Origin of the sequence: Cupriavidus sp. SS-3 (genome assembly GCF_035818815.1) — a bacterium.
Taxonomy (GTDB): domain Bacteria; phylum Pseudomonadota; class Gammaproteobacteria; order Burkholderiales; family Burkholderiaceae; genus Cupriavidus; species Cupriavidus taiwanensis_C.
Window position 1 is genome coordinate 1 of the sequence record NZ_JAYLVT010000007.1, and the last position, 55,500, is coordinate 55,500.

A 55,500-nucleotide genomic window follows, 5' to 3' on the forward strand; every position below is an offset into this window, starting at 1 on the left:
ACGCGCTCGGGCAAGATCATGCGCCGCCTGCTGCGGTCGCTGGCCAAGGGCGAAGAGATTACGCAGGACACCTCGACGCTGGAGAACCCGGCCATCCTCGAGCAGCTTGGCCAGGCACGCTGAAGCGGCGGCGCGCGCAGCCCGCGCGCGCACTGTCAGCGTTCTCGGTGCTTGCGGCGTCACGGATTAAGCAGGCGGTCCTGTGCGTGCAGCGTGCCGGTGTGTTCGGCAGGCAGGAACGGAGGGTCCTCGGCGAGGGCACTGCGCTGGGTGCCTGGCATGCCTGCGGGCGCAGCGCACAGTAGCGAGTTCATCTGCGAAAGCTCGCGCAGGATATCCAGGTGCAAGGCACTGGTCTCCACGCTTGCCGTGCGCCGCTGCGCCACACGCGCAATGTGGCGCGCGGTGAAGCGCTCGGCACGGGCCTGGAATCCGGCGGCACAGTCGTGCAGAAAGGCCGGAGCGGTACGGTCGCCAGCGACGAACAGCGACAGCCGGGTACGCAGGTTGGCCACCAGCATGTCGCACAACGCAAGCAGTTCCGCGCTGCCCTCGTCCGAGAACCGGTAGTTGCGGCTCAGCTTGCGCTGGTCCAGGTCGGCCAGGATGCGCTCGACGATATCGCCGGCATATTCCAGGTTGATATTGACCAGCATGATTTCGTCCCAGCGCGCGGTATCGTCGTCGTCGAGGCTGTCGGTGTCGACGCCGGTCAGGTACATCTTGACGGACGAATAGAGGTCGTCGATACGGTCGTCCAGCGCGCGGCAGCGGGCGTTCATGGCGCGGTCGTTGCCCGCCACCGAGAGCTTCATGCCACCGAGCATTTCCTCGATCACGTCGCCGATGCGCACGACTTCGCGCGTGGCATTGCCCAGCGCGACGGACGGGTGCCGCAGGTCGCCCTGGCTCAGGTAGCGTGCGCCGCCGGGCGCTGCGTGGTCGTGCGCATCGGGCAGCCACCGGTTGCATAGCGAGGCGACCGGCTTGACGAACCAGATCAGCGTTGCCGCCAGGGCCAGGTTGAAGGCCATGTGAAAGTCGATGGCCATGGTCGCGGCGCTGCTGCCCAGGCGGGCCAGCAGCCACGGCATGGCGTCCAGCAACGGCAGGAATGCCAGTATCCCCACCACCCGGAACATCAGGTTGGCGAGCGATACCCGCCGTGCGGCCGGTGCAGCGCCGGAATTGGCAAGGCAGGCAATCAGGCCGCTGCCCAGGTTGGCGCCAAGCACCAGCGACAAGGCGGTTGCCGGGCCGATGACGCCGCCCATGGCCAGCGTTGCGGTCAGCAGTACCGCGGCCAGGCTGGAGTATGCGAGCAGGGCCAGCAGGGCGCCGATCACCAGTGCCAGCAGGGCGTCGTTGCCAAGCGAGATGAAGATCGCGTGCACGATCTGAGCCTGCAGCAGCGGTGCGGCGTAGAGGCGGATCAGGTGCAAGGCCAGCGTGATCAGCCCCAGCCCCACCATGACTTCGCCAGCCTGTCCGCACAGGCTGTCCTTGCCGGACAGACGCAGGGCAATGCCGATGACCAGCAGCAGCGGCGAGAGCCAGGAGATGTCGACCGACAGCAAGCGCGCCATCAGGCTGGTGCCGACGTCGGCACCCAGCACGATCGGCAGTGCCGCCGGCAACGACACCAGGCCTCCCGCCACAAAGCTGCTTGTCATCAAGGCCGTGGCGCTGCTGCTCTGGATCAGCGCGGTCACGCCCAGCCCGGCCAGGAAGCCGCGCGCCGGGCTGGCCGTGCCCGCGGCCAGCACCAGCCGCAAGCGCGGCCCCAATAGCTCCAGCATGCCGTGGCGCGTCACATGCGCGCCCCAGATCAGCAGTGCAACCCCGGACATCAGGGAAAGCAGGATTTGCATGGCGCCGCCCCCTGGTGGTGACCGTCTTGGCGGCCGTCACCCCTTGCTGATGAAGCGTGCCGGCCTTGCCGGCACGCACCCGCTTCAGTCGGCGTGGTTCAGCGCCAGCCGCAGGATGTCGAAGTTGCGCAGGCGCTGGCCGGCCGGCACGCTGACCTTGCGGTTGAACAGCAGCGGCACCTTCTGCTCGGACAAGCCGCCGTGCGAGCGCAGCGGTGCATCGAGGCCGCTCAGGTCATGGCGTGCCGGCGTGGTGCCGAGCACGGTCAGCCGTTCACTGACCACCACCAGGTCGCCGATGCGGTCGGGCGGCAGTTCGAAGCGCTCGCTGGCGGCGCGCTTGTCCAGCACCAGCTCGATGCCGGGCAGTGCGGCGATGGCCTCATGCACGGCGCGCTGGTCGGTGCCGGCGGGCAGGTACACGGTCGCGTAGGAACCGAGTGCGCCGTGGTGGGCGACATAGGGATCGGTGATCGGCAGCAGCACGCGGGTGGCATCGGTGCCGAAGCGCTGGTCCAGCACCTGCTGCAGGAACAGGATGTTGGCCTTGCCGAGCGAATCGGTCTTGGCGTTCATGCCATGGTCGGCGGTCACGCCGATGACCGCGCCTAGCGCATCCAGGCGCTGCAGGTAGCTGTCGATCATCGCGTAGAAGGCATTGGCCTGCGGCGTACCCGGTGCATGCTTGTGCTGGACATAGTCCGTCGTGGACAGGTACATCAGGTCGGGCCGCACGGTTTCCAGCAAGGCCACGCCGGCGGCAAACACGAACTCGGACAGGTCCGCGCTGTAGACCGACGGCAGCGGCATGCCGACCTTGCCCAGCACGTCGTCGATGCCGTTTTCTTCGATGGTGGCCTGGTCGGCCTTCTCCGCCGAGAAGCAGATGCCCTGCAGGCCGTGGCCCAGCAGTGCGCGCAGCTTGTCCTTGGCGGTGACCACCGCGACCTTTGCGCCGGCTTGTGCCGCGGCGGCCAGCACGGTGGGCGCGCGCAGGTAGCGGGCATCGTTCATCAGCACCTCGGCGCCGGCTTCGGTGTCGTAGAAGAAGTTGCCGCAGATGCCGTGCACCGATGGCGGCACGCCGGTCACGATCGACAGGTTGTTGGGGTTGGTGAAGGACGGCACCACGCAGTCGCCGGTCAGCACGGTGCCGCGTTTGGCCAGGCTGGCGAAAAAGGGCGTGGCGCCGGCCTGCACCGCAAGGTTGATGTATTCCTGTTCGCAGCCGTCGATGCAGACGATGACGGTGGGGCGGGCGGGCAACTGGTAGGCATGGCCGTTGGCCTGGATCTGGGTGCTCATGGGGTCTCTTGGTGCAGGTTTTGTGAAGGGGTTTACCTGAGACCGATGCTAAGTTAAGCGATAAACTCTCACAAACGAGTTTATTTTCCAGATTCTGTCAGGAAATCTCACAATGCCGCACAAGCTGCCCCCGCTCAACGCCCTGCGCATCTTCGAGGTGGCCGCTCGCGCCGGCAGCTATTCGGCCGCCGCGCGCGAATTGCACCTGACCCACGGCGCGGTCAGCCGGCAGATCGAGATCCTGGAGCAATGGCTGGGGCAGCCGCTGTTTATCCGCCAGGGCCAGCGCATGGTGCCGACCGTCCACGCGCAGGCGTTCGCGCGCGAGATCAGCACGGCGTTCGACCAGATCGGCGCCGCGTCCGAGCGCTATGGCCGCATCGCTACGCGCAAGGTGGTGCGCGTGAACGCACCGGCCACCTTTGCCATGCGCTGGCTGATTCCAAGGCTGGATGATTTCCGACGCGTGCAGCCGGAGGTCGACGTGCGGGTCTCGACCGCCTTCAGCAATGAAGCGGGCTTCAACGGCACCTTCGACGTGGCGATACGGCGCACGCTGGAGCGCGGCGAGCAGTTCGAGTCGATGCCGGTGTTTGCCGAGTACCAGACCGTGATCGCCAGCCCGGCGTTGCTGCGGCAGTTGCCGTTGCAAGGGGTGGAAGACCTGGTGGAGGGCGTGTTCCTCTATACGGAAACGCGGCCGGGCAGCTGGGAGTCATGGCTGCAGCAGGCCGGGCATGCGTCGCTGCTGCCGGTGCGCACGCTGCGCTTCGACCACTTCTTTGTCACGCTGCAGGCCGTGGCGGACAGCCTGGGCTTTGCCATCGGCACCTTTCCCACGCTGGAGGCGGACCGCGCCGGCGGGCGCATCGCCACGCCGTTCGGCGCGATCCGCGCGCCGGGCAACACCTACCATGCGCTGGTGCCGCGCGATGCCGACAAGCCGCTGCACCTGCGCGCCTTCCTGGAATGGCTGCAGCAGCAGGGCGCGGCTGCCGGGGAAGAGTAAGGCGGGGCGCGCCCGCGTGTTACGTGTGTCGTGATGCAGGGATGCATGGCGCATGGCCCGCGCGCTGCGGGCCCACGCCGGCCGGCGCTCAGGCGCCGTCGAGGAAGGTGCTGCGCTGGCCCAGGCGACTGCCGAGGGCATCGGGCGCGAGGCTCATGCTGGCGGGATCCACTGCCGACATCGTGCCGCCTGCCAGCGACGCATCGGCGGGCGCCGGCGCCATGCCGGGCTGGACCGGGGGCATGGGGGCCTGCGCGTAGCTGCCACCGGCCGCCGGGGCAGCGGGGGCCATCTGGGCCATCGGAGCCGACGGGGCCGCAGGCATCGCCTGCACCGGTTGCGCGGATTGCATCGGCTGGGTCATCGGCATCGGCTGGCCCGGCTGCAGCGGCTGGGCCTGCTGCGCGAACAGCGGATAGGACGCGATCATCGCGCCAGCCATGACCAGGGATTTCGCCAGATGTTGCTTCATTCGTGTACCTCCTAGAAACGCCTACAGGCAAGGGAATGGTCACTGTAGCGCCGGGGCACCTGACATTCTGTTTGTTTTTGCAACGGTCGTTAACCAGTCTTGCCATCGCGGCCAAGGCAGGTTATTTGCGCACGCGGGTGGCCGTGCGCGGCGTCATCGCCTGGCAATGCGCTTCAGCGCGGCCGGGTCCAGCAGTTCGATCTGGCGATAGGCGCGGCGGATCAGCCCGGCGTCCTGCCACGCCTGCAGCGTCTTGGCCACGGTCTGGCGCGAGCGGCTGACCATGTCGCCGAGTTCTTCCGCGCTGATGCGCACCACGTGGTCGGTGCGGTCGGCCAGCTCTAGCAGGCGCGCCGCCATGCGCGCGTCGACCGGGGCCTGCGCCGCGCTTTGCGCATGGTCGAAGGCTACCCGCAGGCGCGCGCAGATCTGCTGCACGATCAGCTGCATGCCTTCCGGGTGCGTAGCCAGGATGCGGTGGAAATCGCGCTGGCCCAGCACCAGCAGCTCGGTGTTGCCGACGGCAAAGGCATCATGCGTGCGCGGCTTGCCGTCGAGCAGCGAGATTTCGCCGAACCAGCGCCCGCGCCCGATCACCGAGTACACCGACTCGCGCCCGCCGCTGCTGACCCGGCTCATGCGCACCCGGCCGGACACCACCATGCAGAAATACGTCGGCGGGTCGCCGCGTGCGAAGATCATCGCGCCGTCGCCAAAGCGCTGGCGGCGTGCGGCAAGCGCCACGGCGTCCAGCACGCGCGGCGGCGCGTTGCGCAGCCAGCCGCTGGCCAGCACGCCGCGCGGCAGTGCGCGCACCGGTTCATCCGCTTTCAACGCATGCTTTACCCTGGCCTTCACCTGACGTCCCACATCGCCCTCCTTGCCGGAGCCGAGATTGTCTAACACTTAACAGACTTTGGCGCGGGGCGCCGGGACAATGCAGCGGTCCAATGACTCACTCACATGCCCCGGGAGGCCGTACATGGCGCAAGTCCAGCTCGTCGAATCCGCACAAGACCGCATCAAAGAACGCGTCTCCGACGCCGAATGGCAGATGCGCGTCGACCTGGCGGCCGCGTACCGGCTGGTGGCCCACTTCGGCTGGGACGACCTGATCTTCACGCATATCTCGGCGCGCGTGCCGGACGCGCCGGACCAGTTCCTGATCAACCCGTACGGCATGATGTTCGACGAGATCACGGCCTCGAGCCTGGTCAAGGTGGACCACCACGGCGAGCCCGTGCTGGACACGCCGTATGACGTCAACCCGGCCGGCTTCATCATCCACAGCGCCGTGCACGAGGCGCGGCCCGAAGTCGGCTGCGTGATGCACACGCATACCGCGCACGGCGTCGCCGTGTCCGCGCAGCAGGAGGGGCTGCTGCCGATCTCGCAGCAGGCGATGTTCGCGCTGACCGGGCTCGCCTATCACGACTATGAAGGCGTGGCGCTGCGCGAGGACGAAAAGGCGCGGCTGGTGGCCGACCTGGGCCGCTGCAAGCAGATGATCCTGCGCAACCACGGGCTGCTCACCTGCGGGCGCACCGTGGCGGATGCGTTCCTGACCATGTACACGCTGGAGTCGGCGTGCCGCATCCAGATCCTGGCGCAAAGCGGCGGCACGCCGCTGACGCGGGTGCCGCAGGCCGCCAGCGCCAACATGGGCCAGCAGGCACGCCAGGCCACCAAGGGCAAGGGTTCCAGCCTGGCCTGGCCGGGCCTGCTGCGCCGCCTCGACCGCATCAACCCCGACTACCGCAACTGACCATGGCCATCCTCGTCCACCTGCCGTCGTTCATGGCGGTTCCCATCACCGCGCTGCTGCGCGAGGCGGCGCCCGACATCACCGTGTGGAACGGCCGCGAGGCCGCCGTCGCGGAACAGGTCGAGGCCATCATCGCGTGGGGCCTGAAGCCCGGCGTGGTGCCCGCCTATCCCAACCTGCGGCTGGTGTGCGCTGCCACCGCCGGCGTCGACAAGCTGCTGGCAGCGCCCGACCTGCCCGCGCATATCCCGGTGACGCGTATCGTCGATCCCGGCCAGCAGGCCGGCATCGCCCGCTTCGTGCTGGCGATGGCGCTGCGCCATACCCGCGCGCTGGGCCTGTACGCCGAACAGCAGCGCCGCGGCGAATGGAAGCGCCACGCGGGGCGCGATGCCGCGCAGTGCCGCGTGGGCGTGCTGGGGCTGGGAGAGATCGGCAGCGAGGTGGCGCGCATGTTCGCCGCCATCGGCTACCCGGTCAGCGGCTGGAGCCGCGCCGCCAAGCACTTGCCCGGCGTGACGGATTTCACCGGCGACGATGGCCTGGACGCCATGCTGGCGCAGAGCGATATCCTGGTCTGCACGCTGCCGCTGACGCCGCGCACCGAGGGGCTGCTCGACCGGCGCACCTTGTCGCGCCTGCCGCGGGGCGCCTACCTGATCAACGTCGGCCGCGGCGAGCATGTGGTCGAGCCCGACCTGGTGGCGCTGATCGATGCAGGGCACCTGGCGGGCGCGGCGCTGGATGTATTCGCCAAGGAACCGCCGGCAGCGGACGACCCGGTCTGGAACCATCCGCGCATCGAGGCCACGCCGCATATCGCGGCCGATCCGTCGTACCCGCTGGTGGCACGGCAATGCCTGGACAACCTGCGGCGCGCGCGCGAGGGGCGCGCGCTGCTGAACCTGGTGGACCGGCAGGCCGGATACTAGGTCACGGCCACGGGGTCACGGTCACTAGGTCACGGTCACATCGGCCGTGCCTGCCGCCACTTCCAGCAGCCGCGTGCTGGCGGTGGCCGGCAGCGCCGGCGCCATGCCGCCGGCGAGCGCCTTCAGGGTGTGGAAGGTGCAGCTCAGTTTCTGCGGCGTCAGCGTGACCAGCGCATAGCCCTCGGCATTGGTGTCGGCATGCCGCAGCCACGGGTTGAAGGCGCGCAGCGTGGCATCGAAGGTATTGACGAGGGTGCCGCCGACGTTGCTGTAGATCAGCTCGCGCAGCGCGGCAAAGGCCGGATCGGTGTCGACCACGGTGCGGAAGGAACTGAGCAGCGTGTTGCTCGACAGGCCGGCCGTCACCAGGTCCACCATCACCGGCGCCGGCGCCGCGGCATCGTAGTCGTCCATCACCTGGCCGCCGAAGAAGGCGTGGATGTCGCCGCTCAGCGCCACCACGTTGCGGATGCCGTTGGTCTTCAGGAACGCCATCAGGTTCTTGCGCTCGGCGTTGAAGCCGTCCCACTGGTCGGCATTGAGGATAAAGCGTTCGAGCAGCGTAATCGCCGGCAGCCGCGCTTCGATCAGCGGCTTGATGCTGGCGTCGAACGCGGCGCTGTCGATGCCGGCCTGTACCAGCACGTTGCGCAGCGCGGTATAGGCGAGGTTGGCATAGGTGCCGGCGATGCGCGCTGCGCGCAGGTCGTCGGCCAGCGCGTTGGCGATCGCGGTCTCGAGCGAGGCCAGCGCGTTGTTGGCCAGCACCAGCGCGCGCGCGATCAGCCGCGCCACCGCCTGCGGCACGTCGACCTGCATGCGCAGCAGCGACAGCTGGTTGCCCCACAGCTTCCAGGTGGTGGCGTCGGCGCCGATGCGGTCCTGCCACCAGGCGCGCTGGGTGTCGCCCAGCATCGACACCGGCGTCAGCGCGTTGCCGGCGGCCGCGATCTTCTGCGCCTCGGCCGCGGCCAGCGTTGCCGTCGGCACGAAATACAGGCTGCCGATCGAGCGGCCGACCGAGGCCTCGGGAATGATGTGGTCGGCGCGGTACAGGCGCTCATCGGTCATCAGCAGCGTGGCGAGATTGCCGAAGGTGAAGGCGCGGTAGATCTGTATGTTCTGGAACGACGGGTTGTTCTGGTCCAGCGTCACGTCGGCCGGCATGAACTCGAACCAGGCCTGGTTGGCGGCGCGCCGGCGCGCGCTGCGCGGGGTCTGGTCGTCGGTGATGTTGTAGGTCTGGCGGTCCTGCCAGCAGTTATCCGAGAACTCGTGGTCGTCCCAGATCGCGATCATCGGGAACGCCGCGTGCAGCGCCTGCAGGCGCGCGTCGCTGCGGTAGCTGCGGTACAGGAAGCGGTAGTCGTCCAGCGTGGTGGCGTAGACGCTGCCATCCGGCAGCACGGTGCCGTTGGGCAGCTGCAGCACGGTGTGGCGATCCTCGACGTTGCCGGCGCGCGAACCGCCCGGCACCGCTTCGTAGATGTAGTCGCCGACATGGATGATGAAGTCCAGGTCCTGCTGCACCAGCTCTTCCATGCCGGCCCAGTGGTTGGCATTCCAGTCCTGGCAGCTGACAAAGGCGAATCGCAGCTGTTCCAGCGGGGTGCCCGCCGCGGCGGCGGTGCGGGTGCGGCCGGTGGTGCTGGAGCGGTTGCCCAGCAGGAAGCGGTAGAAGTAGCGCGTGCCCGGGCTCAGGCCCGTGACCTTGTTGCGGATGGTGTAGTCCCAGTCCGGCAGGGCCATCAGCGGCTGGTTGACCAGCAGCGTCGGCGGCGCGAAATCCTGCTGGGTCGACACCTGCAGCCGCACCACCACCGGGCGCCTGCCGTTGCTGCCTTCCACGCGCGTCCACACGATCACGCTGTCGGGGCGCGGGTCGCCCGAGGCCACGCCGTGCACGAAGTTGAAGTTCTCGGGGTTGCCGGTATCCGGTTCCGGCGCCGGATCGTCATCGCCACCGCCGCAGGCGCTGAGCCCGCCGGTGGCCACGGTAACGGTCAGGAAACTGCCCCACTTGAGAAACTGGCGGCGGTCCATGGCGCTCCTCCTTCTGTTATTGCGGTCTCCATGCAGCGCGCAGCCGTGCCCGGATGCCGCTTGCGGCACCGGGTCTTCGTGGGGCGTGCTGTTTTTCTGAATCGATACTAGTGGCTGGGTAGGGCAGGCGCTGTCGGTGAAGCTCCGACATCGGTATAGGAAGAAGTCGACTGGCTGGCGGCGCCGCCGCCTCACGGCAGCGCAGGCAAGAGGCCTTGCTCCCCTCTCCCAGTCTGCGGGAGAGGGGCCGGGGGAGAGGGCAGGCGCCTCCAATCAGTCGACGCTGATGTTGTTCGCCCGTATCACCTTGCCCCACACGCCCACATCCGCGCGCACCGTCTGCGCGAACTGCTCCGGGGTCTTCGCCGGCGCCATGCCCATGTTCAGCTGCAGGAAGCGCTCGCGCATGGCCGCGTCCGCCAGCAGCCGGTTAACCTCGGCATTGAGCCGCTGCACGATCGCGGCGCTGGTGCCGGCGGGCGCGAATAGCCCGTACCAGCTGTCGGTGTCGAACGGATAGCCCTGCTCGGTCATGGTCGGCACCTCGGGCGTGGCCGGGGCGCGGCGCGTGCCGCTGACCGCCAGCGCGCGCAGCTTGCCGGCGCGGAGCAGCGGCAGCGACGACGAGGTATCGACGAAGCCGGCCTTGATCACGCCGCCCTGCAGGTCGGCCAGGATCGGCGCCACGCCTTTGTACGGCACGTGGCGCACCCGGAGGCCGGTCTGCATGGCGAGCGCCGCCATGGTCAGGTGGCCGCCCGAGCCGATGCCCCATGAGCCGTAGTCGTACGCATCCGGGCGCTTGCGCACTTGCTCGACGAATTCCTTCAGCGTGCGCGCCGGGAAGTCCGGCGTCACCACCAGGAAATTGCCGCCTGCGCCGATCTGCGCCACCGGCAGCAGGTCGCGCAGGCCGTCATACGGCAGCTTCGGCTGCAAGGTCTGGTTGATCACCACCGCGGCGGCGTAGGTGAACAGCAGCGTGTAGCCGTCGGGGCTGGCCTTGGCCACGGCATCGTTGCCGATGATGCCGTTCGCGCCCGGCTTGTTGTCGACCACGATGGTCTGGCCCAGCGCCTGGCCCAGCGATGCCGCCAGCGTGCGCGCGAACAGGTCGGTGCCGCCGCCCGGCGGGGTCGGCACCACCAGCCGGATCGGCCGCGCGGGCCAGCCGTTGCCGGCGTATAGCGAACCCGCCGCGGCGCCCATCCCGAGTGCGGCCAGCCCGCGCAGCAGCGCACGCCGCCGTGGGTCTGGCCACAGCGTGGCCGGGGCTGCAAGGGTGGTGCATGGCTCGATGTCTGGCATGGTGTCTCCCTGATGCAGAGGGCATGGCTAATGCAGGCCGAAGTTGTCCGCCGCTTCGCTCTCCAGCGCATCGGCGGCCGCGTCGTACAGGCTGCGCGACACATAGCTGCGCACCTGCGTGGCGCGCTGGCGCAGCCACGCCGCCTTGAGCCGGCGCGCCTCGCGCACGCTCGGGGTTTTATCCGGTGCCAGCGCCAGCACGTCGATCACGTGCAGGGCCAGTTGCGTATCGCCGCGCTCGGCCAGCGCCTGCGCGTGGCGCAGCAGCGCGGCGTGGTCGGCCACGGCGGCGGCGATCTCCGCCGCGGCCTGCTGTGGCGCCGCCGGGTGCAGCGTGGTCGCGTTGCGGTCCCACCAGCCGTTCTCCGAGCGGTAGATATCGCGCGCGATGTAGCTGGGGTCGCCGTAGGTGGGCCGCATCCAGGGCTGGTCGAACAGCGCCGCGGGCGGCTGCAGCGCGGCCAGCATCTGGCGCTCGTTGCAGCCCGCGTTCATCAGCCGCACCACCTCGGCGCGCAGCCAGCGCAGGGCGCGCGCGGTTTCGCCCAGCACGCGCTGGCATTCGGCCTCGCCCTGCACGGTGGCGCCGAATTCGCGCACCACCGCGCGCGGCTGCAGCGCCGCCAGGCGTTCCAGCGTATCGGCCCAGCGCACGGTGTCGCGCATGGTGCGGAACGGGGTGCCGATGTTGGGGATCGAGTCGATCACCGCCGGCCCGCCGTAGAGCACGCGCCGGCCCGGCAGCCAGACCGCGACGGCGTCGTCGGTCTCGGACGGCGCCCACAGGATTTCGGCGCGGCGCTCGCCGTGGCCCAGCGTCACGCCGTCGGCAAAGGTCTCGGTGGGGGCAACATGGACCAGCTTGCCCGCGAGCGCGCCGGCCGGCTGGCGGAACTGGATCTCGGCCATGCGCTGCTGCATGCGTTGGGTCTCGCGGTAACGCGCCTGGCGCGCCAGCACGTTGACGTGGGCCAGCACGCGCGGCGCGGGCTCGCCGCGCGCGGCGGCGTGGTCCAGCCATTGCTGCAGGCCGGCGTTGTAGCCCAGGTGGCCGTGGCTGTAGCAGATCGCCAGCACCGGCAGGCTGGTCTGCGTGCGCAGCGCCTCGATCATGCCCCGCGTGACGCGCCCGCCGGGGCCGCTGTCGACCACCAGCAGGCCGCCGCCGATATCGGCAACAAAGCTCTGGCCCTGCCCGTGCAGCAGCCAGACGCCGTCGCCGGCGCTGTCGATCCCCGTGCCCGTGACCAGCGCCGACGGCCGGTCTTCGATGTCTTGCATGCTTGCCTCCCTGCTATCCGGTTAGTGTCCGGTGCCACTGTCAGGCAAGAAGGCACTGCGCAGGGATTGGGGAAAATCCCGCCGCGCCGCGGCGCGCCGGCTGCAAAGCCAGCGCCGGCGCGGCCCGGCGGCGGTTCGGGAATTTCAGGTGTAAACCGCTGGTTAGCACCGAGCCGCTGCTGGCAGTTCCCGCGCGCCGCGCGCTGCGCTAACGCGCGCCAGGCGCGACCTAGGCGGGGCGGCGCAGCGGGCTGTCGGGCAGGTGGGTCAGGTAGTGGACTTCGCGCCGCAGCTGCGTGGCAAATTGCGCGGCGACCGGCGTCATCGGCGAATCGGCGCGGTAGATCAGGCTGACCCGGTGGCTGGGCAGCCGGTCTTCGATCGGCAAGGGCACCAGCCCGGCGGCGGCGAGCTGTCCCGGCACCAGCTGGCGCGGCAGCATGCACAGCAGGTGGCGGTCCTGCAGCAGCGACTGGATCATGCCGATGGTGTCGCAGCGCACCGCCACGCGCGGCAGCGGCAGGTCGTGCTCGCGAAAGGCATCGAGGATGGCGGCGCCCGGGCCCTGCATGCGCTGGCCGGTCAGCACCCAGTCCGAACCCACCAGCTCGCGCAGGCGGCGCGCATGCCGCAGGGGATGCTCGCGGTGCGCCACCACCACCGAATCGTTGTTGTAGAGCGGCTCGCAAGTGAACTCGCGCTCGATGCCCTCGTCCGGCACCGGGCTCACCGCCATGTCCATCACGCCCGCGCGCAGGTCGTCCAGGTGCATCGGATAGACCCCGCTGTCGATGCAGACCAGCACGTCCGGATGCTGGGCCCGGAAGCGCGTCAGCACCGCCGGCAGCAGCAGGTGCGCCGGGCCGCCGGTGGCGCCCACGCGCACCACGCCGTTGCGAGCGCCCAGCATCTGGCGCATCTCGTCGCTGGCCTTGCGCGCCTCGGTGGCGATCAGGCGCGCGCGCCGCAGGAAGGCCTCGCCATAGCGCGACAGCACCACGCCGCGGGTGGTGCGGGTCAGCAGCGGCACGTGCAGCTCTTCCTCGAGCTGGCGGATGCTCTTGGTGAGTGCCGGCGCCGACACGTCGCGGGCACGGGCGCCGGCGCGGATGCTGCCGTGCTCGGCCACGGCGATGAAGTCCTGGAGTTGGTTCAGACGCATGGAGGGTCCCGTACAGACGATGGCCAGGGCGCCCAGCATAGCGGCAATCCGCGGGGTTCGGGATAACCCGGGGTGCTAACCCGTGGTTTGCACCGCAGCCATTTTGGCATCTGCCGTGAGGCGCGGTGCTCACGCATGATCGCTCCGCATCGACGCCAACCGCCGGCCGCGCCGGCGACTTCAAGGAGTGACACCGCATGGCAAACCGGCAAGACCTGCCGCTGGCAGGCATCCGCGTGGCGGAGTTCGGGCAGTTCATCGCGGCGCCGGGCGCGGCCATGATGCTGGCCGACCTGGGCGCCGACGTGGTCAAGGTCGAGGCGCTGCGCGGCGACAGCGCGCGGCGCTTCGACGGCACCAGCCCGCAAAGCCCGATGTTCCTGGCCTACAACCGCGGCAAGCGCGGCATCGCGCTGGACCTGCGCACGCCCGGCGGGCTGGATGCGGCGCGCCGGCTGGCGCTGGCCAGCGACGTGGTGCTGCACAACACCCGCGCCGGCGTGATGGAAGCGCTGGGACTGGACGCCGCGACGCTGCGCGCCGCGCGTCCCGACCTGATCCACGCCTCGATCAGCGGCTTCGGCACGCGCGGGCCGTCGCGCACGCGGCCCGGGCTGGATATCGCCGCGCAGGCGGAGAGCGGCATGATGTCGGTCACCGGCGAGTCCGGCGGGCAGCCGCTCAAGGCCGGCTTCGCGCTGATCGACGCGGCCACCGCGCTGGCGGCCGGCAATGCCATCCTGGCCGCGCTGTTCCGCCGCGAGCGCACCGGCGCCGGCGCGACCATCGAGACTTCGCTGCTGTCGGTGGGGGTGCAGCTGCAGGCCCAGCTGTGGGCCGAATACCAGTGCTCCGGCGCGCTGCCCGTGCGCAGCGGCAACAGCCAGCCCAAGGCCGCGCCGGCCGCCGACGTGATCGCGGTGGCCGACGGCCATATCGTGCTGTCGGCCTATCTCGACGAACACTGGACGCGCTTGTGCGAAGCCATCGGCCAGCCGGCGCTGGCGCACGACCCACGCTTTGCCAGCAATGCCCTGCGGGTGCGGCACCGCGCCGCGCTGCTGGCCATCCTGCACGACGCGCTGCGCCACCTGAGCGGCGATGCCGCGCGCGCGCTGCTGGAGCGGCACCAGGTGGTGGTGGGCGTGGTGCGCGACTACCACCAGGTCAAGGCCAGCCCCGACGTGCGTGCCAGCGGCATCCTGCAGGCGGTCGACGACGGCGAGGGCGGCCGGCTGGAGCTGCCCGGGCTGCCCTTCACCATGGCCGGCCTGCCCGCCGGCGGACTCCCTGCGGTGCCGCGGCTTGGCCAGCATACCGCCGAGGTGCTGGCGGAACTGGGCTACGGCGCAGCCGAGATCGACGCCATGGCCCGTGCCCGCAACATCGGCGTGGAACACGTGCAGCAGGAGGCAGCATGAACGCGCCGCAGCCTGCCGTCCTGCTGCAGCGTCACGCCGGCTGGGCCGAGCTGGTGCTGAACCGCCCGGCGCGCCGCAACGCCATCGACATGGCGCTGGCGCGCGCGCTGGGCGACGCGATCGAGACCCTGGCCGCCGACGACAGCGTGCGCGCGGTGCTGCTGCGCGGCGCCGACGGCGGCTTCTGTTCCGGCCTGGACCTGCAGGCGCTGCAGGCCGAAGCCGGCGGGCTGGCGGCGTTCGCGCCGGTGTGGGAGCGCGTGCACCAGGGCCTGCGGCACAGCCGCAAGGCCTGGGTGGTGGCGCTCGAGCGCCATGCCATCAATGGCGGCGCGGCGCTGGCGCTGGCCGGCGACCTGCTGGTGTGCGGCGCCGGCGCCTTCCTGCAGATCGGCGAGATCCGCCTGGGCATGGCGGCGCCGCGCAATGCCGAGTGGCTGGCGCTGCGCCACACCGAAGCCGTGGCCGCGCGCCTGTGTTTGCTGGGTGACCGCGTGCCCGCGCCGGAGCTGCTGCGACTGGGCATCGCCACCGAGATGGTCGACGACGCCCAGGTGCTGGACCGCGCGCGCGGGCTGGCGGCCACCATCGGCGGCTTTCCGGCGGATAGCGTGGCCGCGATCAAGGGCGGCATGCGCGCGGCCTCGGTTGCGCGCGACAAGAACGCTTAGAAGACAGACACCATGACCGATTCCCTTATCCACGACGACGAGGCCGCGCTGCAGGCCTTCCGCGACGAGGTGCGCGCGTTCGTCGCGCGCGCGCTGCCCGATGCCGTGCGCGAGAAAGTCCGCTTCGGGCTGGAACTCAGCAAGCAGGAGCTGGTCGACTGGCAGCAGCGGCTGGCCGGGCGCGGCTGGCTGGTGCCGCACTGGCCGGCGGCCTGGCAGGGCTGCGACTGGAGCGCCGAGCGCCGCGCCGTGTTCCAGGAAGAGCTGGTGCTGGCGCACGCGCCCGAGAGCGGCGGCATCAGCCTCGAGATGATCGGGCCGATCCTGATCCGCTATGGCACGCCGGCGCAGCAGCAGTATTTCCTGCCGCGCATCCTGAACCAGGAGCACTGGTGGTGCCAGGGCTATTCCGAGCCCAACGCCGGTTCCGACCTGGCTTCGCTGAAGACGCGCGCGGTGCGCAGGACCCGGGCCGACGGCAGCGAGGTCTACGTGGTCAGCGGCAGCAAGATCTGGACCTCGTACGCGCAGTACGCCGACTGGATCTTCTGCCTGGTGCGCACCGATACCGCGGCGCGCGCGCAGCAGGGCATCAGCTTCCTGCTGATCGACATGCGCAGCCCCGGCGTGAGCGTGCGGCCGCTGGTCGGCATCCACGGCTGGCACCTGTTCAACCAGGTGTTCTTCGACGAGGTGGAAGTTCCGGTGGCAAACCGCGTCGGCGACGAGAACGCCGGTTGGGCCATCGCCAAGTCGCTGCTCGAGCACGAGCGGCTGAACCTGGCGCGCGTGGCCGAGAACCGCCGCCGCCTGGCCAAGGTGCGCGCCATCGGCGCGGAGCTGGAAGAGGGCGGCCAGCCGCTGCTGCAGCGGCCGTGGTTCGCGCGCCGGCTGCGTGCGCTGGAGGTACGGCTGGAGGCGCTGGCGGCCACCGTGCTGCGCTTTCGCCGGCAGGCGCGCGCGGGCCAGGCGCTGGGGCCCGAGACCGGCATGCTCAAGCTGCTGGGCAGCCGGCTGATCCAGGACATCGAGAACCTGGCGGTCGACGCGCTGGGCCCCGACACGCTGGCCTACGACCGCGCCGCGCATTTCGAGCCCGCCGCGCCGGAACCGGGGCGCTCCGCCTACGCCGCCGCGGCGTCGGCGCGCCGCTTCGTCACGCGCGGCTACACCATCGCCGGCGGCTCCAGCGAGATCCAGCACGAGCTGCTGGCCAAGCAGGTGCTGGGCCTGTAGCGCGGCCAAGGTGGCTGCAACCTCTGCATAAGGACACGAACAGATGAGCGATGCAACGGACGATCGCCGCATGCTGCGCGACAGCGTGCGGCGCTATGTCGAACGCGGCTACGGCTTCGAGCAGCGCCGCGCCGCGCTGGCCGAGCCGGACGGGTTCTCGCGTACGCACTGGCGGGCGTTTGCCGAGATGGGCTGGCTGGCGCTGGGTTTGCCGGAAGCCTGCGGCGGCCTGGGCGACGCCACCGACCAGGCGCTGCTGGCGGAAGAACTGGGCCGCGCCCAGCCCGCCGAACCGTGGCTGGCCAATGCCGCGCTGTGCGCGCCGCTGCTGGCCGCTTGCGGCGATCCCGCCCACGCGGCCGCCGCGGCGGCGATGGCCGAAGGCGGCGCCATGCTGGCGCTGGCCGCCTGGGAAACGCAGGGGCGCTATGACGCGTTCGATATCAGCACCACCGCGCAGACCCACGCCCCGGGGCAATGGACCCTGGACGGCCGCAAGACGCTGGTGCTGGGCGGCGGCAGCGCCGGCCTGCTGCTGGTGCTGGCGCGCACCGGCGGCCAGCGCCGCGAGCGCCATGGCCTGACCCTGTTCGCGGTGCCGGCCGATACGCGCGGCGTGAGCGTCGAGGCGCTGCCGACCTACGACGGCCGCCAGACCGCCAGCGTGACACTGCGCCGCGCCGTGGTGCCGGACAGCGCGCGCATCGGCGCGTGCGACGGCGCCTGGCCGCTGGTGGAGGCCGCCATCGACCGCGCCACCGTGATGGCCTGCGCCGAGGCCGTCGGCACCATGTCGCGCGCCTTCGACCTGACCCGCGACTACCTGGCGACGCGCGAGCAGTTCGGCCGGCCGCTGACCGCCAGCCAGGTGATCCGGCACCGGCTGGTGGACCTCTATGTCAGCGTCGAGCAGGCGCGTGCCATCACCGAAGCCGCGGCCGAGGCGCTGCAGCGCGATCCGGTCGCGCGCATGCGCGCGGTCTCCCACGCCAAGGCCTTTGTCTCGGATGCCGGGCGCGCGCTGGGCGAGGACGCGGTGCAGCTGCACGGCGCCGTCGGCATGACCGACGAGGTCGAAGTCGGCCACTGCTACAAGCGACTGGCAGCGCATGCCAACCTGTTCGGCGATGCCGACTGGCACTACGAGCGGCTGGCGGCACTCGATCACGCGGCGCAGGCGCAGGCCTGAGCCGGTTCAGCGCGGGCGCCCGGGAAATCCGGCGCGCCCGCTGACGACACGCCGGCAACGTACCGGCATGCGCGGCCAATGCGCCGCAACGGAGACAGCAATATGAGCAGCCAGCACAATGGCGCCCACGCCCACCGGGCGCGCGCCACGCGCACGGCCCTGGCCGCGGCGCTGATCCTGGCGGGCGCCGCCAGCGCGCACGCCGAGGCACCTTACCCCAGCAAGCCGATCCGCATGGTGCTGCCGTCGGGCGCGGGCACCGTGACCGACCAGACCGCGCGGCTGGTGGCCGAGCGCCTGACCGCGGGGCTGAAGCAGCCGGTGGTGGTCGACAACCGTCCCGGCGCCAACGGCATCATCGCCAACGAGACCGTGGCGCGCGCCGCCCCCGACGGCTACACGCTGCTGTTCACCTATGCCGCGACCATGACGGTGAACCCGTGGACCACGCCGTCGCTGCCGTACGACCCGCTCAAGGACTTCACGCCGATCGCGCGGCCCAGCCAGCCCGGCGGCAACCTGCTGGCGGTCAGCGCCGGCGTGCCGGTGCACAACCTGCGGGAACTGATCGCCTATGCCAAAAGCAGCAAGACGGAGCTGGCCTATTGCTCGTGGGGCGTCGGCTCCGGCGGCCATCTGGCCATGGAATACCTGAAGGCGAAGGCCGGCATCCATCTGCGCCACATTCCGTACAAGACCGCCACCCAGTGCAGCAACGACCTGGCCGCGGGCCACGTCACCATCGGCATTACCGATGCCATCTCCGCGGTGCCGCACCTGAAGTCCGGCCGCATCCGCGGCATCGCGGTGTCCGGCCCGGAGCGCCTGCTGACCGCGCCCGACGTGCCCACCATGTCGCAGCAGGGCGTGCCGTTCCAGCAGGCCAGCTGGGTCGCGATCTTCGGGCCCAGGGGCGTGCCCGCGCCCATCGTCGAGCGGCTCAACGCCGAGGTCAACCGCATCCTGCAGAGCCCGGCGGACCGCGCCAGATTCGCCGCGCTGAACCTGCAGCCGGCCGCGCCGTCGAGTGCCGCGGACCTGGGCAAGCTGGTCAGCGCCGACCTGGCTGCATGGGGCGAGGTGGTGAAGGTCGCGGGGCTGCAGGCGAAGTAGGGCAGACACACCACAACGAGAACGGGAGACAGGGAGCGTGAAGGCAACACAGTGGATGGCGATGGGCGTGGCCCTGGCCGCGGGCAATGCCGCGGCCGGCACCATGCAGTTGTTCGGCGTGGTCGACGCATCGATCGAATACGCCAAGGGCTCGGACAGCGTGGTGCGCATGCGCGAAGGCCAGCAGGCCGCGTCGCGCTGGGGCATCCGCGGCATCGAAGACCTCGGCGGCGGGCTCAAGGCCAACTTCCTGGTCGAGTCCGGCTTCAATATCGACACCGGCACAGAGTTCTTCGGCAACAACCGGCTGTTCGGGCGGCAGGCCTACCTGGGCCTGTCAGGCGGCTGGGGCGAGCTCCGGCTGGGGCGGCAGTACACGCCGTCGTTCTATGCGCTGCTGCGGCTGGACCCGTTCCTGCTGAATGGCGCGGTGTCGCCGTTCAACCTGCTGAGCGCGACCGCATCGCAAGGCACCGGACATGTGGCCTACGGCGCGCGCTTCGACAACGCCGTGCAGTACTTCTCGCCCAAGTGGGGCGGCTTCGCCTTCGGCGCCGCGGTGGCGCCGGGCGAGGTGCCGGGGTCTGCGCGCTCCGGGCTTAACTTCGGCATGAACGCGACCTGGGAGGCGGGCAACGCCTATGCGTTCTACAGCTACCAGGGGATGTATTCGGGCGCCAATGTGCCGGTGGAGCCGACGCTGACGTCGAACCATTTCGTCGGCGGCTCGTACCGCTTCAAGCCGGTGGAGATCGGGCTGCTGTTCAGCGCGGCCAGCAGCGACCGGCCCGAGACCCGCTCGGCGCGCCACTACGGCGTGACCTTCAGCTGGGCCGTGACCCGGCGCGACACCTTCAAGGCCGCCGCGCTCAAGCGCCAGATCCTCGGCGGCGGCCAGCGGCCGCTGGCAGTCACGCTGGGCTGGGACCACGACCTGAGCAAGCGCACCACGGCCTACGTGCGCGCGGTGCTGGTGCACAACAGCGCCGGCGGCAGCGTCAGCAACAACAGCATCGTGATCGATCCGGGCAGCGGGGATGATGCGAAGTCGGTGAGCGTGGGGTTGCGGCACCGGTTTTGAAGAGCGGACACCGGAAAACCCGCAGCGACATCATTGCCTCAAGCTTTCCAACTCCCGCTTGTGTACCCCCTCTCCCGCTTGCGGGAGAGGGGAGAACACCCACAGCGATGCCGACGCACCGGCACCGCCACCCTCACTTCAACTGCTGCGCAAACTCCTCCAGCTGCGTAATGCAGGTCCCCCAGCCCTCATAGAATCCCATCTCCTCATGCTGCTTGCGCGTGGCCTCGTCGGGATGCATCACGCGGGCGATGTAGCGGGTGCCGTCGCCCTCGTCGGCCATGGTGATGACCGCGGTCATCGACAGCCACGGCGTGCCGGGCCGGTACCCCGCGACCAGCGCCGAGGTGGAGACGATCTTCTCCATCGGCACGATCTCGAGGAAGCAGCCGGGGTTGTCGCTGGTGCCGCCATCGGGGCCCTGCATGAAGGTATGGAAGGCGCCGCCGGGACGCATGTCGAAGGCGCGGACCTCGGTGGTCCAGGGCCTGGGGCACCACCATTGCTTGAGCAGCTGCGGATCGCTCCAGGCGCGCCAGACCTTGGCGCGCGGGGCCTTGAGCAGGCGCGAGATGACCAGGTCGTGGCCTTCCGGGCCGGCGGCGTTTTCATTCGTCATGGGACTGTTCCTCTTGATCAGGTGCTTCGACAAAGGCCGCCAGGCGGTCGGTACGGGCCTCCCACAGGGCGCGCTGGTCGGCCAGCCATTGCTGCGCGTCGGACAGCGGTTGCGGCACCAGCTCGCAGGTGCGCACGCGCCCCGTCTTGCGCGAGCGGATCAGGCCGCTGCGCTCCAGCACCTGCAGGTGCTTCATGAACGAGGGCAGTGCCATTGCGAACGGCGCCGCCAGCGCCGAAACCGTTTCCGGCCCACGCCCGAGCGTGCTGACGATGGCGCGGCGGGTCGGGTCCGCCAGCGCGTAGAACACGCCGGACAGCGGAGAAAGATCGACAGCCTGGGACACGTCTGCAAACTCGGCACAATGGTTAGCCATGCGGCTAAGTATAAGAAGCCGGCCGGAACTTGCAAGGCCGAAATGCGAGACGCCCCGGACCAGCCGGGGCGTCTTGCCGTCAGGGCAGTGCGGTCGAGCCTATTGCTGGCGGACATAGGCCGCCAGGGCCTTCACTTCCTCGGGCTTCAGGCCGGCGAACGGCGGCATCGGCACCGCCCCCCACTTGCCGCTGCTGCCGCCGCGGATGCTGGCTTCCAGCCTGGCCTGGGCCTGCGGGTCGCCCTTGTAGCGCACCGCAACCTCGTGATAGGCCGGGCCGACGATCTTCTGCGTGGCGCTGTGGCAGCTCAGGCAGGCGTTCTTCGCCAGCAGCCCCTGCACGTCGACGCTGGCCGCTGCCGCAGGCGCGGGCGCCTCGGCAGCCGGCTTGAGCGCCTTCTGCGCGATCGCCACGATCTCGGGATCCTTCGCCTTGGCAGAGCCATAGGCCACCGCCAGGTAGGCGCCCAGCTGCTCGACCTCGGCATCGTCGATCGGTGCGCCGTAGGCCTGCTGCATCTTCTTCATCTCGGTGGTCCACTGCGCCAGGCTCAGCCCGGGCGGCTGGTAGGAGACGTAGTCGGCCGAATGGCAGATCGCGCATTTCTGCATGGCGATGCCGTAGCCAGGAAGACTGGCCGGCTTGAGCTTGACGTTCTCCGCCGGCAACTTGATGTCTTTTGGCGCGGCGCCGGCATGGCTGGCACCGAGCAGGGCGAGCGCCAGCAGCGCGGGGGCGATGGTTGCTTTCATGGCGCGTTCCTCAGGCGATGGTGACCGGCGTGGCTTCGATGACATTGCGGCGATAGCCGGCGGGGTTCCAGTTGGCTTTTGCCGGCTGGGTCTCGCCGTTGTTGCTGGTGGCGCGCACCATCAGCACCGCCGGGCCCTTGCGCGCGAACTTCACCGGCAAGCGCCAGGCGCGGAACGAGAACCGGCCCAGGTCTTCGCCCAGCTTCGCGGCCTGCCAGTTCTGCCCGCCGTCGACCGACACCTCGACCGTGCGGATGCCGGAGCCGCCGTCGAAGGCAATGCCCTTCAGTTCGACGGCGCGGCCGGCCGGCAACCTGCCGCCGCTCTCGACGCTGGTGATAAAGCTGCGCACGGCCAGCGTCGAGATCGGCCGCGTCTTGGCCGCCGGCGTGCCCGGGGCCACGCACTGGCAATCGTTGTCCGGCACGCGGTAGCCCTTGGTCATGAAGAACGCATCATGGCCCTCGAACGGGTGGTCGAGCACCTCGATCTCGTGCAGGTGCTTGATCCAGTAGGTGCCGAAGTAGCCCGGCACCACCAGCTTGAGCGGGTAGCCGTTGAGCAGCGGCAGGTCTTCGCCATTCATGCCCCACGCCAGCAGCGGCTCGCCGTTCATCGCGTGGGCGATATCGAGCGACTTGCGGAAGTCCGGCGTGCCCGGCAAGACGGGCGTATCCATGCCATTGAAGGTGACCACCCTGGCCCCGGCCTTGACGCCCGCATGCTCGAGCACCTTGCGCAGCGGCACGCCGGTCCAGCGCGCATTGCCCATCGCGCCGTTGGCCAGCTGCGCGCCGAACACGCGCGGCTCGGAAAAGCCGCGGCTATTGCCCGAGCACTGGTTGACCGCGACCACGTGCACCGGTTCGGCCAGCCGCTTCAGTTCATCGAGCGACAGCTGCAGCGGCTTGCCGACGTGGCCGCCAACGCTGAGGCGGTAGGTGGCCAGGTCCACCGACAGCGGCAGGTTGGCCAGGTGGTAGCGCACGAAGAAGGCGTCGTTGGCGGTGATCGGCCCCTCGTTGAAGGCGGCAAAGGGCGTCTCCAGGTGCGGCGGCCGGGTGCTCACGCGAACCAGCGGGCGCTTGCCCGGATAGCGCACCAGCGGGCGCGGGCCGTCGGCCAGTGTGACGCCGTCGGTCGCGCGTGCGGCCAGCGCGCCCAGCGGCGATGCACCCAGCGCCAGCAGGCCGGCGCCCTGCACCAAACGGCGCCGCCTGGATAGCGGCCGGTCGTGGTCGGCAGATTGCGCCGGACGGTTCTTGTCTCGCATGGGGCGTCTCCTTCGGGGCGTGTTGTGGCGCGCAAGGCGCTGTGGCGGGTACTTTGACGCCACGCCATCAACTTGTGAAACGGGTTTTGCTGCTAGCCGTTATCGATTTATTCGATATAGGGGAAGACCACGGCTGCTTCGCCGACAAAACCGCTTGCATCGCAAATTGGGTTTCCCTACACTTACCAAAACGTTTTTGTTAGCGGAAATCGATAATATCTGCGGCGAATTGCGCACAGACGCAGCCAGGGGCCGAAGCGCCACCGGCACAACGCCCGACACACCAAACGAGGAGCAAAGCAATGTCCCACCCCGCCCCCGCGCCGGTGGATGAACGGCTGCCATGGCGGCGCCTGTTTGTCTTCGGCCTTCAGCACGTACTGGTCATGGCCGCGTCGCCGATTGCGTCGGTCTTCCTGATGAGCAAGGCGCTCAGCTTCCCGCCCGCGCTGGCGGTGCAGCTGCTCAGCGCCACCTTCGTGATCTGCGGCCTGGGCACGCTGCTGCAGTCGCTGGGCAAGCGCGGCATCGGCGCGCGCCTGCCGTTCGTGATGCTGCCCGGCGGCGCGCCGATCGTACTGTTCATCCTGATCGCGCAACAGACCGACGTGCAGACCGCCGCCGGCGCGGTGATCCTGACCGGCGTCTTCTACTTCCTGGTGCTGCCGGTGTTCCGGCGCTGCCTGCGCTACTTCCCGCCGGTGGTGGTGGGCACCATGCTGCTGCTGGTGGCGATCAACCTGGCGCAGGTCTCGGGCAAGCTGGTCGCCGGCCATCCGGCCGCGGGCAGCGCGGTGGATCCGCTCAACCTGCTGCTGGCCTTTGCCACCATTGCCTGCACCGTGGCGGCGTCGCGCTGGCTGAGCGGCATGCTGGCGCAGCTGGCGATCCTGCTCGGCCTGCTGGGCGGTGCGCTGGTAGCTGGGCTGGCCGGCGCGTTCCACCTTGGCCAGGTGTCGATGTCGCCGGTGCTGGCGTTGCCCACGCCGTTGCCGTTCGGCTGGCCCACCTTCGACGTGGTGGCCGCGATTCCGCTGATGGTGTTCGCCGTGATCTCGATGGTCGAGGCCACCGGCCAGACCCTGGCGATCAGCGATGCCGTGGGCCGGCCGGTGGACCAGCAGCGCGACGTGCCGCGCACCATCCGCGCCGATGCGCTGACCTCGCTGCTGGGCGGGATGTTCGGCACCTCGCTGATCATCACCAGCGGCGAGAACATCGGCATCGTGCGGGCCACCGGCGTGCGCTCGCGCTTTGTCACGGCGATGTCGGGCGCGATCCTGGTGGCGTTCGGGCTGCTGGTGCCGGTGTCGGCGCTGATCAGCGCGATTCCCGAAGCCGTGGTCGGCGGCACCGGGCTGGTGGTGTTCTGCATCGTCGGCACCATGGGCATCGACATGCTGCGCAAGGTGGATCTGCGCGACCACGCCAACATGTACGTGGTGGCGGTGGCGCTGGCCGTGGGCTTGCTGCCGATCCTGGTGCCGGGCATCTATGGCGGCCTGCCGGCCAACCTGCGCATCCTGGTGGGCAATGGCGTGGCGATGGGCGCCATCACCGCGGCGCTGCTCAACTTCCTGTTTTTCCATACGGGTCTGCGGACCGCGACGGCTGATACGGGCGCGATCGCTCGCGACGATGCCGCCGCCACGCACTGACCCCGCCTACTGCATTGCCATGACTGAACCTTATGCCTCGACGCCGGCCTGGCCCGGCGACCTCAACCCGGCGCTGGCGCCTGAAAGCTTCCAGCGCCAGCGCATCCTGCTGCCGGAATGGACCCTGCTGCGCCAGGGCGCGGTGCGCGGCCACGCGGTGGTGGTGGAGGGCGGCCGCTTCACCGCGGTCGGCCCCGCCGAAGACGTCGCCGCGCGCTTTCCGCATCTGGAGACCCAGCCGCTGCCGCGCATGCTGCTGATGCCCGGCATGATCGACACCCATCACCACCTGACGCAGTCGTTCGGCAAGTCGCTGGTGTTCGGCGAGCCGTCGGAGATCTTCCGGCGCGTGTGGGTGCCGCTGGAGGGCAGCCTGAAGGCGGAGCACCTGTACCTGTCGTCCAAGCTGGCGGCGCTGGAAGCGCTGCGTGGCGGCTTTACCACCGTGGTCGACGCCGGCACGCGCAGCGACGCCGGGCTGGACGCGGTCGCACGCGCGGTCACCGATGCCGGCGTGCGCTGCGTGCTGGGCCTGATCTGCAACGACAAGCCCGGCGCCGAAACGCTCGACGCCGCGCCCATCCTGCGCCGCGCCGCCGCGCACCTGGACCGCTACGCCGGCGATGCGCTGGTGGCGCCGTCGCTGGCGATCTCGATCCCCGAGGTGGCCTCGGACGCGATGCTGCATCACGTCTACCAGCTGTGCGCCGAGTCCGGCCGCATCTTCCAGACCCATGCCAACGAGCACCTGGTGGCGGTGGAGCGCTCGCTCAACGCGTGCGGGCGCCGGCCGATCGAGCACCTCGCCGCGATCGGCGCACTCGGGCCGGCCGCCTTGCTGGCGCACGCCACGCTGGTGACGCCGCAGGAGATCCGGCTGCTGGCCGACAGCGGCGCCGCGGTAGCTTACAACCCCGTCGCCAGCGCCTGGAAGGGCAACGCGGTGGCGCCCGCCGAGACCATGGCCACCTTCGGCGTGCGCCTCGGCCTGGGCACCGACGGCACCCGCAGCGACGGCTTCCGCCTGCTGGACTATGCCGAGGCCGCGCAGCGCTTTGCCTTCGGCATCGGCGTGGGCGACTCGTCCTGCGGCGCGGGCTGGCGCTGGGTCGACATGGCCACGCACGACGCGGCCGACGTGGCCGGGCTGGGCGCGCTCACCGGCGAGATCGCCGCCGGCAAGCGCGCCGACTTCCTGCTGGTCGACCTCGACGTGCCGGAACTGACGCCGTCGTGGGACCTGACCTGGGAGCTGGTGCGGCTGGCCAACCGCGACCAGATCCGCGCGGTCTTCGTCGACGGCAGCCTGCGCCTGTGGCAGGGCTGGCCCACCGACTGGGACGCGCGCGCGCTGATGCGCGACATCCATGCCATGGCCGGGCACACCGTTGCCGGCGCGCCGATCCGCAAGCTGCATGACGCCGCGGACGTGCACCGCGCCCGCCATGCCGGCTCGGGGGCGGCATGAGCATGGACATGACCTTGTTCAGCGTCGGCGGGGCCGTGTTTACCGGCGCGCTGGTCCAGGGCGCCACCGGCATGGGCTTCGCGCTGATCGTGGTGCCGGTGCTGGCGCTGGCCGCGCCGGCGATGCTGCCGGGCGCGCTGCTGCTGGCGATGCTGCCGCTCAACGCCTACGTGGCCTGGCGCGAGCGCCACGCCATCGATATGCGCGGCGCCGGCTGGATCAGCGCCGGACGCGTGGCCGGCACCTTCGGCGGCCTGTGGGTGCTGGTGGCGATGCCGATGGCGTGGCTCAACGCGCTGGTCGGCGGCAGCACCATTGCCGCGGCGGTGGTGTCGTTGCTGGCGCCGGCGTTCTCGCCGGGGCGGCTGACCTTTGCCTCCACCGGGCTGATCACCGGCGTGACCGAGACCGCCACCGGCGTGGGCGGCCCGCCGCTGGCGCTGGCCTACCAGCACGCGCCGGTGGCGACGCTGCGCGCCACCGTGGCGCTGTGCTTCCTGGTGGGCGAGGTGATCTCGCTGGTGGTGCTGGCGCTGGGCGGCCGGCTCGGCATGGAGCAGGTGTTCTACGCCGCCGGCCTGCTGCCGGTGCTCGGCGTCGGCATGGTCGCCAGCCACCTGGTGCACAAGCGCATCAACCAGCGCATGCTGCGCATCGGCGTGCTGGTGTTCGCGCTGGTGTCCGGCGCGGTGGTGCTGTTGCGCGGCTAGTCTTCCGGCGTGGACGAGGCCCGCACCACCAGTTCGGGCGCGGGGCCGGCAATCACATTGCGGCCGCGCTCGCCCGACAGGTGCGCGAACAGCAGTTCCACCGCCAGCGACGCGACCCGTTCCAGGTGCAGGTTGACCGCGGTCAGCGGCGGCTGCGCGCTGCGCGCGCGGATGCCGTCGTAGCGGGTCACCACCAGCACATCGTCGGGCACGCGCTTGCCCAGCCCTTGCAGGTGCGCCATGGCGCCGACCGCGAAGGCGTCCACCGGCGCGCACAGCGCATCCAGGCCCGGCATCTGCGCCAGCAGTTGCGCGCAGGCCTCGGCGCCCGCGGCTTCGCCATGTTCCTCGGCCGCCTTGACGACATGGCAGGGCAGCCCCAGCGCCTGCGTGAACTCGCGGTAGGCGCGTTCCGTTTCGACATACGACTGCCGCGGCGCCGCGCCGATCATCAGGCCGATCCGGCGCCGCCCATGGCCGTGCAGGTGTTCCAGCAGCAGGCGCGCGGTCGCGGCGGACTGCAGGTCCACGCAAGGCACCGGGGTCTCGGTCAGCGGCTCGCGCCCGATCGACACGATGCTGACGCCGCGCTCCCGCAGCCGCGCGATATGCGGGTCGCCGGCAATCGGCTCGATCACGATGGCACCGTCGATATCGAGCGTGTCGAGCAGCCCGCCGGCGCCTTCGAGCGGCGGCACCAGCACCACGCCCAGGCCGCGCCCCATGGCCGCCTCGGCGGCGATCGCCGCCACCTCCATCATGAAGCCCAGCCGCGAGGTGCCGCCCGCCACCGCGAACGGCATCGACGACAGCAGCGCAATGCAGTTGGCGCGCCCCGACTGCAGCCGCTGCGCGCGCACGCTGGGCCGGTAGCCCAGCTCCGCGGCCACGCGCTTGACGCGCGCGCGCGTGGCCGGGTCCAGCACGCCGCGGTCGTTCAGCGCGTGCGAGACCGTGGTCAGCGATACGCCGGCGGCGCGGGCGACGTCGTGGATGGTGAGGCGGCGGGGGCGGTCGGGCGTGGAATCGGTCATGCCGGGTTTGAGCTGGGAATCAGCCGGAGCATACATCAGCGGACATGGGCGGTCAGCGGCGAGCGCCCTGCCTGGCCGGCGCCGACGACAATTCCTTCCAGTGCTCGCGCGTGAAGGCGTAGAGCGTCTCGAGCGCCGGCGACAGCGAGCGCGCGGCCATGCGCGCGATGCCGTAGCGGCCGCACCGGCGCGGGTCGGGTGGCATCGGCACTTCCGCCATCAGCCCCGCGGCTCGTTCCTGCCGGGTGATGGACAACACGCCGAACAGCAGGGTGTCGGTGGCCAGCGTCACGCTGCGCAGCATGTCGAGGTTGTCGCAGTGCAGGGTGAAGAGCTTGTCGGGTGCGGCCTCTGGCCCCCATAGCTCGGCCAGCTGGCGGCTGACGATGGTGCTGAGCGTGGTGGTCGCCACCGGGTAGGCGCGGATCGCCTCGATATCGATGCGGCGCTTGCGCAGGATCGGATGGCCGGCGCGGCACACCAGGCCGGCCGGCAATTCGCCCAGCGGTTCAATGTCGACATCGTCGGCGGCGCGCAGCACGTAGGCGTCGCCCACGATCGCGTCGATGGTTTCGCGCCGCAACGCGTCGAGCAGAGCGCTGGTGGCGCCGGTCTCGGTGCGCACCTTGATGCGCGGGTGCGCCTGCGCCATGTGGATCAGGAACGGCGTCAGCAGCAGCGCGGCAGGCGCGGGCGCCACGCCGATCGTCAGCGAGCCTTCCTCGCCCCCGCGCAGCAGCTCCAGGTCGCGGCGCAGCTGGCGTTCTTCCAGCCGCATGCGGCGCGCGCGGTCGGCCACCAGTTCGCCGAACACTGTCAGGCGCGCGCGCCGCGCGCCGCGGTCGAACAGCGGCGCCTTCAGCTCGTGCTCCAGCGCGCGGATACTGCGGCTCAGCGCCGGTTGGGTCAGGTGCACGGCGCGTGCGGCTTCGGAAAAGGTGCCGTGCTCGACGATGGCAAGCAGGTGCAGAAGTTTCTGGGTGTCCATGCGGAATCCCATGCGTGTCAGTTATGGGAGCGGTTCGATATTTGCATTTGAATCATACATCGGCGCTCCCTATGATGACCGGAACACAAGAGCGGCCCGGTGACAGCACACACACGGCGCCCGCCATCCACCGTCCAACGGAAACCGGAGACATCATGCTCAAGCTGTTTATCGGCCTCGGCCTGCCATACATCGGCGTCATCGGGCTGCTGCCCTGGGTGGCGACCGTCGAGCGCTTCGTGCTCGGCGTGCCCTTTATCTACGCCTGGATCTTTGCCTGGTTCGTCCTGACGTCGGGCTGCATGCTGGCGTGCTGGCTGCTGTACGACCGCCATGCCGCCGACGCGGCGCATGAAGCGTGAGGGAGAGCAGCCATGACCACAGCGGTATTCCTTGGCTTTATCGTCTTCTCGCTCTATCTCGCCATCCGCTCGAAGAAGGGCCACGGTGCGCAGAGCGTGCATGACTTCTTCGTCGCCTCGCGGCAGTTCGGCGCCTACCTGGTGTTTTTCCTCGCGGCCGGCGAGATCTACAGCATCGGCACCATGGTGGGCTTTCCCGGCGGCATCTATGCCAAGGGCCCGACGTATGGCGTCTGGTTCCTCGGCTACATCCTGCTGGCTTACCCGCTCGGCTATTTCCTCGGGCCGAAGATCTGGCAGGCCGGCGCGCGCTACAACGCGATCACGCTGCCGGACCTGTTCAAGGGCCACTACGGCAGCCGTGCGCTGGAACTGATCGTGGCGGGCTCTTCGATCCTGTTCCTGCTGCCCTGGGGCCAGTTGCAGTTCACCGGACTGGTGGCGGCGCTCAAGGGGCTGGGCTGGGAGTTCGATCCCGTCTACCTGGTGCTGATCTCGGCGGCGCTGGCCTTCACCTACATCGCCATCTCCGGCGTGCGTGCGTCGGCCTACATCGCCATCCTGAAAGACATCCTGATGGTGGTGGCGATCGTCGCCACCGGCGTCGCGGTCGGCTGGAAGGCCGGCGTGGGCGATGTCTTCCATGCCGCCAGCCTGCAGGTCAGCAACCAGATGAGCGACACGCAGCTGCGCTTCTCGATGAGCACCATGCTGTTTCAGGCGCTGGGCTTCTACGTGATGCCGTTCGCGGTGCAGAACTTCTTCACAGCCAGGAGCGCCAACACCATCCGCCGCACGCAGGTGGCGATGCCGCTGTATATGCTGATGTACCCGTTCCTGGTGCTGGCGTCGTACTACGCGATCAGCCAGAACCTGCAGCTGGCCTCGCCCAATGAAGCCTTCTTCGCGGCGGCGGTGCGCTTGCTGCCGGACTGGCTGCTCGGCCTGGTGACCGCGGGCGCCGCGCTGTCGGGGCTGCTGGTGCTGGCCGGCATCTGCCTGGCGATCGGCCCGATCGTCACGCGCAACCTGCTGCCGGGCATGCCCGAGCAGCGCCAGAAGCAGGGCGCCAAGGTGGTGATCGTGGTGTACCTGGTGCTGTCGATCGCGATGACGCTGGCCACGCCCAACCTGATGCTGACGCTGATCAACACCACCTACTACGGCGTGACGCAGTTCTTTCCCGGCGTCATCGTGATCCTGTTCTCGCTGAAGGTGCGACCGATGGCGATCGCGCTCGGCATCCTGAGCGGGCAGGGGCTGGCGATCGCACTGTACGCGCAGCAGGCCGATTTCGGCGGCATCAACCTCGGCCTGGTCAGCCTTGCGGTCAACCTGCTGGTGACCGTGGTGGCGAACTACGCGCCGCGCCTGGCACGCGTGCAGCCGGCCTGATCCTTGCGACTCATGCAACAAGCGATGACCCATAACGACACGGCGCGCACGCAGGTATTCGTGGCGCGCAAGATCCTCACGATGGAAGCGGCGCAGCCGGAAGCGACTCATGTCGCGGCACGCAATGGCCAGATCCTTGCAGTCGGCGGCGCTGCGGAAATGGCGCCATGGCCCGACGCGGTGGTAGTCGACACCTTCCGCGACAAGGTGCTGATGCCCGGCATGGTCGAAGGCCACTGCCACCTGATGGAAGGCGCGATGTGGGACGCGGTCTACGTCGGCTACTTCGACCGCCGCGACCCCGATGGCAGGCTTTGGCGCGGGCTGCGCACGCTGGACGAAGTCATCGGGCGCCTTGCGGACGCGGCCGGCAAGTTGAAAGACCCCGACACGCCGCTGCTGGCGTGGGGTTTCGACCCGATCTACTTCGGCACCGCACGGCTGTCGGTGCGCGAGCTGGATCGCATATCGGCGACGCGGCCGGTGGTGGTGATGCATGCCAGCGTGCACCTGATGAATGTCAGTTCGGCGATGCTGGCATTGGCCGGCATCGATGAAGACACCGACATCGACGGCGTGCACAAGGATGCGGGCGGCAAGCCCACCGGCGAGCTGCAGGAGTTCGCGGCGATGTTCCCGGTGCAGCGCGTAATCGGCCGCGGCCTGTCGCTGGCTGCGGCGGAGGACGCGGAGGCGGTGCGCCGCTTCGGGCGCGTGGCACAGCTGGCGGGCGTGACCACCGCTACGGACCTGGTCAACGACTTGTCGGCCAGGGGCCTGGAAACACTGCGCGCGGTGACGTCGGATGACGGCTTCCCGCTGCGCATGGTGCCCGCCTTCGCGCCGCAGCGCGACGCACAGGGCGGGCCCGCACGCGTACAGCAGGCCGTCGCCGCTGGCTCCGACAAGCTCCACTTCGGTCCGGTCAAGTTCATCGTCGACGGCTCGATCCAGGGCTTTACCGCGCGGCTGCGCGCACCTGGCTACGCCGGCGGCCAGCCCAACGGCTTGTGGCTGATCCCGCCCGAGCAACTGCTGGACGCGTTCACGCCGTTCCACCTGGCCGGCCTGCCGCTGCATATCCACACCAACGGCGACGAAGCCACCGAGGTCGTGCTCGACACGCTGGAAGCGCTGCTGGCGCGCCATCCGCGCGCCGACCATCGCCACACCTTGCAGCACTGCCAGCTGGCCGATGCGGCGCAGCTGGCGCGGGCGAAGCGCCTCGGGCTGTGCATCAACTTCTTCGCCAACCACCTCTACTACTGGGGCGATGCCCATGCCACGCAGACCGTGGGCCCGGCACGTGCCGCGCGCATGAACCCGGCAGGCACCGCGCGGCGCCTCGGCATCCCGTTCGCGATCCATTCCGATGCGCCGATCACGCCGCTGAACCCGCTCTTCACTGCCTGGTGCGCGGTGCAGCGCCAGAGCGCCTCGGGCCGCGACATGGGCGAAGCCGAGCGGCTGACGGTGGCGGACGCGCTCCACGCGGTCACGATGGGCGCGGCTTACACGCTTGGGCTCGACCATCGCATCGGCAGCATCGCGCCCGGGAAGCTGGCCGACTTTGCCGTGCTGGAAGACGATCCCGCCAGCGTGGATCCGGCGCGGCTCAAGGACGTGCGGGTGTGGGGCACGGTGCTGGGCGGCCGCGTGTTCGAGGCGCCTGCGCGATGAGCGCCCGGCTTCCGATTCCGCTGGTGGTCGTCGGCGGCTACCTCGGCGCGGGCAAGACCACGCTGCTGAACCGGTTGCTGGCCAATGCGCAAGGGCTGCGCATTGCCGTGCTGGTGAACGACTTCGGCGAGATCAATATCGACGCCGCGCTGATCCGCACGCGCAGCGACGATGTGATCCAGCTGGAGAATGGTTGCGTGTGCTGTTCCATCGGTGGCCGGCTGGCCGAGGCCATGCTGGCAATCGCCGACCGCGACGCGCGGCCCGATCTGCTGGTGATCGAGGCCAGCGGCGTGTCGGACCCGCAGCGCATCGCGCAGATCGGCCTGCTCGATCCGGCGTTCCGGCTCAACGCGGTGCTGGTGGCGGTGGATGCCGCAGCCGTGCACGACAGCCTGGGCGACCCGCTGGTCGGCGAGATGGTGCGGCAGCAGATCGCGGGAGCATCGGTGGTGGCGCTGACCAAGACCGACCTGTGCGCTGCCGGTGGCGCTGCGGCAACGAACAGGACCGTCGGTACGCTTGCGCCGCGCGCCACGGTGCTGGAAGCGTGCGATGGCGAGCTGCCTTTGTCAGTCTTTATCGACGCAGCCATGCCGACACCGGCCGGCACCGGCGTGCTGCAGTCGCATGCCGGCTGGCACCGGCCTGCGCTACATGCCGGCATCCGCAGCATCGCCTACCGGACCGGCCGCGCCTTCGACAAGGCGCGGCTGCGACAGGCACTGTTGAAGCTGCCCGTGCGGCTGCTGCGCGCGAAGGGCCTGGTCAGGCTGGCGGCCGATCCGCGGCTGCACGAGGTACACGTGGTCGGGGGCAGGATGCGGATGCGGTCCATGCCGCACGGCGAAGCCGGCGATTTCGGTGGATTCGGCGAATTCAGCGACTCCGCGCTGGTCTTCATCGGCGCCTTCGATGCCGCGGGAGCGGATGCCATTTCCGCCAGCATGGAGTCTGCACTGGCCTGAGACAGAAGACGTCAGGCATGGAACTCGCACTATCCAAACGCCTCCGCATAAAGAGCCACCAGCCAGTCGACGAACACGCGCACGCGCGGAGACAGCTGCCTGTGATGCGGATACAGTGCCGACACCGGCAGGTCCGGGCTGGGCCAGTCGCTCAGTACCTCGACCAGCCGCCCTTCGCGCAAGGCGTCGCCGACGTGGAAGCGCGGCACCTGGATCAGCCCGCAGCCGCGCAGGGCGGCGGTGACATAGTTCTCGGCATCATTGACGGACATCCACCCTCCCAGTGAAAAGGCCTGGAGTTGCCCATTGACGTGCAGCTCCAGCGGATAGCCGGCCGCGCCGCTACGCGAGAAGAATTTCACGACTTCGTGCCTGGAGAGCTGGTCGGGATGTTGCGGCGTGCCGAATGCTTTCAGGTAGGCGGGACTGGCGCACACCACCTGCGGCATGAGCGCCAGGCGCCGCGCCACCAGTGAAGAATCCCGCGGCGTGCCCGCGCGGATGACGCAATCGACGCCTTCCCTTATCAGATCCACCAGCCGGTCGCCGCCGGATACCACCAGATCGATGCGCGGATACCGCTCCCGGAATTCGTCGATTCGCGCCAGCACGATCTTCGTTGCGTGGGTCCCGTGCATGTCGACACGCAACACCCCGCGCGGATTCGCCGCCACGTGCTGCAGAGACGACTCGGCGTCGTCGAGTTCAGCCAGCAGGTGGACGCAGCGCTCGTAGAACGCCTGGCCGTCGAGTGTCGGCCTGACTTGCCGCGTCGTGCGTTCGAGCAGCCGGACCCCGAGCCGCGTCTCGAGCGCCTTGATGGCATGGGTGGCAGTGGCGCGCGGGATGTCGAGCGCGGCCGCGGCGTGGCTGAAACTGCCCAATTCGACGATGCGGGTGAACAGTTGCAGGGAATCGAAGCGGTCCACGGGAAGGCAATTATTGTTGAGGCTGGTTGAATTGATATGGCGATTCTGCACCATTTATCTAATTGGGGCGAACAACCACAATTGGCTTCAACGGCATGTCGCCTTATCCCTCCCGGAGCCTTCCCATGAACACCCTGACTACGAACACCACCAAAGCGGCCATTGTCACCGGCGGATCGCGCGGCATAGGCCGGGCCGTGGCTTTGCGTCTCGCGGCCGACGGCTTTGCCGTTGCGGTCGGCTATGCCGGCCATGTGGCGCACGCCCGCGACACCGTCGCGGCGATCGAAGCGGCCGGCGGCCGGGCCATCGCGATCCAGGGCGATGTCGGAAGCCCCGATGATGTGGCCCGTCTCTTTGCGCAGACCAAGGCGGCATTCGGCGGCATCGACGTGGTCGCCAACTGCGCCGGCGTGATGCCGCTGGCACCGATCGCGCCGGGCAGCCTGGCCGACTTTGACAAGGTCATTGCGACCAACCTGCGCGGCACGTTCCTGGTGCTGGCGCAAGCGGCCGAAAACGTCGGCGCGGGTGGGCGGATCATTGCGGTGTCGACCAGCGTCATCGCCAAGTCATTGCCGTCCTATGGGCCGTACATTGCGTCCAAGGCCGGCGTGGAGGGGCTGGTCCGCGTACTGGCCAACGAGCTGCGCGGGCGCGGCATCACCGTCAATGCCGTGGCGCCGGGGCCGGTGGCCACCGAGCTGTTTCTCGATGGCAAGAGTGCGCAGCAGATCGGCCAGATCGCGCGGCTCGCTCCGCTCGAACGGCTCGGGACGCCCGAGGATATCGGTCGCGTCGTATCGTTCCTTGCCGGCGAGGATGGTGGCTGGATCAACGGGCAGGTGCTGCGCGCAAACGGGGGATTCGCATAAGCCGCCGCGCCGCACCCCTGCAATCCTCGTGGCGCACGTCAGGTATGGAACTCGCCGGTGGGAGCGTCCGAAGCAGGCGGCCGCTCCCAGCCGCTGCGCTCGAATTCCGCGATCACCTGCGCGCCGAGCAACAGCAGCGTCGCCGCGATCTCCAGGCTCAGCAACACCACGATCGCCGTGGTGAGCGAGCCATAGACCCGCCCCACCTGCGACAGCGTGGTGAAGTACCACACCAGCGCATGGCGCGAGATCTCCCACAGCACCGCGGCAAGCACCGCGCCGCACAGGGCATGCCGCAAGGACAGCCGGCCGACCGGCATCACCATGTAGATCGACGTCAGCATCAGGATCTCGCCGAGGAACCCGAGCAGGTAAAGCAGCGTGGTGGAAAGCCGGTCGAGCGACCATTCATGGCCCAGCACTTCCACGTGCCGTTGGCCGATCGCGATCAGCCCGCCAGAGACCACTGTCACCAGCAGCAGCCCCAGGCTCAGCACCGCGATATAGCAGTAAGGCAGCACCGCCGAGATCAGGAAATGCCGGCGCCGGATCGCGACGCGATGGACGAAGATCACCGACATGGCGTTTTCCAGCACCGTGAACGCCAGCGAACTGAAGAACAGCATCGTGCCGAGCAAGACCCAGCCGACCGTGGCGCGGGTGCGCAGGAACGACGCCAGCTCGGGCACCAGCGCGCGGGACTGTCCGGGCACGACCCACTCGAGGTAGCGCGCCAGCGTCGACAGCAACAGCTGCGGGTCGATCACATGCGACAGCGCGATCACCATCAGGATCAGCAACGGCACGATCGACAGCAGCGCGTAGTAGGCCACCGCTCCGGCCAGCAACAGGCCCTGGTTGGCGCGGAACTGGACCAGCGTGCGCCACAGGAAGCGCCCCGGATGACGGAGCAGGTCGCGGACGCGGGCGTCGAGAAGCTGCATGGCGGGCACCGGAGAGTGCAGGTGCCGACATTATGCGTCGGCGGGCGCCCAAGTGCCCGGCCCGCGGTGCCGCGACGCCCGCGCCGCGTCGGCTTGCGCCGCGCGAAGTCAGACCTTGACGTCGATGGTCTGGCCCAGGTGCGGCGGGTTGCTGGCCGCGACCGGCTGGGGCATGGCCTGCAGCAGTGCAGCCATGCCTTGTGCCTGCATGTCCAGCGACTTGCGCAGCATCAGCAGGCTTACCGGATCGGCGCCCGGATCGCCAGCCAGGCCGGCGGTAACATTGGAGATTTCCATGAAGAGGGTTTCCTTGGCGAAGGTCGGGAGAGACGGCGGGATGACCGCCAACACCCAATGACGGCCGCGGCCGCCCAACCTTGAGCGCCGCGGGCACGGGCGACATTCCTATGGGTTATCCGCCTAAGCCAGCGGCGCCTCCGCCTAAGCCAGCGGCGCCTCCGCCTAAGCCAGCGGCGCCTCCGCCTAAGCCAGCGGCGGTTATCCCCCTAAGCCAGCGGCGCCTCCGCCGGCACCTGCTGCGCCCCCGCCGCCCGCCGCAGGCAATCCAGCATCGCCGCCACCGCGGCACGCGATTCGCCGTCCGCGCGCCAGTACATCGACACCGATCCGAACCCGGCCAGCCGCAGCGGCACGATGCGCAGCGCGCCCAGTTCTTCCAGCCGGCGCGCGGTACGGTGCGAGGCCAGCCCGATCATGTCGCTGTTGTTGAACAGGGTCAGGTTGAGCACGGTGGAATTGCTTTCCACGCAGTCCGCAGGCAGCGCGCGCCCGGCGCTGGCGAGCGCGCCCTCCAGCGCATTGCGGATCGGCGTGCCGCGCGGCCATACCACCCAGCGGTGGCGGTACAGGTCGTCCCACGCCACCTTGCCGCCCTGCAGCAGCGGGTGCCGCGGCCGCGCGACGAAGTGGATCGGCTCCATGTAGAGCGATTCGGTGCGCATCTGCGCATCCTGCAGCTCCGGCGCGGAGCGGCCCACCACGATATCGAGCTCGCTGCGCGCGAGCTGGCTCATGAGCCGGTCCATGGTGGTTTCCAGCAGCCGCACGCTGGCGCGCGGCATGCGCTGCATCAGCTGCAGCGCGGCCAGCGGCACGGTGTCCGCCGCCGATGCCCCCGAGGTGCCCACCACCACGATGCCGCTGCCGCCGTCGCGCATGGCCTGCAGGTCGTCGCGGGCGGTATCGAGCTGGGCCTCGATCCGGCGCGCGTGCTCGATCAGCGACTCGCCGTAGGGCGTGGGCCGCAGGCCGCGCGCCTGGCGCTCGAACAGCGGCAGGCCGATATCGTCCTCGAGGTCCTTCAGCCACTTGGAAAGCCCGGGCTGGGTGGTGTTCAGCATGGCGGCGGACTGGCTCATGTTGCCGGTCTCGGCCAGGCTCAGCAGCATCTGCAGGTTGCGCAGGCGCAGTCTCTGGGTCCAATCCATGGGGCGTGACCTATACGGTAAATCGTATCGATAAGATGAAAACTTCATTTCAGATCTTATAGGCCGGGGCGTATAACGACAACACAGACGGTGCGCAGCGATGCAGGCACCCACCCAAAGCGCTCCCGAACGCCTTGTACAAAGTTATGGAGACAGCATGTCCGAGCACACCCCAGACCCGGCCCGCCAGGCCTACTACGAAGACATCGGCCGCAGCCACATGACCCCGTTGTGGGAGTCGCTGCACGCCCTGGTGCCGCCGCAGCCGCGGCCGCAGATCGTTCCCGCGATCTGGAAGTACGCGCAGATCCGCCCGCTGGTGATGCAGGCCGGCGGCATCATCAGCGCCGAGGAAGCGGTGCGCCGCGTGCTGGTGCTGGAGAACCCCGGCATCCCCGGCAGGTCCAGCATCACCTCGACGCTGTACGCCGGCCTGCAGCTGATCCTGCCGGGCGAGATCGCGCCCAGCCACCGCCATACGCAGTCGGCACTGCGCTTTATCGTCGAGGGCAAGGGCGCGTGGACCGCCGTCAATGGCGAGCGCGCCACCATGCATCCCGGCGATTTCATCATCACGCCGTCGTGGACCTGGCACGACCATGGCAACCCGTCGGTCGAGCAGGGCGGCGAGCCGGTGGTGTGGCTGGACGGCCTCGACATCCCCATGGTGCAGCAGTTCGACGCCGGCTTTGCCGAGAACTACCCCGAATCGCAGCAGCCGGTGACCCGCGCCGAGGGCGACAGCTTTGCCCGCTTCGGCCACAACATGGTGCCGGTGCGGCACCGCGTGACCGATCCCACGTCGCCGGTGTTCAGCTACCCGTACGCGCGCTCGCGCGAGGCGCTGGACCAGCTCTACCGCAACGGCGAGCTCGATCCCTGGGACGGCGTCAAGCTGCGCTACGTCAACCCGGCCACCGGCGGCTGGCCGATGCCGACCATCGCCAGCTTCATGCAGTACCTGCCGGCGGGCTTCCAGGGCAAGACCTACCGCAGCACCGACGCCACCGTGTACAGCGTGGTGGAGGGGCGCGGCACGGTGCGCATCGGCGATGCGCAGTTCCAGTTCGAGCCGCGCGACGTGTTCGTGGCGCCGTCGTGGGCGCCGGTGCAGCTGGGCGCGCTGGAGGATGCCGTGCTGTTCAGCTATTCCGACCGGCCGGTGCTGTCCGCGCTGAACCTGCTGCGCGAAGCGCGCACCTGAGCCCGCAACCCCGACCAAGCCGCTGCCCGGCGGTGCCATCCGGTACTGCCGGGCCGGCGCTTACCTGCCAAATCACTGGAAGCCTCACCATGTCTTACGTTTTCACGCCTCCCGCCACCGTTGCCATTCCCGTTGCCGGCAGCGATGACCAGTTCGCCGTGCGTCGCGTCTACTGCGTCGGCCGCAACTACGCCGCCCACGCCCGCGAAATGGGCTTCGATCCCGAGCGCGAACCGCCGTTCTTCTTCTGCAAGCCCGCCGACGCCATCGTCCCGGTGCAGGCCGGCACCACGCTCGAGCTGCCGTACCCCGCGCAAACGCAGAACTATCACTACGAGGCCGAGCTGGTCGCCGTGATCGGCAAGGGCGGCTCGGATATTCCCGCCGGGCGGGCGCTGGAGCACGTGTGGGGCTACGCCGTCGGCCTCGACATGACGCGCCGCGACCTGCAGATGAAGATGCGCGAGATGGGCCGCCCGTGGGAAATCGGCAAGGCCTTCGACGCCTCGGCGCCGGTCGGCCCGATCCACCGCGCCAGCGTTATCGGCCACCCGCAGCGGGCCGGCATCTGGCTGACGGTCAATGGCGAAACCCGGCAGCGCAGCGACGTATCACACCTGATCTGGTCGGTGGCCGAGACCGTGGCCTGCCTGTCGCAGTTCTTCCGCCTCGAACCGGGCGACGTCATCTTCACCGGCACGCCAGAGGGCGTGGGCGCGGTCAAGGCCGGCGACACCATGGTCACCGGCGTCGACGGCCTGGGCGAACTGACCGTGCGCGTGGTCTGAACCAGGCAAGCCCGATCATGCAGCTCTACAGCTTCTTCAACAGCTCCACCTCGTACCGGGTTCGCATCGCGCTGGCCCTCAAGGGTTTGCCGTACGACTACCTCGGCGTCAATATCCGCACCGGCCAGCATCGCCACGCCGAGTATGTCGATGGCATCAACCCGTCCGCCTCCGTGCCCGCGCTGGTCGATGGCGATTTCACGCTGGGGCAGTCGTTCGCGATCATCGACTACCTGGATGCGCGCCATCCCGAGCCGCGCCTGCTGCCTCAGGACCCTGAGCAGCGCGCGCGCGTGCTGGAGCTGTCGATGCTGGTCGGCTGCGATATCCACCCGGTCAACAACCTGCGCGTGCTGCGCTACCTGCAGGACACGCTGAAGGTCACGCCCGAGCAGAAAGACGCCTGGTACCGCCACTGGGTCGACGAGGGCATGGCCGGCGTCGAACGGCTGCTGGCGCGCCACGGCCATGGCAAGTGGTGCTTCGGCAATGCCCCCACGCTGGCCGACGTTACGCTGGTGCCGCAGGTGGCCAACGCGCTGCGCATGGGCTGCGAGCTGGATCGCTACGAGCGGGCGATGGCCGTCTTCACCCACGCCAGCGCCCATCCCGCCTTCGCCCAGGCCGCGCCCGCGCGCCAGCCGGACTACATCGCCTGACGCCAGCGGCGCAGGCAGGAGACAGCAATGAGCAACACCCGCAACACGACCGGCAAGATCCTGATCATCGGCGGCGGCATCGGCGGCCTGGCCGCGGCGCTGGCGCTGGCACGCCAGGGCATCCGCATCGAACTGCTGGAGCAGGCCGGGCAGATCGGTGAGATCGGCGCCGGCATCCAGCTGGCCGCCAATGCGTTTGCCGCGCTCGACGCGCTGGGCGTGGGCGAGGCCGCGCGCGGCCGTGCGGTCTTTACCGACTACCTGAGCCTGCGCGACGCCATCGACACCAGGGTGATCGCGCAGGTCGATGTCGGGCAGGCGTACCGCGAGCGCTTCGGCAACCCGTATGCGGTGATCCATCGCGCCGATATCCACCTGTCGATCCTGGAGGCGGTGCAGGACCACCCGCTGATCACCTTCCGCACCAGCACCCGCGTGGAGCAACTGCTGCAGGACCAGCACGGCGTGACCGTGGTCGACCAGCATGGCGAGCACCACCGCGGCGATGCGGTGATCGGCTGCGACGGCGTCAAGTCCGCGATCCGCCAGGCGCTGATCGGCGATGAGGCGCGCGTGACCGGGCACGTGGTCTACCGCGCCGTGGTCGACGTGGCCGACATGCCGCGGGACCTACAGGTCAACGCACCCGTGGTGTGGGCCGGCCCGCACTGCCACCTGGTGCATTACCCGCTGCGCGGCGGCCAGCAGTACAACCTGGTGGTGACCTTCCACAGCCGCGAGCAGGAAACCTGGGGCGTGCGCGACGGCAGCAAGGAAGAAGTGCTGTCGTACTTCGCGGGCATCCACCCGCTGCCGCACCAGATGCTGGACCGCCCGACCTCATGGAAGCGCTGGGCCACCGCCGACCGCGACCCGGTCGAGCGCTGGAGCTTCGGCCGCGCCACGCTGCTTGGCGATGCCGCGCACCCGATGACCCAGTACGTGGCGCAGGGCGCCTGCCAGGCGCTGGAGGATGCCGTGACGCTGGGCGCGGCGGTCAAAGCCGCGGCTGGCGACTACGCCGCCGCCTTCAACCTGTACGAGCAGGCCCGCATCCCGCGCACCGCGCGCGTGCTCTATGCCGCGCGCGACATGGGCCGCGTCTACCACGCGAAGGGGGTCGACCGCCTGGTGCGCAACAGCCTGTGGACCGGCCGCACGCAGGCGCAGTTTTACGATGCGCTGCAATGGCTGCATGGCTGGCGTGCCGACAAGTGCCTGAGCCCCACGCCCTGGCTGTAGATCACTGAACGCGCCTTTCTTTCCGCGCTGAAAACGCTCGCGTCGTAAATCCTGACAGCGAGCCGGCGGCCGACGAAGCCGCCGGCCCAATCGCGCCCTAAATCTGGCAACAAGGAGGAGACACCATGCCTGCCAGCCAACCGCTCAACGTCACCGCGTTCATCGACCGCCAGCCGCTCTCGGCGTTCCAGGTGACCATCGTCGTACTGTGCTTCCTGATCGTTGCCGTCGATGGCTTCGATACCGCCGCGATCGGCTTTATCGCGCCCGCCATCCGCGCGCAATGGCAGCTGACGCCGGCCCAGCTGGCGCCGCTGTTCGGCGCCGGGCTGGGTGGCCTGATGGCCGGCGCCTTCCTGTTCGGCCCGCTGGCGGACCGGTTCGGCCGCAAGAGCGTGCTGGTGCTGTCGGTGCTGTGCTTCGGCGCGGCCAGCCTGGCGTCGGCGTGGTCGCCGGACCTGTGGACGCTGGTGCTGCTGCGCTTCGTCACCGGCCTGGGGCTGGGCGGGGCCATGCCCAATGCCATCACGCTGACCTCGGAGTTCTGCCCGGAGAAGCGGCGTTCGTTCCTGGTCACGACCATGTTCTGCGGCTTCACGCTGGGCTCGGCCCTGGGCGGGCTGGCCTCGGCCGGGCTGATCGACGCCTTCGGCTGGCGCTCGGTGCTGGTGGCGGGCGGCGTGCTGCCGCTGCTGCTGGCGGTGGCGCTGGTGTGGCTGCTGCCGGAATCGGTGCGCTACCTGGTGATGACCGGCAAGTCGCGCGAGCATATCGTTGCCACGTTGCAGAAGATCGCTCCGCATGAAGACCTGCGCGGCGCCACCTTTGCCGTCAGCGAGCAGCGCGCCGCCAGCTCGCCGGTGCGGCACCTGTTCAGGCCCGAGCTGCTGCGCGGCACGCTGCTGTTCTGGCTGACGTTCTTCATGAGCCTGCTGGTGATCTACCTGCTGTCGAGCTGGCTGCCGACGCTGCTGCGCGGCACCGGCCATTCGCTGCGCACCGCGGCGCTGGTGACGACCATGTTCCAGGTGGGCGGCACGGTCGGCGCGATCGCGCTGGGGTGGTTGATGGACCGGTTCAACCCGCACCATGTGCTGGCCACCAGTTACGCGCTGGCGGCGCTGGGCATTGCCGCGGTGGGCAGCGTTGCCGCCGAGCCGGTTGCCGCGGGCGTGGCGGTGTTCGTCGCGGGCTTCTGCGTCTCGGGCTCGCAGGTGGGCGCCAATGCGCTGTCGGCCAGCTTCTATCCGACCGACTGCCGCGCCACCGGCGTCAGCTGGGCCAACGGCGTGGGCCGGATGGGCTCGGTGGTGGGCTCGGTCGGCGGGGCGACCCTGCTGTCGATGGGCCTGGGCCTGCCCGCGTTGTTCGCTTTGATCGGCGTGCCGGCACTGGTTGCCGGGCTGTCGATGTTCTCGCTGGGCGTGGTCAGGCGGGAGCGGCCGCAAGCGCGCCTAGCTGTCTGAGGCTGCGCCTGCGCCGACATTCCCAAGGGTTATGGCTCTATTCCGAACAGAGGATTGTGGCCATGGCCGCTGGCCTGCAACATGGCGCCCGCGGCCTGCTGCGGCAGGCTGGCATCTGATCACAGAAGGCGGCGCAGCGCGTGTGCAGCCGCCTCGACAGCCATGGAGACAGCATGCAGGCGCAAGCGAAGTCGCGCGGGACGGGGTTCCGACGCAATCGGATGTGGTGGAGGATGGTGCCGCTGGTGGCATTGATGGCGGTGCCGGCCGGCGTAGCACTGGCGCAGGGCGCGGGCCAGCCCGCGGCAGTGGCCGAGAGCGAAGTCATGCAGGGCTTTCCGCCGCCGCCGGACAAGCAGGTCAGTCGCGGCACCGGCCTGCGCCCGCCCTATATGCGCTGGGCCTTCCGGCATGCGCGCGAGATGTCGCCCACCGTCGGTATCCGGCATGCGAGCCAGCCGCTGGCGCTGCCAGGCCAGGCGGCGCCGGAGCTGGACGCCGTCCGCTTTAGCGTTGCCGGCCAGACGGTGCAGGTGGCGGACTACCTGCGCGATACGCATACCGATGGCTTTATCGTGCTGCACCAGGGCCGGATCGTGTACGAGCGCTACCTGGCCGGCTTTGGCCCGCACCAGCCGCATATCTGGGCGTCGATGACCAAGTCCGTGACCGGGTTGCTGGCGGCGATGCTGGTCGATGAGGGCAAGCTCGATCCGCAGGCGCGGCTGGCGCAGTACGTGCCCGAGCTGGCCGGCAACCCGTTCGGCGAGGCCACGGTGCAGCAGAACCTGGACATGGAGGTGCCGGTGGGTTATCCGCAGGCACTGCCGCCGGACCTGGGGCTGTTTGGTGCCGTGGGCATCGTGCCGCGCAAGCCCGATGCGCCCGACACCATCTACGACTTCCTCAAGGTGGTGCACGCCACCGGCACCGCGGGCGAAGGCCCGGAGGGCGGCGTCTGGTATTACCAGAACGGCTCGCCGGAAGCGGTGGCATGGGCGCTGCGCCGCATCACCGGCAAGCGCTGGGCGGACCTCGTCACCGAGCGGCTGTGGTCGCGCTTCGCCGATGACGATGCCTACACCCAGGTCGATCGCCAGGGCACTGAAATGGCCAGCGGCGGCATGAACTCGACGCTGCGCGATGCCGCCCGCTTCGCCGAGACCGTGCGCCGCGCCGCGGCCGGCGATGCCACGCTCGGCATTTCGCCGAAGGCGGTGCGGATTGCGCTGCAGCCGGCCAGCAACCAGTCCCGCTTTGCGCGCGGCAACACCACCGCTGGCCGCGATGGCTACGGCTACCGCAACTACTGGTTCCAGCGCAACGACGGCGACGGCAGCATCGAGGCCGGCGGCCGCTTCGGCCAGAAGATCTACATCAATCCTGCCCGCGAGCTGACCGTGGTGAAGTTCTCGGCCAGCCCCGACGGCGCCGCGCGCGCGACCAGCGCCGCCGCCGTGCGCAAGCGCGACGATCCGGCGCGCGCGCTGGAGTCCTCCGAGGCCATGGTGGCGGCGGCGCACGCCCTGCTGCGCGCGGCCAGCCGCTGATCCTCGCCGGGGCCGCCCGGCAAATTCCCCCGGCACCGAGTTTCCCCGCACGCCGCCAGGCCGTGCGCGGGGAACCTGCGCGCCCGCGGCGCGGCCGGCTGCGCACGCCGGTCGACCTCCGCCATCCAGCCACGGCGCTTCTGCCGTGGCGATGACCAAACAGAACGAAGGAGCGAGACATGAAGACGAGGCTTTACCCGCTGATGCTGCCAACGGCGCTGGCCATGCTGGCCATGCCGGAGGCTGGCGCGCACGCCAGCGTGACGCTGTATGGCGTGGCGGATGCCAATATCGAATACGTCAACCACCTGTCGGCCACGTTGCCGACGCAGGCGGGCTTTCCCGGGCCGGGCCAGAGCCGCGTGGCGCTGGGCTCCGGCGGCCTGTCGGGCTCGCGCTGGGGCTTGCGCGGCACCGAGGACCTGGGCGGCGCGCTGAAGGCCTTGTTCGTGCTGGAGAACGGCTTCGGCATCGACGACGGCCGGCAGACGCAATCCGGCCGGCTGTTCGGCCGCCAGGCCTTTGTCGGGCTGCTGAGCGAGCGTGCCGGCCGCCTTACCTTCGGGCGCCAGTACACGGCCATCTTCGACGCCTTTTCCAACTTCTCGCCCAGCGGCTATTCCACCCAGTACGAGCCGATCGCGGCACAGCTGGGTCTGGATTTCCGCTCGGACAACACCGTCAAGTACACGGGCACCTTCGGCGCGGTAACCGCCATCGGCAATTATTCATTCGGCAATGGCGTGCTCGGCGCCGGCGAAAACGCCGGGCAATCGCGCCGGGATACCGGCTATGGTGCCGGCCTGAACTACTTCGCCGGCGGCTTCGGCGCGGCGCTGGCGTTCAACCGATTCAATCCGACGCTCGGGACCGGCGGCGCGGTCGGCAACTTCCGCAAGGCCGGCGCCGCGCTCAGCTATCGCGCCGGGCCGGTCAAGCTGATGGGCGGCTATCGCTGGGGCCTCAACAAGGCGGCCAACGGCGCCACCATCGTGCGCGACGATTACTACTGGGCCGGCGTGAACTACCGCGCCACGTCGGCGCTGGACCTGACGCTGGCGTTCTACTACGACGACGTCAAGGCGCTTGCCGGCCGCAATGTGAAGAACCCCTGGCAGGTCAGCTTGATCGCCGACTACAGCCTGTCGCGGCGCACCGACGTCTACCTGACCACGGCCTACGTGCAGCATGCCGGCATCAATTTCGATACCTCGGCGGTGAGCTTTGCCAACGGCTATTTCCTCGGCAGCGGCCATCGCAGCATGACCGCGGTGGCGGTGGGGATGCGGCACCGGTTCTGATTGGGACCGTGCGGCCGGCCCGGTATCGCCAGGCCAGGCCGCAGTCGCTCAGGCCAGCGGCAGCTTCAGCACCTGCTCGGTGCTCAGGATATCGCCGAAGGCGTCGTCGAGCGCGGCCAGCGCGGCGCGGTGCAGGTCCTGGTGCGACACCGTGCCGGCCGCGGTTTCGAGGTCGCGCGTGGCGCAGGCGTCGGCCGCCACGATCACGCCGTATCCCAGCGGCACCGCGTCGCGCGCCGCGCCGGTGACGCAGGCGTGGGTCATCAGCCCGGTAATGATCAGGGTCTTGATGCCGGCCGCCTTGAGGCGCTGGTCCAGGTCGGTGGTGGGGAAGGCGCTGACCGAAGTCTTCTGCACCACGGTGTGGTGCGGCGCCGGCTGCAGGTCGCCGTGGAACGCCACGGTGGCGCCGTGTTCGGCGAAGACGGGGCTGCCCGCCGGCGTGACATGCTGGATGTGGAACACAGGCATGCCGGCGGCATCCGCGTGGTCGACCAGGCGCCGCGCGTTGCCAAGGGCAGCCGGGCCGTCGGGGATCGGCAGCTTGCCGCTGAAATACTCGTTCTGGAAGTCGATGACCAGCACGGCGGTGCTGGCGGCTTCGATGGCGGTGCGCGCCGGTGCGCCGGCGATGGTGCGTAGGGTCGGGTGGTGCATGATGGTCCTCGTCGACAGGGAAGTAGTGGGCGGTGCCAGTGGCGGCCGCTGCGTTCGCCGCAGGCGCGGCATGGAGCGTAGTTTCCGGCGCCGCCGGCAGCGCCGGAAGTGGCCCGATGGACAACATCCGATAGAATCGGGCCAAACCACGTCAACGTGGCCATGCGGGGCCGTCTTCCAAACCGCCCTAACCAAGCCTCCGACCCAGAGAGATTGCGATGCACACCGTCGCGGTGATTGCCTTCGAAGGCATCAGCCCCTTCCACCTGTCCGTGCCCTGCATCGTCTTTGGCGACGACCTCGACCGCCTGGGCGTGCCGCGCTACCGCTTGCTGATCTGCGGGGAGACGCCGGGATTGATTGCCACCATGTCGGGCTTCCGCATCGAGGTGGAACACGACCTGTCGGTGCTGGAGCAGGCCGATACCGTGATCATGCCGGCGTGGCGGGACCCGGGCGAGCGCGCGCCGCAAGCGCTGCTCGACGCGCTGCGGGCCGCCAGCGCGCGCGGCGCGCGCATCGCCGGCCTGTGCCTGGGCACCTTCGTGGTGGCCGAGGCCGGCCTGCTGGACGGCCGCACTGCGGCCACGCACTGGGCCTGGGCCGACGACTTCGCGCAGCGCTATCCGCGGGTGCGGCTCGACCGCGATTCGCTTTATATCGACGATGGTGCGATCCTGACCTCGGCCGGCACCGCCGCCGCGCTCGACTGCTGCCTGCACCTGGTGCGGCGCGACCATGGCGCCGAGGTGGCCAACCGGGTGGCGCGCCGCATGGTGGTGGCGCCGCACCGGCACGGCGGCCAGGCGCAATACATCGAGCACCCGCTGCCGCAGGCGGACGGCGCCGACCGGCTCAGCCTGACGCTGGACTGGGCCATCGCGCACCTGGCCGAGCCGCTGACGCTCGACACGCTGGCCGAGAAGGCCGGCATGAGCCGGCGCAATTTCACCCGGCGCTTCAAGGAGAAGACCGGCACCACCGTGACGCAGTGGCTGCTGAACCACCGCCTGACGGCGGCGCGGCGTTTGCTTGAGACCACCGACAAGGGCGTCGACCTGGTGGCCGAGCTGGTCGGCTTCGGCTCGGCCGTTTCGCTGCGCCAGCATTTCACCCAGGCGCTGGCGGTGTCGCCGTCGGCCTACCGCAAGCAGTTCGGCACCGCGCTGCCGCGCCAGCGCGCCGGCTGAGCCGTTGCTCTTGCCGGCGCGCCGATGCCGGCCAGCGCCGGCTCACATGTCGTGGTGATGCCGGTGCGACCCGCCGAACAGCCGCGCGCCCAGCACCACGCCGATCCCGAGCGCCATCGCCAGCGCACGCACGGGGTTGGCGTGGACGAACGATTCAGTGCGCTCGAGGCCGGTTTCCCACTCGTTCTTGACGCGTCCTTTTACGTGCCGGGCAACCTCCGCGGACTTGGCCGCGAGTTCCGTCGCTGCGCTGCCCGACCTGGCGGCAAGTTGGACGAACTCCGCCTTGGCCTGCTCGAGGTTATCGCCGGACAACGTGGGCAGGCGATCGATCAGCCGGTCCAGCTCGCGCGCCAGGTCCTGCGATGCCGATGATCGTGCCGACGTGTCTCTCCACGACGCGCCGGTGCGCGTCTCCGAACCCGATACCGAAGACATGCGCGTCTCCTGCTGGCGCAGGCCCGATGTGCTGGTGGGCGTGCTTGTCGTTTCCGTCTGTTCCATGGTGCGCCTCCGCATTGAAGTATCCATGGCGCACCGGGTGAACCCGGCGCGCCACGGGAGGGCGGTGCACCTTTCGTGCCGGGCGCTGGCTGCCGGCGTGACCGCCTCCGCGCCATGCCAGACGGGGCGCCACCGCGGCGCATCGACGGCGCACCCGCATGCCGCATTACAAAGTCAGGCAGATTTGCGCGCCGAGATTGCGCGGCGCACCCGCCAGCGCAGCACGGCGCGGCGCGCGGGATCGCCGGGGCGCACAAAAACGCGCAGCGCGGCTTGGCATGGCGGTTGCATCGTCAAGGGTGTCGTACTCTGCAAGCAGGAGGGCATCATGGCACATCAAATTCCACGGCCAGAGGAAGGGCCGCACGTACCCGAGGTGCCGCCGGCCGATCCCTCGCGCAAGAGCGAAGAGCAGCTTCCGCCGCGGCACGACGATGACCTTGGCAAGCCACCGCGGCAGCCGGGACAGGAGGACCTGCGCCGGCAGTCGTCCTGGTCGATGCAGCAATAGCTTCTGCCTGATAGGGTTCTGCCCCACAGCGTCTATGCTGGACCGGTGTGCGACACGCCCCATCGCGGGTGCGTGGAGCGCGCCACCCGGCGCGCATGTCGCCACACACGTACCTGAGGAGGCATGTCGATGCGTGTAATGGTGATCGTCAAGGCAACCAGCGAGTCGGAAGCCGGCAAGATGCCCGGCACCGAGCTGCTGGCAGCGATGGGCAACTTCAACGAAGAACTGGTCAAGGCCGGCATCATGCTGGCGGGCGAGGGCCTGCAGCCCAGCGCCAAGGGCAAGCGCGTGCGCTTCTCGGGCAGCCAGCGCACCGTGACCGATGGGCCCTTTGCGCGACCGGAAGAGCTCGTTGCCGGTTTCTGGCTGTGGCAGGTCAAGTCCATGGACGAGGCGGTGGAATGGGTCAAGCGCTGTCCCAATCCCATGGAAGGCGAATCCGACATCGAGATCCGGCCATTGTTCGAACTTGAGGACTTTGGCGCGGAACTGACGCCGGAACTCCGGGAGCAGGAGGAACGGCTGCGCGAGCAGGCCGCGCGCACGGCCAGGTCCCCGCAAGGCTGAATCGGCGTTACGCAGAGAGAGACGGCGGTCACACGCGAGTGTGAACCGCCGTTTGCGCTGAGTGGAGCGAGGGCGGCGTTCAGCTGTCGCATTGGAACGATTGGCGCCGCGCGGGAACGAAACAGGACAGGCGTGTGAAGCGGCCATCGCCGCATGGCGAAAGCCGTGCCCGGCACGCGATCTTCCAGGAGGACTGACATGAACACCACGGCAAAGCTGGTTCCGTCGACCGAACTGGCGCGGCAGAATCCCGTCCACTTTCCGAATGAAAGCAAGGCGTACCGCGAGGCGCGCAACGCCTTGCTGGCGGAAGAAATCGAATTGCGGCGGCACATCGAACGCGTGGCCGCACAGCGCCGCGCGTTGCCGCCCGGCGGCGAAGTGACGAAGCGCTATACGTTCCAGGGCGAGCACGGGCCGGTAACGCTCGAAGACCTGTTCGCCGGCAAGGATACGCTGGTGGTCTACAGCTATATGTTCGGGCCGCAGCGGGAGCGGCCTTGTCCGATGTGCACGTCCATCATGGCCGGCTGGGACCACAAGGTTGCGGATATCGAGCAGCGCACGGCACTGGCGATGGTGGCGCGCTCGCCGATCGATCGCCTGGTCGCGGCCAAGCGGGCGCGAGGGTGGAGGCAGCTAAAGGTGTATGCGGATGTGGACGGCGATTTCACGCGCGACTACGTCAGTGCGGAGGATGCGGACGTGCCGGGATATACCGTCTTTTCGCGGCGCGATGGCAAGGTGCGGCATTTCTGGAGTAGCGAGATGTATGCGCTGACGTGCGATCCGGGGCAGGATCCGCGCGGGGCGCCGGATCTGGATGCGTTGTGGACGTTGCTGGATACCACGCCGGAGGGAAGGGGGGATTGGTATCCGGAGCTGGAGTATGGGAAGTGAATTGATCCAAGGATTCCCGCTTCCCGCCGCCTGCACACGAACGTTCACGTTCCTATATGGCGTCGCGTCGCGTACCGACCGTGTGCAAAACTTCTCGTGATCGTGTTCACACCTCCAATGCAACGTAATGCTGCCGCGACGCGGCCGATGGAACGAACAGCCCAGGCCGTTGGATCGCGGTGGGCGCCCAAGTCGAGCAGAATCCTATATGAGCCAAGTGCCTATCCCCGCGTGGAATGCAATGCAGGTGCTTCCACCTGTCAACGATCTGGATCCTGTCAGCCCGGATAGATCGCCGTACGAAGTCTCGCTCGTATCTGTCGTGGTCAGGTTTGCAACCTCCTGGCAGCGCTGCAGGATATTGCGCGGCTTTCTGGGCTTCCGTGCCACGTTGCACCAGGCGGGAATTACATCAGGATTTCAATGGGTGGATGGAAGCTTCAGTGAGAACGTTGAGGTTCTCGAGGCGAGAAATCCCGGGGATGTCGACGTGGTCAGCTTTCTGGATGATCCGGACGGTGACCTCGGACAGAAATTTCCCGGCGATCTCGCGGATCACGGTGAGGTCAAAAAGGCATTCCTCGTAGATGGCTATTGGGTTGAAACTACGCTGCCGGGGCGGAACCTGGTAACCCTTTCCGCCTACTGGTACAGTATCTGGGCACATCGGCGAAACAGCCAGTGGAAGGGGTTCCTTCAACTTGACCTGGATCCGGCGGAAGACGCCGATGCCCTGGCAGAGTTGACGCAGATCGAGGCCGGCCTTGTACCACGCGCGCCGCCGGCCGGCGCTGCACAAGCGGGGCAACCATGAATCGACAGGAACATACAAGCCTTCTCGCAGAGGAACGCTTTCTTGCCAACCAGCTCGCTCGACTGCCGGCTGGAGCAGGCATCACCAAGCAAAGCCTTGAACATCGCCTGAAGGGTATCCAGGCTGTATTGGCCACTCAGCGCCTCGATCCGAATTCCCCTGCCAAATCGCGTCTGACCTTTCGCGGCCGCCCTGTGCGCGGCACGCATGGAATCGCTGCAGAGTTTGGCGTTGCCGCCACAAAGGCGTTTGCGGATGCAGTGACGGCTGTCGCGGCTTCGTTTTCAGGACCGCTTGCGCCAATGGGGCCTATTCCTAACCGAGATCAAAACCAGCTCCTCATTACTGGTACGGCCGTCGGCTCCTTTGGCTTTGAGTTGGAGGAGGCGAGAAGCCTGGAACTACCACCTGATGACGAAACTCCCCTTAACAGAGCCATGAGGCGAACGGTGCGTCTGATCGAGAGTACGACTGGTACAGACGATGAGTTGGCTGACTCCCTTGCAGAGATTGATCCGCGGGCTCTTGAAAAGGTGAAGGCTTTCTTGGTTGTTCTCGCGGATAACCAGGCAGCGTGCACGATCGAGACCGGGGCTGAGGTTTTCCGCTTTCAGGACTTTGATCAAGTCGCACGTAGTGTTGAACGCTTGAGCAATGAGAATGTTCGTGAAGAAGAGGTGCGGCTAACTGGAAGGTTTGTCGGTGTCCTCCCTCACCATAGAAGCTTTGAGTTCGTGCCGGAAGGGGCCGACGAGGTCATCTACGGAAGGATCGCCGCCAGGCTGGAGCATCCTGCTGAGCTTGCTGGCAATTTGCAGAGCCTTTATGAGTCGACCTTCGCACGAACTCAGGTAGGCGGCGGACGTCCGCGCTACGTGCTTCTGAATGCGGTGCCCGCCGAACAGTCTTAAAGCCATAACCACGCAACATTTAGCGAGGGTGGCGGGCCATAGAGCGAGGGTGGAAACCCGGCGCCTGACTTCGACGGCGCGCTGGCCCTCACCCCCGGCCCCTCTCCCGCGCGCGGGAGAGGGGAGCAAACAAGCGCGGTCAGCTAAACCGCTACCGGCCCCTCGGCCAGCAACGCATCCTCCTTCCAGGTTAGGCCACCCCCAGACAATTGAAAGTGAGGGGTGGCGGGCCATACAGCGAGGGTGGAAACCCGGCGAGATCAAGGAAGAACCCGGCCAGCCTTGCGGCTGCCTCGCGTGGCCCGCCATGGAAGTAGGCCTGTCCTTGATCTACTCCGCGGGTTTCCACGCCCGGTCACCGGCAACCCGATGACGTATCCAGTATTCCCTTCCGGAGTCAGGCAGGCGATAAGAGTTGTCGCATTCCGAACAGGCGGGCGAAGCTTGCCGCAAACGCTTGTGCGTGGGAAATCGCTGAGCCCTGAAATGCGATGGCACAGCGATCCGACCTGTTACGACCCGCCACCCCATCGCCGCATTACGGTTCCGGCTGCGCCGCCAGCCACGCCGCCTCTGCGTCGCTGAACAGCTCCGAGCGCGTCAGGAACCGTCTGCCCGTGCGCCCCTCCAGCGAGAACATCCCGCCCGCGCCCGGCACCACGTCGATCACCAGCCGGGTGTGGCGCCAGTACTCGAACTGCGCGCGCGTCATGTAGAACGCGGCGCCGCCGATCCGGCCCAGGCAGACATCGCCCGGGCCCACCAGCAATTCGCCGGCGGGATAGCACATCGGCGCGCTGCCGTCGCAGCAGCCGCCGGACTGGTGGAACATCAGCGGGCCGTGCCGCGCGGCCAGCTCGGCGATCAGCGCCAGCGCAGCCGGCGTTGCCACCACGCGCTCGACCGGCAGCGCGGGCGGCGCGGTGTCCGGGCCCGCCATGGTCAGAAGAACCCCAGCGCGTTGGGGCTGTAGCTGACCAGCAGGTTCTTGGTCTGCTGGTAGTGGTCGAGCATCATGCGATGGTTCTCGCGGCCGATGCCGGACTGCTTGTAGCCGCCGAACGCGGCATGGGCCGGGTAGGCGTGGTAGCAGTTGGTCCACACGCGCCCGGCCTGGATGCCGCGGCCCATGCGGAACGCGCGCGCGCCGTCGCGGGTCCAGACTCCGGCGCCGAGGCCGTAGAGCGTGTCGTTGGCGATGGCGAGCGCCTCTTCCTCGTCCTTGAAGGTGGTGACCGAGACCACCGGGCCGAAGATCTCTTCCTGGAAGATGCGCATCTTGTTGTGGCCGGCAAACACGGTCGGCTTGACGTAGTAGCCGCCGGCCAGGTCGCCGTCGAACACGTTGCGCTCGCCGCCGGTGAGGCACTGCGCGCCTTCCTTGCGGCCCAGGTCGATGTACGACAGGATCTTTTCCAGCTGTTCGGCCGACGCCTGCGCGCCGATCATGGTGCCGGTGTCGAGCGGATGGCCCTGGCGGATCGCCGCGACTCGCTTGAGCGCGCGCTCCATGAAGCGGTCGTAGATCGATTCCTGGATCAGCGCGCGCGACGGGCAGGTGCAGACCTCGCCCTGGTTCAGCGCGAACATGGCAAAGCCTTCCAGCGCCTTGTCGAAGTAGGCGTCGTCGGCGGCGAGCACGTCTTCGAAGAAGATGTTGGGCGACTTGCCGCCCAGTTCCAGCGTGACCGGGATCAGGTTCTGCGAGGCGTACTGCATGATCAGCCGGCCGGTGGTGGTCTCGCCGGTGAACGCCACCTTGCTGATGCGCGGGCTCGATGCCAGCGGCTTGCCGGCTTCCAGGCCGAAGCCGTTGATCACGTTGACCACGCCCGGCGGCAGCAGGTCGCCGATCACCTCCATCAGCACCAGGATCGAGGCGGGCGTCTGCTCGGCGGGCTTCAGCACCACGCAGTTGCCGGCGGCCAGCGCCGGCGCCAGCTTCCAGGTGGCCATCAGCAGCGGGAAGTTCCACGGGATGATCTGGCCGACCACGCCCAGCGGCTCATGGAAGTGGTAGGCGATGGTGTCGCCGTCGATCTCGGAAATGCCGCCTTCCTGCGCGCGGATGCAGCCCGCGAAGTAGCGGAAGTGGTCGACCGCCAGCGGCAGGTCGGCGGCGGTGGTCTCGCGCACGGGCTTGCCGTTGTCGATGCTCTCGGCCACGGCCAGCAGCTTCAGGTTGGACTCGATGCGGTCGGCGATGCGGTTCAGGATATTGGCGCGCTCGGTGGTGGAGGTGCGCGCCCACGCGGCCTTGGCGGCGTGCGCGGCATCCAGCGCGGCGTCGACGTCCTGCTGGTTCGAGCGCGGCACGCGCGTGAACGGCTTGCCGGTGATCGGCGTGATGGACTCGAAGTACTCGCCCCCGGCGGGCGGCACCCACTGGCCGCCGATATAGTTGTCGTACTGCTGCTTGTAGGGGTTGCTGACGCCCAGCTGGGCGATTTCCGCCATGTTCATGTCTCGCTCCGTTCGAGTGATCTGTGTGGTGCCGTCACGGCCTTCGCCGTGCGCACGGAGCAGATCGCAAGAGGTGTGCCGGGGCGGAAGAGGGCGGAAATGCGGGGGAGAAACCGAAGATCTGGCCGCGGAATCGGGCCAGGTGTGCCAGTGCGTGACAGCGGGTGTTCAGGATTGGAACACTCGGCGGATTCGTTGGTTATGCAACAGCGTTAACACTTGCTGCTAGCTCACGCAATCGCTCCCCTCTCCCGCGAGCGGGAGAGGGGAGCAAAACGGCGGGATGATTCGCGCCGCAGTCAGTCGTCAATGCCCCGGCCCGGCCGCGCGCAGCGCCTTCACATCACCCGGCCTCACATCGGCCGGCTGCCCGCCCCACGTCGCACGCAGGTAGTTGGCCAGCTGCGCCAGCTCGTCATCGCTCATGCGTCCGGCAAAGCCGGGCATCTCCTGCATCGCCTCCACGCCGGGAAAGCGCTGCGCCGCGATGCCATCGAGCATCGACACGATCAGGTTGCGCGCGTCGGCGTTGCGCACCGTCGAGTTGCCGGCCATCGACACCGCCACGTGCGGCTTGCCTTCGCCCTCGCGGCCATGGCAGCCCGCGCAGACGGCGACATAGTGGCGGCGGCCCGGTGCCACCTGCGCGGCGTCGGCACTGATGGCCTTGACCGGCTGCGGCGCCGGCGGCTGGTCGCCGAGCAGGTAGGTGGCCATCGCGGCCAGGTCGGCCTGGTTCAGGTACTGGCTGCTCAGATGCACCACCGGGTACATCTCGCCGAAGGCCGAGCCCTGCGGCGCGATGCCGGTGGCGAAGAACTGCTGCAGGTCGGCGGCGGTCCAGCCGCGCGCGGCCAGCCCGGCGGGCGTGATGTCCGGCGCGCCGATGCGCGCCAGCGCGGAGCCGGCCAGCGGCTTCGACGGGTCCAGCCGGCCGAACGCGGCGCGCGGCGTGTGGCACTCGGCGCAGTGGCCCAGCGCGTTCGACAGGTAGCGGCCGCGCTGCCACGATGCCGAATTGCCCTGGGAAGCGTCCGGCAGCTTGTCCTCGAGGAACAGCAGGTTCCAGCCCGCCAGCGCGAAGCGCAGGTTGTACGGGAACTGCAGGTCGTGCGCACGGTTGGCCACGGCGGCCGGCTTCACCTGCATCAGGTAGGCGAACATGGCATCGGAATCCGCGCGCGACAGGCCGCGGTACGAGGTGTACGGCATCGCGGGATAGAGCTGCTTGCCCGGGGCCTTGCCGTCATGCAGCGCCTGGTAGAAGTCGTCCGCGCTCCAGTTGCCGATGCCGTGCGTCTTGTCCGGCGTAATGTTGGTGCCGTAGAAGGTCCCGAAGGGTGAGGCCAGTTCCACGCCGCCGGCGAACGGCGCGCCCTGCGGTGCGGTATGGCAGGCGGCGCAGTCGGCCGCGCGCACCAGGTAGCGGCC

General features: G+C 69.1%; 53 protein-coding genes (1 of these 53 only partly in view). 30 read left to right on the forward strand and 23 right to left on the reverse strand.

The genetic code is table 11. From position 1 onward, the window contains the following. Positions 1–179 precede the first annotated feature (179 nt). A complete protein-coding gene (locus U9J39_RS12630; protein WP_326347202.1) occupies positions 180–1,871 on the reverse strand; it encodes a Na/Pi cotransporter family protein in 1,692 nt (563 codons plus the stop codon). A gap of 84 nt (positions 1,872–1,955) precedes the next feature. Next, positions 1,956–3,176, reverse strand: a complete 1,221-nt coding sequence (phnA, locus tag U9J39_RS12635; RefSeq protein WP_115712795.1) for a phosphonoacetate hydrolase — start codon at positions 3,174–3,176, stop codon at positions 1,956–1,958. 112 nt (positions 3,177–3,288) lie between these two features. On the opposite strand from phnA, the gene U9J39_RS12640 reads away from it, so the two are divergent. Then, positions 3,289–4,185: a LysR substrate-binding domain-containing protein gene (locus U9J39_RS12640; RefSeq protein WP_116314683.1), complete on the forward strand. Its 897-nt coding sequence runs from the start codon at positions 3,289–3,291 to the stop codon at positions 4,183–4,185. An 88-nt stretch (positions 4,186–4,273) separates the two neighbouring features. On the opposite strand, the gene U9J39_RS12645 is transcribed toward U9J39_RS12640, so the two are convergent. Both U9J39_RS12645 and U9J39_RS12650 read right to left on the reverse strand, forming a co-directional pair. Next, a complete protein-coding gene (locus tag U9J39_RS12645; RefSeq protein WP_115712799.1) occupies positions 4,274–4,657 on the reverse strand; it encodes a hypothetical protein in 384 nt (127 codons plus the stop codon). 153 nt (positions 4,658–4,810) lie between these two features. Next, positions 4,811–5,563 carry a Crp/Fnr family transcriptional regulator gene (locus U9J39_RS12650; RefSeq protein WP_240991314.1) on the reverse strand — a complete coding sequence of 251 codons (753 nt, stop codon included), beginning with the start codon at positions 5,561–5,563 and terminating at the stop codon, positions 4,811–4,813. Positions 5,564–5,639: 76 nt separating this feature from the next. On the opposite strand from U9J39_RS12650, the gene U9J39_RS12655 reads away from it, so the two are divergent. Both U9J39_RS12655 and U9J39_RS12660 read left to right on the forward strand, forming a co-directional pair. Continuing rightward, a complete protein-coding gene (locus U9J39_RS12655; RefSeq protein WP_326347203.1) occupies positions 5,640–6,422 on the forward strand; it encodes a class II aldolase/adducin family protein in 783 nt (260 codons plus the stop codon). A 2-nt stretch (positions 6,423–6,424) separates the two neighbouring features. After that, positions 6,425–7,354 (forward strand): 2-hydroxyacid dehydrogenase, encoded by a 930-nt coding sequence (locus tag U9J39_RS12660; protein WP_116314681.1) that lies wholly within the window; start codon positions 6,425–6,427, stop codon positions 7,352–7,354. Between the two features lie 24 nt (positions 7,355–7,378). Here the strand turns inward: U9J39_RS12660 and U9J39_RS12665 are convergent, their stop codons facing one another. The 4 genes from U9J39_RS12665 to U9J39_RS12680 form a co-directional block, all read right to left on the reverse strand. Continuing rightward, positions 7,379–9,397: an alkaline phosphatase D family protein gene (locus U9J39_RS12665; protein ID WP_326347204.1), complete on the reverse strand. Its 2,019-nt coding sequence runs from the start codon at positions 9,395–9,397 to the stop codon at positions 7,379–7,381. Between the two features lie 273 nt (positions 9,398–9,670). Further along, positions 9,671–10,705, reverse strand: coding sequence for a Bug family tripartite tricarboxylate transporter substrate binding protein (locus tag U9J39_RS12670; RefSeq protein ID WP_326347205.1), 1,035 nt, complete (start codon positions 10,703–10,705; stop codon positions 9,671–9,673). A gap of 27 nt (positions 10,706–10,732) precedes the next feature. Continuing rightward, a complete protein-coding gene (locus U9J39_RS12675) occupies positions 10,733–11,986 on the reverse strand; it encodes an alkyl sulfatase dimerization domain-containing protein (RefSeq protein ID WP_115712810.1) in 1,254 nt (417 codons plus the stop codon). Positions 11,987–12,215: 229 nt separating this feature from the next. Next, a complete protein-coding gene (locus U9J39_RS12680; RefSeq protein WP_115683721.1) occupies positions 12,216–13,148 on the reverse strand; it encodes a LysR family transcriptional regulator in 933 nt (310 codons plus the stop codon). 197 nt (positions 13,149–13,345) lie between these two features. Here U9J39_RS12680 and U9J39_RS12685 point away from each other — a divergent pair, with 197 nt between their 5' ends. From U9J39_RS12685 to U9J39_RS12710, 6 genes are all read left to right on the forward strand, one after another. Next, the gene (locus U9J39_RS12685) at positions 13,346–14,569 is read left to right on the forward strand and encodes a CaiB/BaiF CoA transferase family protein (protein WP_115712812.1); all 1,224 of its coding nucleotides are present in this window, start codon (positions 13,346–13,348) and stop codon (positions 14,567–14,569) included. Beyond that, positions 14,566–15,240, forward strand: coding sequence for an enoyl-CoA hydratase/isomerase family protein (locus U9J39_RS12690; protein WP_326347206.1), 675 nt, complete (start codon positions 14,566–14,568; stop codon positions 15,238–15,240). The genes U9J39_RS12685 and U9J39_RS12690 overlap by 4 nt, the downstream gene beginning before the upstream one ends. A gap of 12 nt (positions 15,241–15,252) precedes the next feature. Continuing rightward, positions 15,253–16,476 (forward strand): acyl-CoA dehydrogenase family protein, encoded by a 1,224-nt coding sequence (locus tag U9J39_RS12695; RefSeq protein ID WP_326347207.1) that lies wholly within the window; start codon positions 15,253–15,255, stop codon positions 16,474–16,476. 43 nt (positions 16,477–16,519) lie between these two features. Further along, positions 16,520–17,665, forward strand: coding sequence for an acyl-CoA dehydrogenase family protein (locus tag U9J39_RS12700; protein WP_326347208.1), 1,146 nt, complete (start codon positions 16,520–16,522; stop codon positions 17,663–17,665). Positions 17,666–17,767: 102 nt separating this feature from the next. Next, a complete protein-coding gene (locus tag U9J39_RS12705; RefSeq protein WP_116314675.1) occupies positions 17,768–18,778 on the forward strand; it encodes a Bug family tripartite tricarboxylate transporter substrate binding protein in 1,011 nt (336 codons plus the stop codon). 55 nt (positions 18,779–18,833) lie between these two features. Continuing rightward, complete coding sequence (locus tag U9J39_RS12710; RefSeq protein ID WP_116314674.1) at positions 18,834–19,859, forward strand: porin; 1,026 nt, start codon at positions 18,834–18,836, stop codon at positions 19,857–19,859. A gap of 133 nt (positions 19,860–19,992) precedes the next feature. Here the strand turns inward: U9J39_RS12710 and U9J39_RS12715 are convergent, their stop codons facing one another. The 4 genes from U9J39_RS12715 to sorA form a co-directional block, all read right to left on the reverse strand. Then, positions 19,993–20,478, reverse strand: a complete 486-nt coding sequence (locus U9J39_RS12715) for an SRPBCC family protein (RefSeq protein ID WP_115712819.1) — start codon at positions 20,476–20,478, stop codon at positions 19,993–19,995. Continuing rightward, positions 20,468–20,854, reverse strand: coding sequence for an ArsR/SmtB family transcription factor (locus U9J39_RS12720; RefSeq protein WP_111521173.1), 387 nt, complete (start codon positions 20,852–20,854; stop codon positions 20,468–20,470). The genes U9J39_RS12715 and U9J39_RS12720 overlap by 11 nt, the downstream gene beginning before the upstream one ends. Before the next feature lie 99 nt (positions 20,855–20,953). Next, entirely contained in the window at positions 20,954–21,607 is a 654-nt protein-coding gene (gene sorB / locus U9J39_RS12725; RefSeq protein ID WP_326347209.1) for a SorB family sulfite dehydrogenase c-type cytochrome subunit, read from the reverse strand. Between the two features lie 10 nt (positions 21,608–21,617). After that, entirely contained in the window at positions 21,618–22,880 is a 1,263-nt protein-coding gene (gene sorA / locus U9J39_RS12730; protein ID WP_326347210.1) for a SorA family sulfite dehydrogenase catalytic subunit, read from the reverse strand. A gap of 302 nt (positions 22,881–23,182) precedes the next feature. Between sorA and U9J39_RS12735 the strand changes: the two genes are divergently transcribed. From U9J39_RS12735 to U9J39_RS12745, 3 genes are read left to right on the forward strand one after another with little or no spacing between them, the layout of a single operon-like run. Further along, positions 23,183–24,538, forward strand: coding sequence for a uracil-xanthine permease family protein (locus tag U9J39_RS12735; protein ID WP_326347211.1), 1,356 nt, complete (start codon positions 23,183–23,185; stop codon positions 24,536–24,538). A 19-nt stretch (positions 24,539–24,557) separates the two neighbouring features. Next, complete coding sequence (locus U9J39_RS12740) at positions 24,558–26,006, forward strand: amidohydrolase family protein (RefSeq protein WP_326347212.1); 1,449 nt, start codon at positions 24,558–24,560, stop codon at positions 26,004–26,006. Positions 26,007–26,008: 2 nt separating this feature from the next. Then, on the forward strand, positions 26,009–26,716 hold the full coding sequence (locus U9J39_RS12745; RefSeq protein ID WP_326347213.1) for a sulfite exporter TauE/SafE family protein: 708 nt from the start codon (positions 26,009–26,011) through the stop codon (positions 26,714–26,716). Here U9J39_RS12745 and U9J39_RS12750 read toward each other — a convergent pair. Both U9J39_RS12750 and U9J39_RS12755 read right to left on the reverse strand, forming a co-directional pair. Continuing rightward, positions 26,713–27,750, reverse strand: coding sequence for a LacI family DNA-binding transcriptional regulator (locus U9J39_RS12750; protein ID WP_115712828.1), 1,038 nt, complete (start codon positions 27,748–27,750; stop codon positions 26,713–26,715). The two genes, U9J39_RS12745 and U9J39_RS12750, sit on opposite strands and share 4 nt — an antisense overlap. 52 nt (positions 27,751–27,802) lie before the next feature. Further along, on the reverse strand, positions 27,803–28,738 hold the full coding sequence (locus tag U9J39_RS12755) for a LysR family transcriptional regulator (RefSeq protein ID WP_195431543.1): 936 nt from the start codon (positions 28,736–28,738) through the stop codon (positions 27,803–27,805). A gap of 155 nt (positions 28,739–28,893) precedes the next feature. On the opposite strand from U9J39_RS12755, the gene U9J39_RS12760 reads away from it, so the two are divergent. Genes U9J39_RS12760 through U9J39_RS12775 form a run of 4 tightly spaced genes read left to right on the forward strand, consistent with a single transcriptional unit; the run spans position 28,894 to position 33,143 of the window. Then, positions 28,894–29,100: a DUF3311 domain-containing protein gene (locus tag U9J39_RS12760; RefSeq protein WP_111521179.1), complete on the forward strand. Its 207-nt coding sequence runs from the start codon at positions 28,894–28,896 to the stop codon at positions 29,098–29,100. Positions 29,101–29,112: 12 nt separating this feature from the next. Continuing rightward, complete coding sequence (locus U9J39_RS12765) at positions 29,113–30,495, forward strand: sodium:solute symporter family protein (protein WP_115712831.1); 1,383 nt, start codon at positions 29,113–29,115, stop codon at positions 30,493–30,495. Between the two features lie 24 nt (positions 30,496–30,519). Then, the gene (locus U9J39_RS12770) at positions 30,520–32,175 is read left to right on the forward strand and encodes an amidohydrolase (RefSeq protein ID WP_326347214.1); all 1,656 of its coding nucleotides are present in this window, start codon (positions 30,520–30,522) and stop codon (positions 32,173–32,175) included. Next, positions 32,172–33,143 carry a CobW family GTP-binding protein gene (locus tag U9J39_RS12775; RefSeq protein WP_326347215.1) on the forward strand — a complete coding sequence of 324 codons (972 nt, stop codon included), beginning with the start codon at positions 32,172–32,174 and terminating at the stop codon, positions 33,141–33,143. Before U9J39_RS12770 ends, U9J39_RS12775 begins: the two co-directional genes overlap by 4 nt. Before the next feature lie 29 nt (positions 33,144–33,172). Here U9J39_RS12775 and U9J39_RS12780 read toward each other — a convergent pair whose 3' ends face one another. Next, positions 33,173–34,072, reverse strand: a complete 900-nt coding sequence (locus U9J39_RS12780; RefSeq protein ID WP_326347312.1) for a LysR family transcriptional regulator — start codon at positions 34,070–34,072, stop codon at positions 33,173–33,175. A gap of 125 nt (positions 34,073–34,197) precedes the next feature. Here U9J39_RS12780 and U9J39_RS12785 point away from each other — a divergent pair, with 125 nt between their 5' ends. Beyond that, positions 34,198–34,947, forward strand: a complete 750-nt coding sequence (locus U9J39_RS12785) for an SDR family oxidoreductase (RefSeq protein WP_414248906.1) — start codon at positions 34,198–34,200, stop codon at positions 34,945–34,947. A 38-nt stretch (positions 34,948–34,985) separates the two neighbouring features. Here U9J39_RS12785 and U9J39_RS12790 read toward each other — a convergent pair whose 3' ends face one another. From U9J39_RS12790 to U9J39_RS12800, 3 genes are all read right to left on the reverse strand, one after another. Then, positions 34,986–35,891 (reverse strand): YihY/virulence factor BrkB family protein, encoded by a 906-nt coding sequence (locus U9J39_RS12790; protein ID WP_115682850.1) that lies wholly within the window; start codon positions 35,889–35,891, stop codon positions 34,986–34,988. Between the two features lie 108 nt (positions 35,892–35,999). After that, the gene (locus U9J39_RS12795) at positions 36,000–36,188 is read right to left on the reverse strand and encodes a YjfB family protein (protein WP_115682849.1); all 189 of its coding nucleotides are present in this window, start codon (positions 36,186–36,188) and stop codon (positions 36,000–36,002) included. A 209-nt stretch (positions 36,189–36,397) separates the two neighbouring features. Next, positions 36,398–37,339: a LysR family transcriptional regulator gene (locus U9J39_RS12800; protein ID WP_116314665.1), complete on the reverse strand. Its 942-nt coding sequence runs from the start codon at positions 37,337–37,339 to the stop codon at positions 36,398–36,400. A 157-nt stretch (positions 37,340–37,496) separates the two neighbouring features. On the opposite strand from U9J39_RS12800, the gene gtdA reads away from it, so the two are divergent. From gtdA to U9J39_RS12835, 7 genes are all read left to right on the forward strand, one after another. After that, a complete protein-coding gene (gtdA, locus tag U9J39_RS12805; protein ID WP_115712844.1) occupies positions 37,497–38,543 on the forward strand; it encodes a gentisate 1,2-dioxygenase in 1,047 nt (348 codons plus the stop codon). An 89-nt stretch (positions 38,544–38,632) separates the two neighbouring features. After that, positions 38,633–39,331 carry a fumarylacetoacetate hydrolase family protein gene (locus U9J39_RS12810; protein ID WP_116314663.1) on the forward strand — a complete coding sequence of 233 codons (699 nt, stop codon included), beginning with the start codon at positions 38,633–38,635 and terminating at the stop codon, positions 39,329–39,331. Between the two features lie 17 nt (positions 39,332–39,348). Continuing rightward, positions 39,349–39,990, forward strand: coding sequence for a maleylacetoacetate isomerase (gene maiA / locus U9J39_RS12815; RefSeq protein WP_115712848.1), 642 nt, complete (start codon positions 39,349–39,351; stop codon positions 39,988–39,990). Positions 39,991–40,017: 27 nt separating this feature from the next. Beyond that, positions 40,018–41,232, forward strand: a complete 1,215-nt coding sequence (locus U9J39_RS12820) for a 3-hydroxybenzoate 6-monooxygenase (protein WP_326347216.1) — start codon at positions 40,018–40,020, stop codon at positions 41,230–41,232. A 125-nt stretch (positions 41,233–41,357) separates the two neighbouring features. Continuing rightward, positions 41,358–42,698, forward strand: coding sequence for an MFS transporter (locus U9J39_RS12825; RefSeq protein ID WP_116314661.1), 1,341 nt, complete (start codon positions 41,358–41,360; stop codon positions 42,696–42,698). A 173-nt stretch (positions 42,699–42,871) separates the two neighbouring features. Further along, positions 42,872–44,248 (forward strand): serine hydrolase domain-containing protein, encoded by a 1,377-nt coding sequence (locus U9J39_RS12830; protein ID WP_326347217.1) that lies wholly within the window; start codon positions 42,872–42,874, stop codon positions 44,246–44,248. 203 nt (positions 44,249–44,451) lie between these two features. Further along, positions 44,452–45,549 carry a porin gene (locus tag U9J39_RS12835; protein WP_326347314.1) on the forward strand — a complete coding sequence of 366 codons (1,098 nt, stop codon included), beginning with the start codon at positions 44,452–44,454 and terminating at the stop codon, positions 45,547–45,549. 48 nt (positions 45,550–45,597) lie between these two features. Here the strand turns inward: U9J39_RS12835 and U9J39_RS12840 are convergent, their stop codons facing one another. Beyond that, positions 45,598–46,206 (reverse strand): cysteine hydrolase family protein, encoded by a 609-nt coding sequence (locus U9J39_RS12840; RefSeq protein ID WP_115712854.1) that lies wholly within the window; start codon positions 46,204–46,206, stop codon positions 45,598–45,600. A gap of 218 nt (positions 46,207–46,424) precedes the next feature. On the opposite strand from U9J39_RS12840, the gene U9J39_RS12845 reads away from it, so the two are divergent. Beyond that, positions 46,425–47,396, forward strand: a complete 972-nt coding sequence (locus U9J39_RS12845) for a GlxA family transcriptional regulator (protein ID WP_115712856.1) — start codon at positions 46,425–46,427, stop codon at positions 47,394–47,396. Between the two features lie 42 nt (positions 47,397–47,438). Here U9J39_RS12845 and U9J39_RS12850 read toward each other — a convergent pair whose 3' ends face one another. After that, positions 47,439–47,834, reverse strand: coding sequence for a hypothetical protein (locus tag U9J39_RS12850; RefSeq protein ID WP_240987851.1), 396 nt, complete (start codon positions 47,832–47,834; stop codon positions 47,439–47,441). On the opposite strand from U9J39_RS12850, the gene U9J39_RS12855 reads away from it, so the two are divergent. The 5 genes from U9J39_RS12855 to U9J39_RS12875 all read left to right on the forward strand — a co-directional run bounded on the left by U9J39_RS12855 (position 47,833) and on the right by U9J39_RS12875 (position 51,606). Beyond that, positions 47,833–48,411, forward strand: a complete 579-nt coding sequence (locus tag U9J39_RS12855; protein ID WP_326347218.1) for a hypothetical protein — start codon at positions 47,833–47,835, stop codon at positions 48,409–48,411. The genes U9J39_RS12850 and U9J39_RS12855 overlap by 2 nt on opposite strands. 129 nt (positions 48,412–48,540) lie before the next feature. Further along, the gene (locus tag U9J39_RS12860; protein ID WP_326347315.1) at positions 48,541–48,981 is read left to right on the forward strand and encodes a YciI family protein; all 441 of its coding nucleotides are present in this window, start codon (positions 48,541–48,543) and stop codon (positions 48,979–48,981) included. A 198-nt stretch (positions 48,982–49,179) separates the two neighbouring features. Then, positions 49,180–49,881: a DUF899 family protein gene (locus U9J39_RS12865; protein WP_116314659.1), complete on the forward strand. Its 702-nt coding sequence runs from the start codon at positions 49,180–49,182 to the stop codon at positions 49,879–49,881. A gap of 208 nt (positions 49,882–50,089) precedes the next feature. Beyond that, positions 50,090–50,695 (forward strand): DUF6932 family protein, encoded by a 606-nt coding sequence (locus U9J39_RS12870; RefSeq protein WP_326347219.1) that lies wholly within the window; start codon positions 50,090–50,092, stop codon positions 50,693–50,695. Further along, positions 50,692–51,606, forward strand: a complete 915-nt coding sequence (locus tag U9J39_RS12875) for a hypothetical protein (protein WP_326347220.1) — start codon at positions 50,692–50,694, stop codon at positions 51,604–51,606. Before U9J39_RS12870 ends, U9J39_RS12875 begins: the two co-directional genes overlap by 4 nt. A gap of 538 nt (positions 51,607–52,144) precedes the next feature. Here U9J39_RS12875 and U9J39_RS12880 read toward each other — a convergent pair. The 3 genes from U9J39_RS12880 to U9J39_RS12890 all read right to left on the reverse strand — a co-directional run. Beyond that, the gene (locus U9J39_RS12880) at positions 52,145–52,546 is read right to left on the reverse strand and encodes a DUF779 domain-containing protein (protein ID WP_326347221.1); all 402 of its coding nucleotides are present in this window, start codon (positions 52,544–52,546) and stop codon (positions 52,145–52,147) included. Positions 52,547–52,548: 2 nt separating this feature from the next. Then, positions 52,549–54,069, reverse strand: a complete 1,521-nt coding sequence (gene adh, locus U9J39_RS12885; protein WP_326347222.1) for an aldehyde dehydrogenase — start codon at positions 54,067–54,069, stop codon at positions 52,549–52,551. A 306-nt stretch (positions 54,070–54,375) separates the two neighbouring features. Then, on the reverse strand, positions 54,376–55,500 hold the 3' portion of the coding sequence (locus U9J39_RS12890) for a c-type cytochrome (protein WP_326347223.1). The gene runs 159 nt beyond the window's last position; the window shows 1,125 of its 1,284 coding nt (coding positions 160–1,284); the start codon falls outside the window, past its right edge; the stop codon is at positions 54,376–54,378.

Coding starts and splice junctions, on each gene's coding strand:
- U9J39_RS12860 (WP_326347315.1), top strand. CDS start 48,541: ATGCGTGTAATGGTGATCGTCAAGGCAACCAGCGAGTCGGAAGCCGGC.
- maiA (WP_115712848.1), top strand. CDS start 39,349: ATGCAGCTCTACAGCTTCTTCAACAGCTCCACCTCGTACCGGGTTCGC.
- U9J39_RS12670 (WP_326347205.1), bottom strand. CDS start 10,705: ATGCCAGACATCGAGCCATGCACCACCCTTGCAGCCCCGGCCACGCTG.
- U9J39_RS12665 (WP_326347204.1), bottom strand. CDS start 9,397: ATGGACCGCCGCCAGTTTCTCAAGTGGGGCAGTTTCCTGACCGTTACC.
- U9J39_RS12715 (WP_115712819.1), bottom strand. CDS start 20,478: ATGACGAATGAAAACGCCGCCGGCCCGGAAGGCCACGACCTGGTCATC.
- U9J39_RS12735 (WP_326347211.1), top strand. CDS start 23,183: ATGTCCCACCCCGCCCCCGCGCCGGTGGATGAACGGCTGCCATGGCGG.
- U9J39_RS12720 (WP_111521173.1), bottom strand. CDS start 20,854: ATGGCTAACCATTGTGCCGAGTTTGCAGACGTGTCCCAGGCTGTCGAT.
- U9J39_RS12695 (WP_326347207.1), top strand. CDS start 15,253: ATGACCGATTCCCTTATCCACGACGACGAGGCCGCGCTGCAGGCCTTC.
- U9J39_RS12660 (WP_116314681.1), top strand. CDS start 6,425: ATGGCCATCCTCGTCCACCTGCCGTCGTTCATGGCGGTTCCCATCACC.
- U9J39_RS12750 (WP_115712828.1), bottom strand. CDS start 27,750: ATGACCGATTCCACGCCCGACCGCCCCCGCCGCCTCACCATCCACGAC.
- U9J39_RS12760 (WP_111521179.1), top strand. CDS start 28,894: ATGCTCAAGCTGTTTATCGGCCTCGGCCTGCCATACATCGGCGTCATC.
- U9J39_RS12770 (WP_326347214.1), top strand. CDS start 30,520: ATGACCCATAACGACACGGCGCGCACGCAGGTATTCGTGGCGCGCAAG.
- U9J39_RS12840 (WP_115712854.1), bottom strand. CDS start 46,206: ATGCACCACCCGACCCTACGCACCATCGCCGGCGCACCGGCGCGCACC.
- U9J39_RS12775 (WP_326347215.1), top strand. CDS start 32,172: ATGAGCGCCCGGCTTCCGATTCCGCTGGTGGTCGTCGGCGGCTACCTC.
- U9J39_RS12830 (WP_326347217.1), top strand. CDS start 42,872: ATGCAGGCGCAAGCGAAGTCGCGCGGGACGGGGTTCCGACGCAATCGG.
- U9J39_RS12810 (WP_116314663.1), top strand. CDS start 38,633: ATGTCTTACGTTTTCACGCCTCCCGCCACCGTTGCCATTCCCGTTGCC.
- U9J39_RS12790 (WP_115682850.1), bottom strand. CDS start 35,891: ATGCAGCTTCTCGACGCCCGCGTCCGCGACCTGCTCCGTCATCCGGGG.
- U9J39_RS12755 (WP_195431543.1), bottom strand. CDS start 28,738: ATGGACACCCAGAAACTTCTGCACCTGCTTGCCATCGTCGAGCACGGC.
- U9J39_RS12700 (WP_326347208.1), top strand. CDS start 16,520: ATGAGCGATGCAACGGACGATCGCCGCATGCTGCGCGACAGCGTGCGG.
- U9J39_RS12675 (WP_115712810.1), bottom strand. CDS start 11,986: ATGCAAGACATCGAAGACCGGCCGTCGGCGCTGGTCACGGGCACGGGG.
- U9J39_RS12825 (WP_116314661.1), top strand. CDS start 41,358: ATGCCTGCCAGCCAACCGCTCAACGTCACCGCGTTCATCGACCGCCAG.
- U9J39_RS12740 (WP_326347212.1), top strand. CDS start 24,558: ATGACTGAACCTTATGCCTCGACGCCGGCCTGGCCCGGCGACCTCAAC.
- U9J39_RS12680 (WP_115683721.1), bottom strand. CDS start 13,148: ATGCGTCTGAACCAACTCCAGGACTTCATCGCCGTGGCCGAGCACGGC.
- U9J39_RS12855 (WP_326347218.1), top strand. CDS start 47,833: ATGCGCGTCTCCTGCTGGCGCAGGCCCGATGTGCTGGTGGGCGTGCTT.
- U9J39_RS12820 (WP_326347216.1), top strand. CDS start 40,018: ATGAGCAACACCCGCAACACGACCGGCAAGATCCTGATCATCGGCGGC.
- sorB (WP_326347209.1), bottom strand. CDS start 21,607: ATGAAAGCAACCATCGCCCCCGCGCTGCTGGCGCTCGCCCTGCTCGGT.
- phnA (WP_115712795.1), bottom strand. CDS start 3,176: ATGAGCACCCAGATCCAGGCCAACGGCCATGCCTACCAGTTGCCCGCC.
- U9J39_RS12645 (WP_115712799.1), bottom strand. CDS start 4,657: ATGAAGCAACATCTGGCGAAATCCCTGGTCATGGCTGGCGCGATGATC.
- U9J39_RS12765 (WP_115712831.1), top strand. CDS start 29,113: ATGACCACAGCGGTATTCCTTGGCTTTATCGTCTTCTCGCTCTATCTC.
- U9J39_RS12655 (WP_326347203.1), top strand. CDS start 5,640: ATGGCGCAAGTCCAGCTCGTCGAATCCGCACAAGACCGCATCAAAGAA.
- U9J39_RS12705 (WP_116314675.1), top strand. CDS start 17,768: ATGAGCAGCCAGCACAATGGCGCCCACGCCCACCGGGCGCGCGCCACG.
- U9J39_RS12870 (WP_326347219.1), top strand. CDS start 50,090: ATGAGCCAAGTGCCTATCCCCGCGTGGAATGCAATGCAGGTGCTTCCA.
- U9J39_RS12685 (WP_115712812.1), top strand. CDS start 13,346: ATGGCAAACCGGCAAGACCTGCCGCTGGCAGGCATCCGCGTGGCGGAG.
- U9J39_RS12850 (WP_240987851.1), bottom strand. CDS start 47,834: ATGTCTTCGGTATCGGGTTCGGAGACGCGCACCGGCGCGTCGTGGAGA.
- U9J39_RS12835 (WP_326347314.1), top strand. CDS start 44,452: ATGCTGCCAACGGCGCTGGCCATGCTGGCCATGCCGGAGGCTGGCGCG.
- U9J39_RS12690 (WP_326347206.1), top strand. CDS start 14,566: ATGAACGCGCCGCAGCCTGCCGTCCTGCTGCAGCGTCACGCCGGCTGG.
- adh (WP_326347222.1), bottom strand. CDS start 54,069: ATGAACATGGCGGAAATCGCCCAGCTGGGCGTCAGCAACCCCTACAAG.
- gtdA (WP_115712844.1), top strand. CDS start 37,497: ATGTCCGAGCACACCCCAGACCCGGCCCGCCAGGCCTACTACGAAGAC.
- U9J39_RS12785 (WP_414248906.1), top strand. CDS start 34,198: ATGAACACCCTGACTACGAACACCACCAAAGCGGCCATTGTCACCGGC.
- U9J39_RS12845 (WP_115712856.1), top strand. CDS start 46,425: ATGCACACCGTCGCGGTGATTGCCTTCGAAGGCATCAGCCCCTTCCAC.
- U9J39_RS12710 (WP_116314674.1), top strand. CDS start 18,834: ATGGCGATGGGCGTGGCCCTGGCCGCGGGCAATGCCGCGGCCGGCACC.
- U9J39_RS12745 (WP_326347213.1), top strand. CDS start 26,009: ATGGACATGACCTTGTTCAGCGTCGGCGGGGCCGTGTTTACCGGCGCG.
- sorA (WP_326347210.1), bottom strand. CDS start 22,880: ATGCGAGACAAGAACCGTCCGGCGCAATCTGCCGACCACGACCGGCCG.
- U9J39_RS12800 (WP_116314665.1), bottom strand. CDS start 37,339: ATGGATTGGACCCAGAGACTGCGCCTGCGCAACCTGCAGATGCTGCTG.
- U9J39_RS12795 (WP_115682849.1), bottom strand. CDS start 36,188: ATGGAAATCTCCAATGTTACCGCCGGCCTGGCTGGCGATCCGGGCGCC.
- U9J39_RS12630 (WP_326347202.1), bottom strand. CDS start 1,871: ATGCAAATCCTGCTTTCCCTGATGTCCGGGGTTGCACTGCTGATCTGG.
- U9J39_RS12875 (WP_326347220.1), top strand. CDS start 50,692: ATGAATCGACAGGAACATACAAGCCTTCTCGCAGAGGAACGCTTTCTT.
- U9J39_RS12640 (WP_116314683.1), top strand. CDS start 3,289: ATGCCGCACAAGCTGCCCCCGCTCAACGCCCTGCGCATCTTCGAGGTG.
- U9J39_RS12865 (WP_116314659.1), top strand. CDS start 49,180: ATGAACACCACGGCAAAGCTGGTTCCGTCGACCGAACTGGCGCGGCAG.
- U9J39_RS12880 (WP_326347221.1), bottom strand. CDS start 52,546: ATGGCGGGCCCGGACACCGCGCCGCCCGCGCTGCCGGTCGAGCGCGTG.